Origin of the sequence: Rhodobacter sp. SGA-6-6 (assembly GCF_011043545.1) — a bacterium.
Taxonomy (GTDB): domain Bacteria; phylum Pseudomonadota; class Alphaproteobacteria; order Rhodobacterales; family Rhodobacteraceae; genus Pseudogemmobacter.
Genome location: NZ_JAAKGP010000012.1, coordinates 1 through 53,086, shown reverse-complemented (window position 1 = coordinate 53,086; position 53,086 = coordinate 1). Strand labels below are relative to the sequence as shown.

The window sequence follows — 53,086 nt, the reverse complement described above, 5'->3', positions numbered from 1 at the left end:
CGATGCGCGGCACCAGCCGCTCGATCAGCGCGTCGGCGGTCTGCGCCCCCACCGGCACCGCCACGGAAATCGCCATGCAGCGTTCGCCCGCCGCGCCGTAGCCGGCGCCGATCAGCGCATCCGCCGCCTTGTCGAGGTCGGCGTCGGGCATGATGATCATGTGGTTCTTGGCGCCGCCGAAGCATTGCGCCCGCTTGCCGTTGGTGGCGGCGCGGCCGTAGATGTATTGCGCGATCGGGGTCGAGCCCACGAAGCCCACGCCCTGGATGACGGGGTGGTCGAGGATGCCGTCCACCACCGATTTGTCGCCGTTCACCACCTGCAGCACGCCGTCCGGCAGCCCGGCCTCCTGCAGCAGTTCCGCCAGCAGCAGCGAGGTCGAGGGCACCCGCTCGGACGGTTTCAGGATCATGGCGTTGCCCGAGGCCAGCGCCGGGGCCATCTTCCACAGCGGGATCATCGCCGGGAAGTTGAAGGGCGTGATGCCCGCCACCACGCCGAGCGGCTGGCGCATGGCGTAAAGGTCGATGCCGGGGCCGGCGCTGTCGGTCATCTCGCCCTTCAGCATCGCGGGGGCGCCCATGCAGACCTCGACCACCTCGAGCCCGCGCTGCACGTCGCCGCGGGCGTCGGGCAGGGTCTTGCCGTGCTCGCGGCTGACCAGCTCGGCCAGCTTGTCCATGTTCTGGTTGATCAGCGCGCCGAAGGCCATCATCACCCGGGCGCGGCGCTGCGGGTTGGTGGCGGCCCAGGCGACCTGCGCCTTGGCGGCCTCGGCAATGGCGTGGTCCAGCTCCTCAGGCGACGCCAGCGCGACCTTCGCCTGGATCTCGCCGGTGGCGGGATTGTAGATGTCGGCGAAGCGGCCCGACTTGCCCGCGACGCGCTTGCCGTTGATCCAGTGACCGATCTCTTGCATGGAATCCTCCGATATTGGCTGGCACGGTTTTACCCTTGCGGAAACGCCAGACAAAGAGACAATATTCCAAAAGGGTTTTGCAGGATTGCAGGGATGGACTGGGACGACCTGCGGGTGTTCCTGGCGGTGACGCGGGCCGACAGCCTTTCGGGCGCCGGGCGGCGGCTGAAGATCGACCCGGCGACGGTGGGCCGCCGCATCGCAAGGCTGGAAGAGGCGATCGGCGCGCGGCTGTTCCAGAAATCGCCGCAGGGCTATGCGTTGACCGAGGGGGGCACCCGGCTCTTGCCCCATGCCGAGGCGGCCGAGGCCGCCGCCCGCGCCGCGGCCGAGACGCCGACCGGGCCGGAGGGCCTGACCGGGCAGATCCGCCTCGGCGCGCCGGACGGCTGCGCCAATTACCTGCTGCCGCAGGTCATCGCCCGCATCTGTGACGCCAACCCGGGGCTGGAGGTGCAGATCGTGGCGCTTCCGCGCCTGTTCAACCTGTCGAAGCGCGAGGCCGACATGGCCATCGGCGTCAGCCGCCCCTCGGCCGGGCGGCTGACGGTGCAGAAGCTGACCGACTACCGGCTGCATCTTGCCGCCAGCCGCGCCTATCTGGCCGCGCATCCGGTCCGCGGGCCGGAGGACCTGAAGCACCACCGCTTCACCGGCTATATCCCCGATCTGATCTTCGACAAGGAACTGGACTACCTCGCCGAGATCGGCGCGCCGCCGGTCACCTTCTCGTCCAACTCCGTCTCGGTGCAGCTGAACTTCCTGCGCCACGGCGCCGGCATCGGCGTGGTCCACGACTTCGCCCTGCCTTCGGCGCCGGAACTGACCCGGGTGCTGCCCGACGTCATCCGGCTGACCCGCAGCTTCTGGCTGATCCGCCATGCCGACGACGCCCGGGTTCCGCGCCTGACCCGCTTCGCCGAGGCGCTGACGCGCGAGGCCCGGTCGGAAATCGCGCGTCTTGAATCAATCCCTTGACAGGAACCGGCCCGCATCCGACCCTTCCAAGGACAGACACCGGGAGGAGCAGCCGATGCTTGTCAGCCAGATCCTGAAATCGAAGCCCGAGGGCAATGTCATCACCATCGCGCCCGAGGCCAGCGTGGCCGAGGCGGTGGCGCTGCTGTCCGCCAAGAAGATCGGCGCGGTGATCGTCTCGTCCGACGGCCGGCACGCTGTCGGCATCCTGTCGGAGCGCGACATCGTGCGCGAACTGGGCAAGCGCGGGCCGGGGGTGCTGTCCGATTCCGTCTCCAGCCTGATGACCGCCAAGGTGGTCGGCTGCGAACGCGGCGACCAGACCCATGCCGTGCTGCAGAAGATGACCGACGGCCGCTTCCGCCACATGCCGGTGCTGGACGGCGGCGCGATGGTCGGGCTGATCTCCATAGGCGACGTGGTGAAGGCGCGGCTGGAGGAACTGGCGGCCGAGAAGGACGCGCTGGAGGGGATGATCAAGGGCTTCTGAGCGGGCAAGTAGGTAGTGGAGGGGGGCGGAAAGGCTCTTGCACTTGCCGGCGCAATAATGTTGCGTTCGATCCGGGCAGGGATCGGACGGAGGAAACGGAATGCGCATCGGCCTTTACCCGGGCACCTTCGATCCGATCACGCTTGGCCATACCGACATCATCCAGCGCGCCATGGCGCTGGTCGACCGGCTGGTGATCGGCGTCGCCATCAACCGCGACAAGGGGCCGCTGTTCCCGCTGGAGGAACGGGTGGCGATGGTGCAGGCCGAATGCGCCGCCATCACCGCGAAGACGGGGGGCGAGATCGTCGTCCACCCGTTCGAGAACCTGCTGATCGACTGCGCCCGCGACGTCGGGGCAGGGGTGATCATCCGCGGCCTGCGGGCGGTGGCGGATTTTGAATACGAATTCCAGATGGTCGGCATGAACCGTGCGCTGGACAGCAGCATCGAGACGGTCTTCCTGATGGCCGATGCCCGGCGGCAGGCCATCGCCTCGAAGCTGGTGAAGGAGATCGCCCGGCTGGGCGGCGACGTGTCGAAATTCGTGCCCGATCCGGTGCGCGAGGCGCTGAAGGCCAAGTATCGCCAGGGCTGAAATGCAAAGGGGACCCGAAGGCCCCCGGCAGTCGCCTTGGCAGGCGGCGCTCAGCGCCCGTAGACGGCCTCGCGGGCGATCCTGGCGGCGTCGCCGGGGTAGATGTCCAGGTCCAGCGCCACGTCCAGCGGCAGCCGGGCGATCTCGTCGCGGGTGCGGACATAGGCGGCGCGCTTGCGGGCGGCTTCCTTCAGGGTTTCGATCATCGTCAGCATTTCGGGTTCCTCATCCGGCGGGGTCTGCTTTTCCTTCCGCTCGACCGGAAAGATAGGCGCGGCGGTTATCGCTAACAACCGCCGATGCTGCGGTGCAGCCATGCCGGAAATGCATGGCCCGGAGTCATGAAAAAGGGCGCCCGGAGGCGCCCTTCGCCCTGATTTTCGACGAAAATCAGATCAGCTTGCCCATGGCCACCGCGGTATCCGCCATCCGGCAGGAGAAGCCCCATTCGTTGTCATACCAGGCCAGGATCGAGCACATGGTGCCGTCCATCACCTTGGTCTGGTCCATGTGGAACACCGAGGAATGCGGGTCGTGGTTGAAGTCCGACGACACGTTCTTGTAGTCGGTATAGCCGAGGATGCCTTTCAGCGGCCCCTCCGCCGCCGCCGCCCGGATCGCGCCGTTGATCTCTTCCACGCTCGTCGCCCGCCTGGCGATGAACTTCAGGTCCACCACCGAGACATTCGGCGTCGGCACCCGGATGGCATAGCCGTCCAGCCTGCCCTTCAGCTCGGGCAGCACCAGCCCCACCGCCTTGGCGGCGCCGGTGGAGGTCGGGATCATCGACAGCGCCGCGGCGCGGGCGCGGTAGAGGTCCTTGTGCATGGTGTCCAGCGTCGGCTGGTCGCCGGTGTAGCTGTGGATCGTGGTCATCATGCCCTTCTCGATGCCGATGGCCTTGTTCAGCACATAGGCCACCGGCGACAGGCAGTTGGTGGTGCAGGAGGCGTTCGACACCACGATGTCGTCCCTGGTCAGCGTGTCGTGGTTGACGCCGTAGACGATGGTCTTGTCCGCGCCCTCGCCGGGGGCGGAGATCAGGACGCGCCTGGAGCCGTTCTCCAGATGGGGCAGGCATTTCTCCTTCGAGGTGAAGATGCCGGTGCATTCCAGCACGATGTCCACGTCGCCCCAGGGCAGGTCGGCCGGGTTCCTCAGCGCCGTCACCCGGATCGGGCCGCGGCCGACGTCGATCCAGTCCTCGCCGGTGGTCACTTCGGCCGGGAAGCGGCCGTGCACCGAATCGAAGCGCAGCAGATGCGCATTGGTCTCCACCGGGCCGAGGTCGTTGACGGCGACGACCTCGATGTCGGTGCGGCCCGATTCGATGATCGCCCGCAGCACGTTGCGTCCGATCCGCCCAAATCCGTTGATGGCAACCTTGACGGCCATGACCTTTCCCTTCCGAAGCTGCGATTGCGCCCATCCGACAGCAGGTGTCCGATAGCGCTAACAATGCCAAAACGGCAGAAAATGCAACCTCAGTCTGCCGCGGTCAGCGCCAGAATGCCACCCAATCCATCAGGTCGAAGAACTTGCGGGCCAGAAACACCAGGGTCTCGCCGCCGGTCAGGGCGAAATCCGCCCCGATCAGCACGGCCAGCACGGCCGCCAGCCAGAATGCGATGCGATCGGTCACCTTGCCCCCGGGGGGCGCAGGCCCCTATTGCAGCAGCCGCCCCATGACGCCGGCCACGTCGGCCATCCGGCAGGAGAAGCCCCATTCGTTGTCATACCAGGCCAGCACGCGGACCGAGCGGCCCACCACCTTGGTCTGGTCGGGGGCGAAGATAGACGAGAACGGCGTGTGATTGAAGTCGATCGAGACCTTGGGCTCGGGGTCGTAGGACATCACCATGCCCATGTAGCCGGCGCAGGCCTCGCGCACGATCTGGTTCACCTCTTCCGCCGTCACCGACTTCGCCGCGATGAAGGTCAGGTCCACCGCCGAGACATTGGGGGTGGGGACGCGGATGGCCGAGCCGTCCAGCTTGCCCTTCAGTTCCGGCAGCACCTCGCCGAGCGCCTTGGCGGCGCCGGTGGAGGTGGGGATCATCGCCATGGCGGCGGCGCGGGCGCGGTAGAGGTCCTTGTGGCGGCGGTCCAGCGTCGGCTGGTCGCCGGTGTAGCTGTGGATCGTGGTCATGATGCCGGATTCGATGCCGATGGCGTCGTTCAGCACCTTGGCCAGCGGCGCCAGGCAGTTGGTGGTGCAGGACCCGTTCGAAACCACCAGATGCTCGGCGGTCAGCTGGCGGTGGTTGACGCCGTAGACCACGGTCTTGTCGGCCTTCTTGGCCGGGGCGGAGACCAGCACGCGCTTGGCGCCGCGGCCCAGGTGGACGGCGGCCTTGTCGCGGTCGTTGAACTTGCCGGTGCATTCCAGCACCACGTCGACGCCCTGCCAGTCCAGCTCGTCCGGGTTGTAGGTCGACATCACCCGGATCGGCCCGCGGCCGAGGTCCAGCCCGCCGTCGACCACCTTCACCGTGCCCGGAAAGCGGCCGTGGACCGAATCGTATTTCAGCAGATGGGCGTTGGTTTCCACCGGCCCGGTGGCGTTGATCGCCACCACCTGCACGTCGTTGCGGTTCGATTCCGCGATATGGGCCAGCGTGCAGCGCCCGATCCGTCCGAATCCGTTGATGCCGATGGTGATCATGCCGCGCCTCCGATATGACTCGCTCTCTGGCGCATAGCCTGTATACGACCGTATTCCTAGCCGGAAAGCGACGCTTTTTCCGCGTGTTAGCGTGAACATCCGCCGTTTGCGCTAACGGATGCGCAGGCGCCGGGATGGCTTTTGCCGAATCCCCGGGGCTGGTTTATTGCGGAAGCGTGCAAAGGTGGGGTGAAGGATGAGCGGACTTCTGGCGCTTCTGGACGATGTGGCGGCCATCGCCAAGGTGGCGGCGGCCTCGGTCGACGACGTGGCCGCGGCGGCGGCCAAGGCCGGGGCCAAGGCGGCCGGCGTGGTGATCGATGACGCCGCGGTGACGCCGAAATACGTCCACGGCTTCGAGGCGAAGCGGGAGCTGCCGATCATCGGCCGCATCGCCTTGGGCTCGATCCGCAACAAGCTGGTGATCCTGCTGCCGGCGCTCCTGGCGCTGAACCATTTCCTGCCGGCGGCGATCACACCCTTGCTGATGCTGGGCGGGGCCTATCTCTGCTTCGAGGGGGCGGAGAAGGTGTTCCATGCCCTGTTCCCGCATGGCGACGAGGCGGTGGAGCAGGATTTCGACCCCCGCGACCCGGCGCATCTGGAGGAGGAGAAGGTGGCCGGCGCGATCAAGACCGATTTCATCCTGTCCGCCGAGATCATGACCATCGCCCTGGCCACGGTGGAAAGCCCCTCCTTCTGGATGCAGGCGGCGACGCTGGCGCTGGTGGGGGTGCTGATCACCGTCGCGGTCTATGGCGCGGTGGCGCTGATCGTGAAGATGGACGACATCGGCCTGCACATGGCGGCGACGGGGCGCACCGGGGCAGGGCGGGCCACCGGGCGCGGGCTGGTGGTGGGGATGCCGAAGCTGATGGAGCTCTTGTCCACGGTGGGGACGGCGGCGATGCTCTGGGTCGGCGGGTCGATCGTGCTGCACGGGCTGGAGGTGACGCATCTCTGGGAATGGCCCTACGAGACCATCCATCACATCGCCGAGGCGGCGGCCGAGGCGGTCTCGGTTGCGCAGGGCTTCGTGGCCTGGGCGGTGCAGGCGGCCATCGACGGGGTGTTCGGCCTGGGGCTCGGGGTGCTGCTGATCCCGCTGGCCACGCGGGTGATCGGGCCGATGTGGGCGGCGGCGACGGGGAAGAAGAAGGCCGCGCACTAGGCGCGGCGGCCGGGCCGGTGGGCGGGGTTCACCCGCCGATTTGCCCGTGCCGCGGCGGGATGAACCCCGCCCTACGCGGAAGGCCGCCCGGCGTTCCGGGCGGCCTTCGGGTAAGAAAGCCTGGCGGCGCCTGCCCTCAGAGCATCGCCTTCGCCGCCGCCACCGCGGCCTCGGCGGTGATGCCGAACTCCTTGTAGAGCCGCTCGTAGGGCGCGCTTGCCCCGAAGGTGGACATGCCGATGAAGGCGGACTTGCCCTCGCGGCCGCGCTCTCCCAGAAGCCAGCGGTCCCAGCCCTGCCGCACCCCCGCCTCGATGGCGACGCGGACCGGGCCGGCGGGCAGCACCCGCTTGCGGTAAGCCTCGTCCTGCGCCCCGAACAGTTCCATCGACGGCATCGACACCACGCGGGTGCCGATCCCTTCGGCCTCCAGCGCCTCGCGGGCCTTCAGGGCGATCTCGACCTCGGAGCCGGTGGCGATCAGGATCACCCGGCGCTTGCCCGTGGCCTCGGCCAGCACATAGGCGCCTTTCGCCGAAAGGTTCTGGTTGGTATGCGCGGTCCGCACCGCCGCCAAGCTCTGCCGCGACAGCGCCAGCACCGAAGGGGTGGACTTCTGGCTCAGCGCCACTTCCCAGCATTCCGCCACCTCGACCAGATCGGCCGGGCGCAGCACCAGGGTGTTGGGCGTGGCGCGCGAGATCGCCAGATGCTCGACCGGCTGGTGGGTCGGCCCGTCCTCGCCGAGGCCGATGGAATCATGCGTCATCACATAGACCACCGGCAGGCCCATCAGCGCCGACAGCCGCATCGAGGGGCGGGCGTAGTCGGTGAAGGCCATGAAGGTGCCGGAATAGGGCCGCACCCCACCGTGCAGCGCCATGCCGTTCATCGCCGCGGCCATGCCATGCTCGCGGATGCCCCAATACATATAGCGGCCCTTGCGATCCTCGGCCGTGAAGACGCCGAGGTCGGCGGTCTTGGTGTTGTTCGAGCCGGTCAGGTCGGCGGACCCCGCGAAGGTCTCGGTCATCACCGGGTTGACCGCGGTCAGCACCTTCTCGCTGGCCGAGCGGGTGGCCAGTTTGGCGGGAGCCTCCGCCGCCGCCTTCTTCACCGAACGGATGGCATTGGCCAGCTTGGCCGGAGCCTCGCCCGCGAAGATGCGCCGGAATTCGGCCTGCTTGCCGGCGGGCAGGGCGGCCAGCCGCGCCTCCCACTCGGCCCGGGCCTTGCCGCCCCTGGCCCCCAGCGATTCCCACCAGGCCTTGATCTCGGCCGGCACCTCGAACGGGCCGCCCGGCCAGCCGTAGCCGTCCTTCGCCGCCTGCAGCTGCGCCTTGTCGGTCAGCGCGCCGTGGCCCTTGGAGGTGTCCTGCGCCGCATGGCCAAGGGCGATATGGGTCTTGCAGGCCACCATCGCCGGGCCGGGGCTGGCCTTCGCCGCGGTGATCGCCCGGTCGATGTCCTCGGGGTCGTGGCCGTCGCAGGAGAACACGCCCCAGCCGGAGGCCGCGAAGCGCGCCTTCTGGTCGGTCACGTCCGACAGCGCCACCTTGCCGTCGATGGTGATGCCGTTGTCGTCCCACAGCACGATCAGGCGGCTCAGCTTCTGCCGGCCAGCGATGCCGATGGCCTCCTGGCTGACGCCCTCCATCAGGCAGCCGTCGCCCGCGATCACATAGGTGTAATGGTCCTGCAGCTTCGCCCCCCAGCGGGCGCGCAGGTGTTCCTCGGCCATGGCGAAGCCGACGGAATTGGCGATGCCCTGGCCCAGCGGGCCGGTCGTCGTCTCCACCCCCGAGACGTGGCCGTATTCCGGGTGGCCGGCGGTGATCGCGCCCCACTGGCGGAAGTTCCTGATCTGCTCCAGCGTCACGTCCTCGTAGCCGGTCAGGTGCAAGAGCGCATAGATCAGCATCGAGCCATGGCCGGCCGACAGGATGAAGCGGTCGCGGTCGGGCCAGCGCGGCGCCTTGGGATCGAACTTCAGGTGCTTCTCGAACAGCACGGTCGCCACGTCGGCCATGCCCATCGGCATTCCGGAATGGCCCGAATTGGCGGCGGCCACCGCATCCAGCGCAAGCGCGCGGATGGCGGTCGCGCGCATCCAGTGGTCGGGGTGGCGGGAACGGAGCGTTGCGATGTCCACGGGGCTTGTCCTTCGGGTCGGGGCGGGGGAGGAGGGGCTTTCGGCCTCGCGCATAACGGCGGCACCCGGCAAGATCAAGCGCGTCGCCCAAGGCTTTGGGAAGAAAGGGAAGACGCGGGGGGCCGGTTCCGGCATAAGATGGCGCCAAGACCGGCGGCCCGCGATTCGCCTGCAAAGGCAGGGGCGGGGCGCCCAAGCGGACGGCACCGGAAATGGGGCAGGACATGCAGGACATAGGCGAGTTGGAACGGCGCATCAGCGCCGCGCTGGAACGGATCGGCCGGGGGCTGGACGCGATGGCCGCGCCGCAGCCCGAGGCCCCGGCGGAGGCCGGGACCGACCCCGCCGAACTCGCCGCGCTGCGGGCGCAGCTGGAAGAGGAGCGCCTGGCCAATGCGCAGTTGCAGGAGCGCCTGCGCGCGGTGAAGGAGCGCGACGCGATCCAGCAGGCGCAGGTGCAGGAGAGGATGGAAAAGCTGACCCGGCAGCTGGACGTGCAGGGGCTGGAGCTGCAGCGGATGCGCCGCACCACCATCGGGTTGCGCGAACAGCTGCGGCAGCTGCGCGAGGCGCAGGCGGCCGGTCTGGCCGAGCCCGCGCTGATCAACAAGGCGATGCTGACCGAGCTGGACGCCCTGCGCGCCACCCGGCTGACCGAGATGGCGGAGCTGGACGAGATCGCCGCGGCGCTGGACGACCATCTGACGGAGGCCGAGAATGCCTGATCTGGAAATCACCGTCGGCGGCAGGCCCTTCCTGGTCTCCTGCCAGCCCGGGGAAGAGCATTTCCTGCGCGCCGCCGCCGCGATGCTGGATGCCGAGGCGCAGCCCCTGCTGACCGCCATGGGCCGCCTGCCCGAGGCGAAGATGCTGCTGATGGCCGGGCTGATGCTGGCCGACCGCACCGCCGCCGGCGAGGACGAGTTGCGGCAGCTGAAGGCCCGGCTGGCCGAGCTGGAAGGCCGCCCCGCGCCCGAGCCGCAAAGGGTGGAGGTGCCGGTGATCCCGCCGCAGATGGTGGAAACCCTGGCCGAGATCGCCGCAAGGGCCGAGGCGCTGGCGGCGCGGGCGGAAGAGAAGGCCCCGGCATGATCCGCTTCGTCCTGCCGCTGATCCTCGCCGCCGCCCCCGTGCTGGCGGAGGACACCCAGTTCCTCACCACGCGCTATGCCTGCGACCGCGGCGTGACGGTGCCGGCGACCTATGTCAACGCGCCCGACTGGTCGCTGGCGGTGATCCATGTCGAGGGCGCGCAGATCACGCTGGTGTCCGAAACGGCCGCCTCCGGCGCCCGCTACGGCTGGCCTTCGGACGGCGCCAGTTACGTCTGGTGGACCAAGGGGCCGGAGGCCACGCTCTACTGGAAGGAAGGCGGCGAGGAAGTGCCGCTGCTCACCTGCACCGAACAGGAATGAGAAAGGCCGCCCCGGAGGGCGGCCTTTTCTTTCGGATCAAGGACTTGCCGTCCGGCCCTCAGGCGTTCGCTTCGCGGATCTTGTCGGCGGCTTCCTTGTTGTAGCCGATGCCCTTCTGCTCGAACAATGTGTCCAGCTCGCCCGAAAGGGTCATCTCGGTGACGATGTCGCAGCCGCCGACGAATTCGCCCTTGACGTAAAGCTGCGGGATGGTCGGCCAGTCGGAGAATTCCTTGATCCCCTGCCGGATCTCCGGGTCGGCCAGCACGTCGACGTCGAGGTAGTCCACCCCCATGTAGTTCAGCACCCCCGCCACCCGCGAGGAGAAGCCGCATTGCGGCATCATCTTGCTGCCCTTCATGTAAAGCACCACGTCGTTCGCCTCGATCGTCTTCTGGATCTGGTCCTTCGCGCTCATCTCGTTTCCCTTTTTGCTCGCCAGCGGTCCAGCCGACGTTTCCGATGCCAGTAGCTGCCGCCGTATTTCAGAAATCCCCTGACATCCTCACACATCCCGAGGGCAGAGAGGAGGTCGAGGACCGCCGTCACTCCGGCGCCTTGGTGGTCAGCGCCAGCGCGTGCAGGTCGCCGTTGGCGCCGTCCATCTTGCCTTTCAGGCTGGCGTAGACCGCGCGCTGCTGCTGGACCCGGTTCATGCCGCGGAAGCTTTCGTCGATCACCTCGGCGGCCCAGTGGTTGCCGTCGCCCGCGGTGTCGGTCACGGTGATCTGCGCCTGCGGGAACGCGGCCCGGATCAGCGCCTCGATGTCCTTGCCTTCCATCGCCATGGCTGGGGTCTCCTTCGGGGTCTTCCAAGGCCCAGATGTATGCCGCGGGGCAGGGGGCCGCAAGGGCATTGGCGCCCGCGCTACCCCTGCGCCGCCAGCCATTCGCCGCGCATCAGGCCCATCAGGTGCAGGTCCACCGCCCGGCCGAGGCAGGGGCGGTGCCAGTGGGCGCGCAGCACGCCTTCCCGGCGGAAGCCGGCGGGGGCGTAGATGCGGATGGCGCGGGGGTTCTCGCCGCTGGCGTCCAGCCAGACCCGGGCGGCGTTCAGGTCGCGGAAGGCGAAGCGCAGCAGGTCGGCGAAGAAGGCGTCGCCGCGGCCGCCGCCGGCGCGGTCCAGCGCCAGCCGGAACAGCTCCACCCGGCCGGAGGGATCGCCGATCTCGCGGAAGATGGCGAAGCCCTTGGCCCCGCCGTTTTCCCAGATCAGCACCCGGGCCGCGGGGCTTGCGGCCCATTCCGCCAGCCGCGCCTCGTCGTCGTCGCCGATGAACGGCGTGTAGTCCGGCCGCGTGGTCAGGCTGCGGATGAAGGCGAAATCCTCCGGGGCGGCGGGGCGCAGGGTCATGGCCGCGCCTGCCATTCCCGCCGCAGCATCGACCAGGCGTGGCAGTCGGTCCAGATCCCGTCCGGCCGCAGCCAGCATTCGCGCATCGTGCCCTCGCGGACGAAGCCCGCCGCCTCGAAGGCGCGCAGGCCGGCGGCGTTGTCGGCGGCGACGTCGAGGAAGATGCGGTGCATGGCCATTTCCGCGAACACCACCTCCTGCACCGCCGCGATCAGCGCGCGGCCCTCGCCCTTTCCGCGCGCGGTGACGGCGAGGTTCGACAGGTTGACCACGCCGGGATACATGCCCTCGACCATGGCGAAGCCGGCGAAACCGCCGCGGTCCCAGACCAGCAGGCGGCTGTCGGGATCGGCGGCGAGGTCGGCGAGGAAGCCCTCGCCGCGGTCCAGCAGTTGCAGCGGGAAGGCGCGGATCAGCGCCTGGATGGCGGCGAGGTCCGCCGTCTCCGCCCGCCGCAGCATCAGAGGCCGAGCGCGGCGGCGAAGGCGCTGCGGTAGAGGGCGGAAAGCTCGGCCATCGGGGCGGCATCGGCGCCGAAGGTGACGTTGCCGCCGCCGAACTGGCCGACCAGCGCCAGCGGCACGCCCGCAGCTTCCGCCGCCGCCTTCAGCCCGTCCAGCGCCTCGGGCGCCACCGCCAGCAGGTAGCGGGCCTGATCCTCGCCGAACAGGAAGCCGGTCTCGGCGCTGTCGATCCAGAGGCCGGTCCCGGCGCCCTCGGCCATCTCGAAGGCGGCCAGCGCCAGCCCGCCGTCGCCGAGGTCGCTGCAGGCGCGGATCGCCGCCCGGTTGGCGCGGACAAAGTCGCCGTGCCGCTTCTCCGCCGCCAGATCGACCGGGGGCGCATCGCCGGCCTCGATCCCGAAGGCCTCGGCCAGCAGCGCCGACTGGCCGAGATGGCCGCGGGTCTCGCCCAGCAGCAGCGCGAGGTCGCCCTCGGCCGGCCGGCCGGCGATGATCTCGTCCAGCGATTTCAGCAGCCCGACCGCGCCGATGGTCGGCGTCGGCAGGATGCCGGAGCCGTCGGTCTCGTTGTAGAGCGAGACGTTGCCCGAGACGATGGGCATGTCCAGCGCCGCGCAGGCCTCGCCGATGCCTTTCAGCGCGCCGACGAACTGGCCCATGATCTCGGGTTTCTCGGGGTTGCCGAAGTTGAGGTTGTCGGTGGTGGCCAGCGGCAGGGCGCCGACGGCGGTCAGGTTGCGGTAGGCCTCGGCCACCGCCTGCTTGCCGCCCTCGAAGGGGTTGGCCTTGACGTAGCGCGGGGTCACGTCGCTGGTGAAGGCCAGCGCCTTGCCGGTGCCATGGACGCGGACCACGCCGGCGGGCAGGCCGGGCGTCACCACGGTGTCGGCACCGACCTGGGCATCGTATTGCTCGAAGACCCAGCCCTTGTGGGCATGGTTGGGCGCGCCGATCAAGGCCTTCAACCCGTCGATGGCGCCGATCTCCGGCAGCTTGCCCAGGGGGGCGGGCTTCGGCGGTTCGACCCAGGGACGGTCGTATTCCGGGGCGGAGGAGGACAGCTTCGACAGCGGCAGGTCGGCCTTCACCTCGTTGCCGTGCAGGATCAGGAAGCGGTCCTCGGGGATGGTCTCGCCGACGATGGCGAAGTCGAGGTCCCATTTGACGAAGATCGCCCTCGCCTCGGCCTCCTTCTCGGGGCGCAGGACCATCAGCATCCGCTCCTGAGACTCGCTCAGCATCATCTCGTAGGCGGTCATCCCGGTCTCGCGCTGCGGCACGTCATCGAGTTGCAGCTTGATGCCGAGGCCGCCCTTGTCGCCCATCTCGACCGCCGAGCAGGTCAGGCCCGCCGCGCCCATATCCTGAATGGAGATGACGGCGCCGGTCTGCATCAGTTCCAGGCACGCCTCCAGCAGGCGCTTTTCGGTGAAGGGGTCGCCGACCTGCACGGTGGGGCGCTTCTCCTCGATGGTGTCGTCGAATTCGGCCGAGGCCATGGTGGCGCCGCCCACCCCGTCGCGCCCGGTCTTGGCGCCGAGGTAGACCACCGGCATCCCCACGCCCGAAGCGGCGGAGTAGAAAATCTTGTCCGCATCCGCCAGACCGGCGGCAAAGGCGTTCACCAGGCAGTTGCCGTTGTAGCTGCGGTGGAAGCGCACCTCGCCGCCGACGGTGGGCACGCCGAAGGCATTGCCGTAGGAGCCGACGCCCTCGACCACGCCCTTGACCAGATGGGCGGTCTTCGGGTGGTCGGGCAGGCCGAAGCTGAGCGCGTTCATCGCCGCGATGGGGCGGGCGCCCATGGTGAAGACGTCGCGCAGGATGCCGCCGACGCCGGTGGCGGCGCCCTGGTGCGGCTCGATGTAGGAGGGGTGGTTGTGGCTCTCCATCTTGAAGACGACGGCCTGGCCGTCGCCGATGTCGACCACGCCGGCATTCTCGCCGGGGCCGCAGATCACCTGCGGGCCGGTGGTGGGCAGCTTGCGCAGGTGGATCTTCGACGACTTGTAGGAGCAATGCTCGTTCCACATCGCCGAGAAGATGCCGAGTTCGGTGAAGGTCGGCGCGCGGCCGAGGATGCCCAGGAGGCGCTCCCATTCGTCCGGCTTGATCCCGTGCGCGGCCACCAGATCGGGGGTGATTGCGGGTTCGCTCATGGCCTTCCTCCGGTGGGACGGGACGTTGCGCGCCTCCTAGACGAAAGGCGCGCGGAGGGGAAGGTGCCGCGCCCGTCGCGGGCGCACGAATTTTCTGCGAAAATTCACGTCTTGGCTCGGGCCAAACCCCGAATTTTCCCAGAAAATTCGGTCTCCCCGCCCGCAAAACCGGCAGCGCGAAAAAAAAGGCCGGACGCGAGGTCCGGCCAAGTCCAACAGGGAGGTATGAGGCGCTGAGAGAAACCTCAATCAGTGCCTCGCCGCTCGATTTATGGGCTGGGAGCGAAAGCTGCAAGGGAAGGAATGCCGCACTTGCATCATGCCCGCCATGCGTGGCTTGCATGGCTATGCCGGAGCGCCCGGAATTACAGCTGCTGGCGCTTCCGATAGGCCATGATTTCATCCAGCACGAAATCGCGGAACACCGCCACGCGCTTGGAATGCCGCAGTTCCTCGGGGTAGGCGAGGAAGACCGGAACCTCGCCGCTTTCGATCTCGGGCAGCACCCGCACCAGATGCGGGAAGTCCTCGGTGATGTAGTCGGGCAGGACGCCGATGCCGAGATGGTTCAGCACCCCCTGCAGCACACCGAAATAGTTGTTGACGTGCAGGGTGGAGGGCACGTCATGCGTCATCAGCTCGGCCACCAGCAGCGCCCCCGCCGCCACCTGCGCGGTGCCGGGGTGCTGGCAGATCAGCCGGTGCTGGCTCATGTCCTCCATCTGCTGCGGCGTGCCGTGGGCGGCAAGGTATTCGGGGCTGGCGTAGAGCCGCATCTTGATGTTCATCAGCCGCTTGCGGATCAGGTCGGCCTGCGACGGCTCCTTCATGCGGATGGCCACGTCGGCCTCGCGCATCGGCAGGTCCAGCACCCGCTCCTCCAGCATCAGGTCGATCTTCAGGCTGGGGTAGTTCTCGTAGAGCCGGGCCAGCCGCGGCGCCAGCCACAACGTGCCGAAGCCGGTGGTGGTGGTGACCTTCAACTCGCCGAACACCTCGTCCTCGGAATCGCGGATGCGGGCGGCGGTGGCGTCCAGCCGCTTGACCATCGCCTGCGTCGCGTCGAACAGCAGTTCGCCCTGCTCGGTCAGGATCAGCCCGCGGGCGTGGCGGTGGAACAGGGTGACGTTCAGGCTTTCCTCCAGCGCGCGGATCTGGCGGCTGACGGCCGACTGGCTGAGGTGCAGCACATCGCCCGCATGGGTCAGGCTGCCCTTCTCGGCCACCGCGTGAAAAATGCGCAACTTGTCCCAATCCATCGCCCGGCCCCTTCAAACCCGAAACACCCTAGCACGAGCCATGCTTCTGGGGAAAACCAGATCTTCTGTAAATGCCGTAACGGGTGGAAAAATTCCCCCGTAGCGGCGACGGGCAGCCCTTCGCCCTTCCGCATTCCCTGCACTCTGCCTATGATGAAGGCCAGGTCGGGGAAACATGACCCGCGGGCAGGCGAGAGGGCAGAGATGGCGGTCGGGATCTTCGATTCGGGTCTGGGCGGACTGACGGTGCTGGACGCGGTGGCGCGGCGGCTGCCGGAGGTGCCCTTCGTCTATTTCGGCGACAATGCCCATGCGCCCTATGGGGTTCGCGACGCCGACGACATCTACGCGCTGACCTGCGCGGCGGTGGAGCGGCTCTGGGACGAGGGCTGCGACCTGGTGATCCTGGCCTGCAACACCGCCAGCGCCGCCGCCCTGCGGCGGATGCAGGAGACCTGGCTGCCGAAGGAGAAGCGCGTGCTCGGCGTCTTCGTGCCGCTGATCGAGGCGCTGACCGAGCGGCAGTGGGGCGACAATTCGCCGCCCCGCGAAGTGGCAGTCAAGCATGTCGCGCTGTTCGCCACGCCGGCCACGGTGGCCAGCCGCGCCTTCCAGCGCGAACTCGCCTTCCGGGCCATCGGCGTGGATGTCGAGGCGCAGCCCTGCGGCGGCGTGGTCGATGCGATCGAGCAGGGCGACGAGATCCTGGCCGAGGCGCTGGTGCGGTCCCATGTCGAGGCGCTGAAGCGGCGGATGCCGCAGCCCGAGGCGGCGATCCTGGGCTGCACCCATTACCCGCTGATGGAAAAGGTGTTCCAGGAGGCTTTGGGACCCGGCGTCAAGGTCTATTCCCAGGCCAACCTGGTGGCGGACAGCCTGGCCGACTACCTGCAGCGCCGGCCGGAGTTCCATGGTCCGGGCAAGGCGTCCCGCTTCCTGACCACCGGCGACCCGCAATCGGTGTCGAACAAGGCCATCCAGTTCCTGCGCCGCCGGATCGCCTTCGAGGCGGTCTGATTCCGGCGGGGGCCTTTGCCCTTACTCCGCCATCGCCCCGACGCTGCCCGCGCGGCGGGACAGGAACATGGCGACATTGCGGCGGTTGCCGGTATGCGCGCGGGGATCATGGGTGAAGATATTGGTGATCTGCGCGCCGGTGTTGCGCAGCGCGATCAGGCGGCCATGGCGGGCTTTGTTCGCAAGATCAGTCATTTGGATACCCTTTCTTCCCCCAGTCGGGATTGTTCCGGCTTTCGCCACAGTTTCTTCCCGGAAATGACATTGTTTTCCAATTGGGGCCAAATCTCGGGCGGAACCGGGCGGGACGGTGGTAAGGATAAGGTGTTTTCTTGGCAACCTTTACGGGAAGTTCCTCATCCGATGCGCGTTCCGGCTGCGCCAAAGCAAAAGGCAGGCCGCGCGGCCTGCCTCTTTCGTCCGGAACGGCCGGCGTGAAGGATCAGTCCTTCGCCCGTTCCACATAGCTGTCGTCGTCGGTGTTGATGACGATCCGGGTGCCCGGCCCGATGTGCGGCGGCACCATCACCCGCAGCCCGTTCGAGGTCATCGCCGGCTTGTAGCTGGAGCTTGCGGTCTGGCCCTTCACCACCGGCTCGGTCTCGGTGATCTCCACGGTGATCTTCTGCGGCACCTCGATGGCGATCGGCACGCCCTCGAAGGTCTTCAGGTAGCAGCGCATCCCTTCCTGGACATAGGCCTTGTTGCCGCCCATCACATCCTCGGTCACCACGACCTGGTCGTAGGTCTCGGGCTGCATGAAGTGGAAACCCTCGCTGTCCTCGTAGAGGAAGTCGTAGTCGCGTTCGTCCACGGTGGCCTTCTCGACCTGGTCGGTGGTCTTCCAGCGTTCCGAGACCTTCACCCCGTCCGAGATGCGGCGCATGTCCACGCTGGTGGTGGGCGTGCCCTTGCCGGGGCGGTAGGTCTCGGCCAGGAGGACGACATAGAGCTTGCCGTCCATCTCGACGACATTCCCTTTGCGCAGGGACGAGGCGATGACTTTCACGGGACGCGATCCTTGTGATATGGGCGCGCAATGGGCGCGGATGGGCGCCCTTAGCGCAACCTTGCCCGAATTTCCAGCCGGAACCGCGATGACGACCGACACCCCCCAAGGAACGCCGTGGTGGCACCCCGCGCGCCACGCCGACCGCCGGCCGCTGCTGCTGGCCCGCAACCGCATCCAGGCGGCGATCCGTGGCTGGCTGGCGGCGGAGGGCTTTCTGGAGGTCGATCCCGCCGCGCTGCAGGTCTCGCCGGGCAACGAGGCGCATCTGCACGCCTTCGCCACCCGCGCCATCGGCAACGACGGGCAGGGGCGGGAGATGTATCTGCACACCTCGCCCGAATTCGCCATGAAGCGGCTGCTGGCGGCGGGGGAGCGGCGCATCCACAGCTTCTCCCACGTCTGGCGCAACCGCGAGCGCGGGCCGTTGCATGCGCCCGAGTTCACCATGCTGGAATGGTATCGGGTCGGGGAGCCTTATGACCGTCTGATGGAGGACATCGCGGCCTGGGTCCGGCTGGCCGCCGATGGCCCGCTGCGCTTCCGCGACCGGACCTGCGATCCGGCGGCGGCCTACGAGCGGGTCTCGGTGGCCGAAGCCTTCGCCGCCCATGCCGGCATCGACCTCTTGGCGACGATGGATGCCGGGGGGGCGACCGATGCGGGGCGGCTTGCGGCGCAGATGGACCGCGCGGGCATCGGCCATATGCCGGGGGAAAGCTGGTCTGACCTGTTCTCCCGCGTTTTGTCCGAACGGGTGGAGCCGCGGCTGGGGCAGGGCCGGCTGACGGTGCTGGACCGCTACCCCGCCGCCGAGGCGGCGCTGGCGCGGCGCTGCGCCGACGATCCGCGGGTGGCGGAGCGGTTCGAGGTCTATGCCTGCGGGGTGGAGTTGGCCAACGGCTTCGGCGAGCTGACCGACCCGGCGGAGCAGCGGCTGCGCTTCGAGGAGGAGATGGCGATCAAGGTCGCCACCTATGGCGAGCGCTATCCGATCGACGAGGATTTCCTCGCCGCGCTGGCGCTGATGCCGGCGGCCTCGGGTTGTGCCCTGGGTTTCGACCGGCTGGTGATGCTGGCGACGGGGGCGCCTTCGGTCGAGGCGGTGCAATGGGTGCCGGCGGGCGGGACCGGGCTGTGACCGGCTGCCGCGGCGGCGGCCCCTCGACAGGAGGGCCGCGCGGTCCTATCTGGAAAGATGCCGCGCAGACCCCGGTTTGACCGAGGTCAAGGCAGCCCGCCGCCCCCCGGCCTATAGGGGGCGCAAGGCAACCCCGGAGACAGCGATGCAAGCCAGCCAAGCCGCCGCCAAGACCCCCGGCAAGACCCAGTTCCGCGGCCTCAAGGGCCTGAAGAAGCAGCGCCGCATCCAGGTGATCGCGCTGGCCTTCGTGGCGCTGGCGCTGGCGACCGGGCTGATCGGCTATGCCATGCGCGACGGCATCAACTTCTTCCGCTCGCCCACCGAAGTGGTCGAGACGCCGCCCGCGGCGGGCGAGGTCTTCCGCATCGGCGGGCTCGTGGAGGACGGCAGCCTGGTCCGCGGCACCGGGACCACGGTGACCTTCCGGGTCACCGACACCAACGAAAGCGTGCCGGTCAGCTATACCGGCGTGCTGCCGGACCTTTTCGCCGAAGGGCAGGGGATGATCGCGCTCGGGCAGATGGAGGGGGGGACCTTCGTTGCCACCGAGGTGCTGGCCAAGCACGACGAGACCTACATGCCGAAGGAAGTGGTGGACGCGCTGAAGGAACAGGGCGTCTATCAGGACCCGGAGGGGTAAGGGGCCGCTTGCGGTAGGGCACGTCCGCCCGCTCCGCCGTTCCGCCCGTATCTTGGCGAAGGCGTGCCTTCGCCACAGCGCAACGCTTCCCCTTGTCCGGCCGGGCCTCCAAGGCCCGGCCAGCGCCCGCCCGCCCCTCGGCGGGCGCTTCACGCCCGCCCGGGCGGGCGCTGGCCTCTCGTGGTCTTGGGACACCACCGTCTCCGGGTGCAGCCGCCGCGCACGGGCGGGGGCGAGGCAGTGCCTCGCCTGATCCCGCCCGGGCTAACGGTGCGCTGGCAGGCTTCTCTGCTCCCAACCGCGCGCTCTCCGCAGCTTCCGTTAACCGCCGCCGGTCAGAGTGCTCGCGGGGGGAGCTTTGCCGACAAGGGAAGCCCATGCTGTCTGTCAGAGAGATTGCGCAGGACATCGTCGCCCGCGAGGGCGGCTTCATCGACGACCCCGACGATCCGGGCGGCGCCACCAACCACGGCGTGACCATCCACACGCTCCGCCGCCTGGGGATCGACGTCAACCGCGACAGCCGGATCGACCTGGCCGATGTGAAGGCGCTGACCCGGGCGCAAGCGGTCGACATCTATGTCGAGCACTACTTCACCCGTCCCGGCCTCGGCGCGCTGCCCGAGGCGATCCAACCCTCGGTCTTCGACATGCAGGTCAATGCCGGGGCGAATGCGGTGAAGATCCTGCAACGGCTGCTGACCCAGATGGGCTTCCCCTGCGACCCGGACGGGCAGGTCGGGCCGCAGACCATCCGCGCCGCGCAGGCGGCCTGGGAGGCGGCGCCGACGCATCTGGCCGACGCCTACGGCATCGCCCGGCGCAACTATTATTACGCGCTGGCCGACGCCCGCCCCGCCAGCCGCAAATACGCCCGCCGCCAGGATGGCGGCAAGGGCGGCTGGATCACCCGCGCCGAGGCCTTCATCGCGCCGAAATACCACCTGACCGAGGCGCAGCACCGCGCCCGCACCGCCGGATGGGAGTAGGGGCCATGGGAATCATAAGCAAGGTGATCGGCGGTCCCGCCGCGGTGGGGGCCCTGGGAGAGGCGGCGAAGGGGGTGGCGGAGATCTTCGTGCCCTCGGCCACCCGCCGGATGGAACTCTCGGCCGAGGCGCAGATGGCGGCGCTGCGGCAATTGGGCGAGGAATACCAGCATCCGGCGCTGAGCTGGTTCGACCGGATGATCAACGGGCTGAACCGGATGCCGCGGCCTCTGCTGGCTTTCGGCACGCTGGGGCTGTTCGTCTATGCCATGGTGGACCCCGAGGCCTTCGCCCACCGGATGATCGGGCTGAACGCGGTGCCGGAGCCGCTGTGGTGGCTTCTCGGCGCCATCGTCGCCTTCTACTTCGGCGCCCGCGAGACCTGGTATTTCAGGAACCGCGGCGTGGTCTCTCCCTATGCCGCCGGCGGGACGGCGGCCGAGGAGAACGCCGCGCTTCAGGACTGGCGCGCGGCGGGGTAGGGGGCTCGTCGCGGCACTTCGTGCCCTCCTCGCAGGCTGGCGACGAGGAACGAAGTTCCCGAGGAGCCCCCGGGCGCCCGGCTTGACCCGGATGGTGCTCTCTGGCAATGCGGAGCGCATCATACGGGATTTGATCAGATGAACCTCTTCGCGGATCTCCGCAGCGCCGTCGTGGACGCCCTCGGCCGGATGACGGTCGAGGGCCTTCTGCCGCCCGGCCTCGACCTTGCCGCCGTGGCGGTGGAGCCGCCGCGCGACGCCGCCCATGGCGACATGGCGACCAATGCCGCCATGGTGCTGGCGAAACCCGCCGGCAAGCCGCCGCGCGAGATCGCCGATGCGCTGGCCCGCGCGCTGATGGAGGACCCGCGGATCGAGGGCGCCGACGTGGCCGGCCCGGGCTTCCTGAACCTGCGGCTGGCGCCGGCGCTCTGGCAGGGGGTGGTGCGGCAGGTGCTGGCCGCGGGGACGGACTACGGCCGGTCGGACATCGGCGCGGGCGCGAAGGTCAACGTCGAATTCGTCTCCGCCAATCCCACCGGCCCGATGCATGTCGGCCATACCCGCGGCGCGGTGGTGGGCGATGCGCTGGCCAATCTGCTGGCCTTCGCCGGCTGGAACGTCACCCGGGAATACTACATCAACGACGGCGGCGCGCAGGTCGACGTGCTGGCGCGGTCGGCCTACGAGCGCTACCGCGAGGCGCATGGGCTGGAGCCGGAAATCCGCGAGGGGCTTTACCCCGGCGACTACCTGATCCCGGTGGGCGAGGCGCTGAAGGCGAAATACGGGCCGACCCTGCTGGACAAGGGCGAGCAGCACTGGCTGGCCGAGGTGCGCGACTTCGCCACCGCGATGATGATGCAGGAAATCCGCTCGGACCTCGCGCTTCTCGGCGTCGAGATGGATGTCTATTCCAGCGAGAAGGCGCTTTACGGCACCGGCGAGATCGAGGCGGCGATCGAGGAACTGCGCGCCGCCGGCCTGATCTACGAGGGCGTGCTGGAGCCGCCGAAGGGCAAGACGCCCGAGGACTGGGAGCCGCGCGAACAGACCCTGTTCCGCTCCACCGCCCATGGCGACGACGTGGACCGGCCGGTGAAGAAATCGGACGGCAGCTGGACCTATTTCGCCCCCGACATCGCCTATCACTACACCAAGGTGAAGCGCGGCTTCGACCAGCTGATCGACATCTTCGGCGCCGACCACGGCGGCTATGTCAAGCGGATGAAAGCCGCCGTCTCGGCCCTGTCCGGCGGACGGGTGCCCCTGGACATCAAGCTGATCCAGCTGGTGAAGCTGTTCAAGGGCGGCGAGCCGTTCAAGATGTCGAAGCGCGCCGGCACCTTCGTCACCCTGCGCGATGTGGTGGAACAGGCGGGCGCCGACGTCACCCGCTTCATCATGCTGACCCGCAAGAACGACGTGGCGCTGGACTTCGACTTCGACAAGGTGCTGGAGCAGTCGAAGGACAACCCGGTCTTCTACGTCCAGTATGCCAATGCCCGGGTGAACTCGGTGCTGCGCAAGGCGGCGGAGGCGGGGATCGCGGTGGACGATGCCGTGCTGCTGGCGGCGGACCATCGCGCGCTGTCGCATCCGGCGGAACTGGCGCTTTTGAAGAAGGTGGCGGAATGGCCGCGGCTGGTCGAGATCGCCGCGCGGAACAACGAGCCGCATCGGGTCGCCTTCTACCTTTACGAACTGGCCTCGGACTTCCACGGCTTCTGGAACCGCGGCAACGACGAGGCCTCCCTGCGCTTCGTGCAGGAGGATGCGGCAGCCTCGCAGGCGAAAATCGCCCTTGCAAAATCGGTAAGCGTTGTCATTTGCGCCGGTCTTGCTATCTTGGGCGTGACGCCGGTCGAAGAAATGCGCTGAAGAACGCGCCCTCGGCCGGGACGGGCAGCGGAACAGGCGGGGCCAACCCGCCGGGCAGAGGCGGTGATGGCGGATAGGGACTTTGCCGAATATGGCGTGCCCGCGGCCCATGGGCCGGGCCGGGCGCAGCGTCTGGTGCAGATGGCGGGGGCGGCCAGTTCGGTCGCGTTGGTGGTGGCGCTTGGCCTCTGGGGCTACAAGCTGGCGGTGCGCGACATCGCCGGGGTGCCGGTGATCCGGGCGCTGGAAGGCCCGGCCCGGGTGGCGCCCGAGGATCCCGGCGGCGCCATCGCCGACCATCAGGGCCTTGCCGTCAACGATGTGGTGGCCGAAGGCGCCGCCGCCCCCCCGGCCGAGCGGCTGGTGCTGGCGCCGAAGCCGGTGGAGCTGACGCTGGAGGACGGGCCGGGCCTCGCCGACGGCCTGCCGCCGGAAGAGGCCGAGGTGCAGCCCGCCAGCATGGCCGATCCCGCCGCCATGGTGCCCCCCGCCGCCGGCGAAAGCGACGATGCCGTCGCCGCGGCGCTGGCCGAGGCATTGGGCATCGAGCCGGAGGCGGTGGAGACCGGGGTGGAAACCGCCGCGCTGGATGCCGAGGGACTGCCCGCCCCGGAAGGCGCCGTCACCCGCTCGCCCCGGCCGATGCCGCGGCCCGACCGCGCCGCCGCCCCCGAGGCCGCCGTGGCGGTCGCCCCGCCGGTCGAGGTGGACCCGGCGACGCTTGCCCCCGGCACGCGGCTGGTGCAGTTCGGCACTTTCGACAGCGACAAGGAGGCCCGCGCCGAATGGACCCGGCTCGCCGGCCGCTTCGGCGTGCTGATGGAGGGCAAGTCGATGGTGATCCAGTCGGCGGTCAGCGGCGGCAGCACCTTCTACCGCCTGCGCGCGCTTGGCTTCGAGGGCGAGGACGACGCCCGCCGCTTCTGCTCGGCCCTGCTGATCGAGAACGCCAGCTGCATCCCCGTGGCCCACAAATGACGTCCGTCGGCACCGGGGCGGCGATCTTCGGCTGCGCCGGGCCGGTGCTGCTGCCCGAGGAACGCGCCTTCTTCCGCGACTGCGATCCCTTCGGCTTCATCCTCTTCGCCCGCAATGTGGAGGACCCCGACCAGCTCCGCCGCCTGACCGGCGCCCTGCGCGATGCCGTGGGCCGCGAGGCGCCGGTGCTGGTGGATCAGGAGGGCGGAAGGGTGCAGCGGCTGCGGGCGCCCTGCTGGCGCGAATGGCAGCCGCCGCTGGATACGGTGGCGAACTGCGCTTCGGTGGAGCAGGCGGCGCGGGCGATGCGCCTGCGGATGCGGATCATCGCGGCCGAACTGCGGGCGGTGGGGATCGACGCCAATTGCGCGCCGGTGGCCGATGTGGCCCGCGAGGCGACGCATCCCTTCCTGAAGAACCGCTGCTACGGCACCGATCCCGCAACGGTTTCCGTGATCGCCCGTGCGGTGGCGGACGGATTGCAGGACGGCGGCGTCTGGCCCGTGGTCAAGCACATGCCCGGCCATGGCCTGTCGCAGATGGACACCCATCTCGACCTGCCCACCGTCACCGCTTCGGCGGAAGAGCTGGAGCGCATCGACTTCGCCCCGTTCAAGGCGCTGGCGGACCTGCCGATGGCGATGACGGCGCATATCGTCTATGCCGCCCATGATCATCTGCCCGCGACGCAGAGCCCGGCGATGATCCGGCTGATCCGCGAGCGGATCGGCTTCACGGGCCTGTTGATGACCGACGACCTGAACATGGAGGCGCTGAAGGGCTCCTTGGCCGACCGCACCGCTGCTTCGCTGGCGGCGGGTTGCGACATCGCGCTGCACTGTAAGGGCGATTTCGCGCAGATGCAGGAGGTGGCCGCGGCCGCCGGCGAGATGCGCTCCGACACCCGCGCCCGGGCCGCGGCGGCGCTGGCCTCGCGCCGGCCCGCCCCGCAGGTTGACATCGCGGCGCTGGAGGCCGAGCTTCGGGCGATGACCCGCGGTGCGCTTCATGCCTGATCCCGTCGCCGAGGACTGGACCCAGCCCGAACGCCTCTCGCCGGCCGACCGGCTGGCGGCCGAGGCGCTGATCGTCGATGTCGACGGTTTCGAGGGGCCGCTGGACCTGCTGCTGACGCTCTCCCGCACCCAGAAGGTGGACCTGCGCCGCGTCTCGGTGCTGCAACTGGCCGAGCAATACCTGGCCTTTATCAACCGCGCCACCAGCCTGCGGATCGAGCTGGCCGCCGATTATCTGGTGATGGCCGCCTGGCTGGCCTTCCTGAAATCCCGCCTGCTGCTGCCGCCCGAACCCGGCGAGGAAGGGCCGAGCGCCGAGGATCTGGCCGCGCATCTGGCCTTCCAGCTGGAACGGCTGCAGGCGATGCGCGAGGCGGCCGCGCGGCTGATGGCGCGCGACCAGCTGGGCCGCGACTTCTTCGGCCGCGGGCTGCCGGAAGGCATCAGCCTGCACCGCCGCATCAGCTACGACGCCACGCTCTTGGACCTGATGCGCGCCTATGCCCGCATCCGCACCAAGGACGAATTCCGCCCCTTCGTGATGGACCGCGAGCATGTCTTCACCATGGAACAGGCGCTGGAGCGGATGCGCGGCATGATCGGATACGCCGGCGAATGGTCCGACCTGACCAGCTTTCTGCCCGAGGGCTGGGACGTGACGCCGATGGCCCGCCGCTCGGCCACCGCCGCCCATTTCGCCGCCGTGCTGGAAATGGCCAAGCGCGGCCAGCTGGCGATCCGTCAGGGCGAGACCTTCGCCCCGATCCAGATCCGGCGGAGGGAGGGATGAGCGCGGAAGAACAGAGCCTGTTCGCCGCGCCCCCGATGGGCGAGCAGGAGCGGATGGTGGAGGCGATCCTCTTCGCCAGCGCCGAGCCGGTGACGGTGGCCGAGCTGGAGGCGCGGATGCCGCATGGCGCCGACCCGGCCGAGGCGCTGGTGCACCTGCGCAAGCGCTACGAGGGGCGGGGGGTGACGCTGGTCAAGGTCGGCGACGCCTGGGCCTTCCGCACCGCCGCCGACCTCGGCTTCCTGATGAGCCGCGAGACGGTGGAGACGCGGAAACTCAGCCGCGCCGCCATCGAGACGCTGGCGATCATCGCCTATCACCAGCCGGTCACCCGGGCGGAGATCGAGGAAATCCGCGGGGTTGCGGTCAGCCGCGGCACCATCGACCAGCTGATGGAGCTGGAATGGATCCGCCTCGGCCGCCGCCGGATGACCCCGGGCCGGCCGGTGACCTTCGTGGTGACCGAAGGCTTCCTCGACCACTTCGGGCTGGAATCGGCCCGCGACCTGCCGGGGATCAAGGAACTCCGCGCCGCGGGCCTTCTGGAAAGCCGCCCCTCGCCGATGGCCCTGCCCTCGGAGGAGGAGGATGAGGCGCAGGCGGGCCAGAGCGAGTTGTTCGAGGACTGAGGAGGGCCGGATGGAACGCTTCCTGACGCAGATTCTGAACATGGTGATGCGCAAGCTGATGCACCGCGGCATCAACGCCGGGATCGACCACCTGTCGCGGCGCGGCAAGACCCCGCAGCAGATGACGCCGGAGGAGCGCGAACAGGCCCGCAAGGCGCGCGACTTGGCGCAGAAGGCGCAGAAGGCGGCGCGGCTGACCCGGCGGTTCTAGCGGAACTGCTTGGCCAGCTTCAGGCCTTGGCCCTGGTAGTTCGACGCGATCCCGGCGCCGTAAAGCCGGTCGGGCCGCGCCTGCATCCGTTCGTAGACCAGCCGGCCCACCACCTGCCCGTGTTCCAGCACGAAGGGCGCCTCGTGGCAGCGCACCTCCAGCACGCCGCGGCTGCCCTTGCCGCCGGCGCTGGCATGGCCGAAGCCGGGGTCGAAGAAGCCGGCGTAATGCACCCGGAACTCGCCGACCATCGCCAGATAGGGCGCCATCTCGGCGGCATAGTCGGGCGGGATCGTCACCGCCTCGCGGCTGACCAGGATGTAGAAGGCGCCGGGGTCGAGGATGACGCGGCCGTCCTCGGCATGGACCTCCTCCCAGAAGTCGCGGGCGGGATAATGGCCGATGCGGTCGAGATCGACGACGCCGGTATGCGGCTTGGCGCGGTAGCCGACGAGGGTGCCGGTCGTAGGCTTCAGGTCGACCGAGAAGCCCAAACCTTCCGAGATCAGCGGCGTGCCGTCGACCAGCGGGTCCTGCGCGTGCAGCGCCGCCAGCTCGGCATCCGACAGCAGGGCCTGGCCGCTGCGGAAGCGGATCTGGTTCAGCCTTTGCCCGGCGCGGACCAGCACCGAGAACGACCGCGGGCAGACCTCGGCATACAAGGGGCCGTGGTAGCCCTCGGCGATGCGGTCGAATTCGGTGCCGCCGTCGGTGATGGTGCGGGTCAAGAGGTCCAGCCGCCCGGTGGAGGACTTGGCATTGGCCACCGCCGTCACCCCCGGCGGCAGCGCCAGCCGCTCGGCCAGCGGGATCAGGTAGACGCAGCCCTTCTCCAGCACCGCGCCTTCGGTCAGGTCGACCCGGTGCATCTCGAACTCGGCGATGCGGCCGGCCACCGTGCGGCCCCGTCCGGCCAGGAAGGAGGCGCGGACGCGGTAGGCCACGGTCCCCAGCCGCAGGTCCAGGCTGGCGGGCTGCACCTGCGCATCGGTGACGGCGGGGTCGGCGGCGAGGACGCCATCCTCCAGCATCCGGCGGATGGCGCTGTCGGGAAGGACTCCGGTCATGCGAGGCAACCCCTTTCGCCGCAATGAAAAACCGCCCGGCCTGCAGGGCAGGCGGGCGGTTTTGCAATGGTCGGGCCGGAGAGATTCGAACTCTCGACCTCCCGCCCCCCAGACGGACGCGCTAACCAGGCTGCGCTACGGCCCGACACGGGGGTGTTCATAGCGGTTTTCCGGGCAGGGGCAAGCGGGAAAACACCATGCGCTGCCGTATCCTGCGCCGTCATCCCTGCGGCGGCTGGCCGGCCATGCGCCCGCGCAGGGCGGCGATGCGGTCGGCGATCCCGGCCAGCGCCTCGGCCCGCGGGGCAAGGCTGCCGCGGGGCAGGGCGCGCAGGCGGGCGGCGAGGGTGGCGCTGGCCTCCGCCGCGGCGGGCGCGGGCGAATCGGCGGGTCGCGGGGCAGGGGGCGGGTCGAAGAAATCGCGCTGCGGCGGCGGCTCGGCGGGCGATGCGACCTCCACCTCCGGCGGGGCCTCCGCGGCGACAGGACTCTCATTCGGCACCGCAGCCGGGGCTTCGGGGACCTGCAGCTCGGCCACGGCTTCCTCGGCGGGCGCTTCCGCCGCAGGCTCCGCCACCGGCGCGAAGGGTAGCACCACGCCGCGGGTATCGTCCAGCGCGGCTTCCAGCGCGGCGGCGGTCTCTTCCTCCACGCGTTCCGGCGGCAATTTCGGCTCGTCGTCGTAGCGGCCGGCCATCGCGGCCTCCAGCGCCTCTTCCTCGGCGCTGGTCTCCTCGGACAGGCCGGAGACGTGGCGGATGCCCTGTTCGCGCAGGATCTTCTGCACCCCGCGGATCGTCATCCCCTCGTCATGCAGAAGCCGCTTGATCCCGGTCAGCAGCGCCACGTCGGAGGGGCGGTAATAGCGCCGCCCGCCGGCGCGCTTCACCGGGCGGATCTGCGGGAAGCGGCTTTCCCAGAAGCGCAGCACATGCGCCGGGGTTTCCAGCGCTTCGGCCACTTCCGAGATGGTGCGGAAGGCCTCGGGCGACTTGTCCATCGGCCTGCCTTACTTCTTCTTCCCCGCCGCGACGCGATCCTTCATCAGATGCGAGGGGCGGAAGGACAGCACCCGCCGCGGCGAGATCGGCACCTCGTCGCCGGTCTTGGGGTTGCGGCCGACGCGCGCCGATTTCGAGCGCACCGCGAAGGTGCCGAAGGAGGAGATCTTCACCGTCTCGCCCGCGGCCAGCGCATCGGACATGTGCTGCAGCACGGCTTCGACCAGATTGGCGGATTCGTTGCGGCTGAGGCCGACCTCGCGGAACACGGCTTCGCTGAGGTCCATCCGCGTCAGGGTCTTCTCGCTCATCTGTCATCCCCCCGGGTGATTTCGGGGGAAGGATGCGGCGGATGGAATTGCGAGTCAATATCAACCACTTGGAGCGCGGTTTTGAAGCGCCCCGGCAGGCGGCTACCAGCGCAGGACCACCGAGCCCCAGGCCAGACCGCCGCCGATGGCCTCGGTCACCACCAGGTCGCCCTGCTTGATCTGGCCGCGGGCCTTGCCGACCGACAGCGCCAGCGGGATCGAGGCGGCGGAGGTGTTGCCGTGGTCCTGCACCGTCACCACCACGCGATCCATCGGCACCTGCATCCGCTTCGCGGTGCCCTCGATGATGCGGATATTGGCCTGGTGCGGCACGATCCAGTCCACATCCTCGCCGGAGAGGCCGATCTTGTCCAAGGCGACATGGGCGGTTTCGGCAAGCTTTTCAACGGCGTGGCGGAAGACCTCCTTGCCCTGCATCCGCAGGTGGCCGACCTCGCCGGTGGAGGTGCCGCCATCGACGTAAAGGATGTCCTTGTGCCGCCCGTCCGAATGCAGGTCGGTCGACAGGATGCCGCGGTCGGCGGTGGTGCCGGTGCCCTCGGCCGCCTCCAGCACCAGCGCGCCGGCGCCGTCGCCGAAAAGGACGCAGGTGGAACGGTCGGTCCAGTCCATCAGCCGGCTGAAGGTCTCGGCCCCGATCACCAGCACCCGGGTGGCCTGGCCCGAGAGGATCAGCGCATTGGCATTGGCCAGCGCGAAGACGAAGCCGGCGCAGACCGCCTGCACGTCGAAGGCGAAGCCCCTGGTCATCCCGAGCGCCGCCTGCACCATGGTGGCGACGGAGGGGAAGGTCAGGTCGGCGGTGGAGGTGGCGACGATGATGGCGTCGATGTCGGCCACCTCCAGCCCGCCGTCCTCCAGCGCCGCCCGTGCGGCGCGGGTGGCGAGGTCCGAGGTGGTCTGGCCCTCGGCGGCGAAATGCCGCCGCTCGATCCCCGAACGGGAGCGGATCCATTCGTCGGAGGTGTCGATGGTCTTCTCGAATTCGGCGTTCGGAACGATCCGGTCCGGCAGATAGTGCCCGACGCCCCTTACCACGGCGCGTGTCGTCATTGGGTTGGATCGCTCCCCTGTCCGGCCGGGCCGCCGTTTCGGCCGCCGGTGTCCACAGCCCCGCCATCCTGCCCCGCGCCGCCGGCGGATGCAACCCGGGCCGCGAGCCTCTCGTGGAACCTTGCCCCGGCCAGCTGGGCGGCCAGCCGGATCGCGGCGGAGACCCCGGTCTCGTCGGCCGAGCCGTGGGATTTCACCACGGTGCCGTTCAGGCCCAGGAACACCCCGCCGTTGACCCGCCGGGGGTCGATCCGCCGTTGCAGCCGCCGCAGCGCGCCGCCGGAGATCAGCGCGCCGATCTTCGCCGCCAGCGTGCTGGTCAGCGACTGGCGCAGCAATTCGCCCACCAGCTTCGCCGTGCCCTCGATCGCCTTCAGCGCCACGTTGCCGGTGAAGCCGTCGGTGACGATCACGTCCACCCGGTCCGACAGGATGTCGGTGCCCTCGATGAAACCCACGTAGTCGAAGCCGCCGGCCTCGGCCCGCTCGCCCAGCAGGGCATGGGCCTCGTGCAGTTCCGGCCTGCCCTTGTGCTCTTCGGTGCCGACGTTCAAGAGGCCCACCCGCGGCCGCGCCACCGCAAGCCCGTTGCGGGCGTAGGAGGCGCCCATGAAGGCGAATTGCAGCAGGTCGCCCGGGTCGGCCTTCACGTCGGCGCCCATGTCCAGCATGACGTTCATCTTGCCGGGGGTGGGGGTCGGGAACAGCGTGGCGATGGCGGGGCGGTTGACGCCCGGCGTCTTGCGCAGGCGCAGCATCGACACCGCCATCAGCGCGCCGGTGTTGCCGCAGGAGACCGCGGCCCCGGCCTCGCCCTCGCGCACCGAGTCGATGGCGGTCCACATCGAGGTGCCTTGCCCGTGCCGCATCACCTGGCTGGGCTTGTCCTCCATCGACACCACGCGTTCGGCATGGCGCAGGGCGACACGGGGGGCGATGTCGGGATGGCGCGCCAGCAGGGGCGTCAGCTGCGTCTCGTCGCCGTGCAGCAGGAAGCGGATGCCGGGCATCGCCCTGGCGGAATCGACAAGACCGGCAACCACGGCTGCCGGCCCGCGGTCTCCGCCCATGGCATCGACCGAAATGACGATGGAAGCGTCGCCGGAGACGGGCTGAATCTGCAATCCCTCAGCCATGACGACGCGGGCTTTGGGCGCGGCTTACGCCGCGTCCTCGTCCAGGTCGACTTCCTTGGCCACGGCCACGACTTCGCGGGCGTCGTAATGGCCGCAGGCGCCGCAGACGTGGTGCGGGCGCTTCTGCTCGCCGCAGTTCGGGCATTCGGCGGGGTTGCCGGCGACCAGGGCGTCATGCGCGCGGCGCATGTTGCGGCGGGATTTGGTGGTTCGATTCTGCGGGACTGCCATGTCGCGACCTCAGGGCTGGTGGGGACAGGCCCCGGATTTCCTTGGTGATTCCGCACGACAGGCATGTCTGGCCCGCGGCTGGAACCACAGCTTGAATGAGGCGCGGAACATAGCCGGATTCCGGCCGGGCGCAAGCCCCTAAATGCGCGCCCGGGCTGGAGAACGGGCGGGTCTCAGCCGCCCTCCTCCGGCGTCTTGCGCACCAGCGCGGCCAGCCCGGCGAAGGGGCGCAGGTCGCGGTCGCGCAGCGGCTCGGTGCCTTCCCCGGCGAAGACCGCCTCGCCCAGTTCCGCCCCCGGCGCGCGGGGGTAGAGCGGCAGCGCCAGCGCCAGCGCCTCGCGCAGGACCTCGGTCAGGTCGATCACCTCGGGCAGCGGCTCGGAACTGTCGTCCTCGGGCATCTCGACCTCCTCGCCCTCGGGCGCGGCGTAGTCGGCGAGGAAATGGCGGGTGACCTCCTCCTCCACCGCGGCCGGCACCGGGGCGAGGGTGACGACGCAGGCCTGCACCGCCCGCGCCTTCAGCCGGCCCTTCAGGGTGAAGTCGGCCCGGCCGGCGGGGAGGATCTCGCCCTCGAACAGCAGCTCGGGCAAGTCGATCAGGTCCAGCGACTCGGCCAGCGCCGCCCGCCCGGCGGCATCGGGGGCCAGCCGGAAGCGGGTGGGCTTGCGGTGCGACAGCGCGGAGGTGCGGAAGCTGGAGGTCTCGGTCATCGGTCTCGTCTACTGGGGCGGGGCGGGTGGGGTCTGCCGCACCCTTGCCCGGCCAAGGCTTTGTCGTCCTTGAACATAGGGCGTGGCATCTGTTATCCCAAGGCGCAAGAGACAATCTTGCCCCAAGGGGCCGCGGCGCGCAGGCGCCCCGGGGACCAGGGCCGGACATAGGGGCAGGAATGGCAGCCATATCCATGAAGGCACGCTCGGGGGCGCGGCAGCTGCGTCTGGCGCTGGCGGCGCTGTGCTGCCTGGCCGCGGCGGCCTGCGCCACGGTGGTGCGCAACCACGGCTATGTCCCCGACGAGACCGAGCTGGCGCAGGTCCAGGTCGGCGCCGACACCCGCGAGACCGTGGCCGAGAAGATCGGCCGCCCCTCGGCGCAGGGCCTGTTGAACGACGTCGGCTGGTTCTACGTGCAGAGCCGGTTCGAGCATGTCGGCCCGCGCGAGCCGAAGGAGGTCGACCGCCAGGTCGTCGCCATCACCTTCGACGGGCGCGGCGTGGTCGACGACATCGGCCGCTACGGGCTGGAGGACGGCCGCGTGATCGCCATCTCGCGCCGGGTGACCGAGTCGAACATCAAGGGCATCGGCTTCATCCGCCAGCTGCTGGCCAACTTCGGCCGCATCCAGACCAGCGATCTGTTCAGGGAATAGGGCAGGGCTTCCCACGGTTTGGCCGGGCGGGAGAAGGCGAGGCACTGCCTCGCCCCCGCCCGTGCGCGGCGGTTGCACCCGGAGACGGCGGCAGCCCTTAACCCCGAGAGGCCAGCGCCCGACCCGGCGGGCGAGAAGCGCCCGCCGAGGGCGGGGCGGGCGCTGGCCGGGCCTTTGGGGCCCGGCCGGTCCCGGTTGAAACGGTGCGCTGTGGCGAAGGCGATGGCATTCGCCATGGCAAACCGGCTGGAGCAGCCTTAGTCTTCCGGCTCGAAGCTCAGCGCCACGCCGTTGATGCAGTAGCGCAGGCCGGTGGGCGCCGGCCCGTCGGGGAAGACATGGCCCAGATGCGCCGCGCAGCGCGGGCAATGCACCTCGGTCCGCACCATGAAATGGCTGCGGTCCTCGGATTCCTCCACCGCCTCGGCCGAGATCGGCGCGGTGAAGCTGGGCCAGCCGCAGCCCGACTCGAACTTGTCCTGCTGATCGAACAGCGGCGCGCCGCAGCAGATGCAGCGGAAGGTCCCGGGCGCCTTCGGGAAGCCGGGGTGCGAGAAGGCGCGCTCCGTGCCGTGCTGGCGGGTCACGCGATAGGCGGCCTCGCCCAATTGCTCGCGCCATTCGGCCTCGGTCTTCTCGATCTTGTCCATGGATGCACCTCCGTCGCGGATATGCGATAGATAGGACGTGAAGCGGCGGGGGAAAAGGGCGTGGAGCCTCTGGTAAAGGGTGGATGGGTGGCGCGGCTGGCCGAGGGGCGGGCCGATCTCGGCCGCGTGATGGAATTCCGCCGCGCGGCCTTCCCCAGGACCGACGGCAGCGGCGAGGAGGATGCGCAGGACGCGCTGTCGGCGCATGTGATGGTGGAGGGCGAGGGGCAGCTGCTGGCCTCTTTCCGGGTGATGCTGTTCGGCTGGGGCGCCGGCCTAGCGCAGGGCTATGCGGCGCGGTTCTACGACGTGGCGCCGCTGGCGGGCTATGCCCTGCCGATCGCCGAGATGGGGCGGTTCTGCCTGGCCCCGGGCGGCGTCCACCCGGATGTGCTGCGGCTGGCCTGGGGGGCGATGACCCGGCTGGTGGACGAGGGGCGGGCGGGGCTGATGGTCGGCTGCTCCTCCTTCCGCGGCGCGGACTGGCGGGCGCACCGGGCGGGCCTCGCGCTGCTGGCGGCGGGGCACATCGGGCCGGCGGAGCATCTGCCCGGGCGCAAGGCGGCGGAGATCGTGGACTATCCGGCACTGGCCGAGCCGGTGGGGGACCGCCGCGCGGCGCTGGCGGCGCTGCCGCCCTTGCTGCGCAGCTATCTGGCGATGGGGGGCTGGGTGAGCGACCATGCGGTGGTGGACCGGCAGCTGGACACGCTGCATGTCTTCACCTGCGTCGAGGTGGCCAAGGTGCCGCCCGCCCGCGCGGCAAGCCTGCGGGCGGTGGCGAAGTAGCCGATCTTTCGCCGAAAGATCGGGCTCGTCGTCCGCCTTCGGCGGCTCCTCGACGGGCGAAGAGCGCCGAAGGCAAGCGATGAGCCTCAGCCGCGGCCGCGACGGCCGCCGCGGCGGCCGCCCGAGGCGGCGCTGGCGGCGGCGGAGGCCTCGGCGAAGGTCATCCCGCCTTCCATCGATTCCAGCACCTTGGCGAAGCGGATCCATTCGCCGCCGTTGGCATCGTGGTTCATCAGGAAGTTGGCGGCGCGGATCGCCTCCATCTCCTGCTGGCGGACCGGGTTCATGATCGCCGAGGTCATCCCCGCGCCGATGGCCATCGGCAGGAAGGCGCCGTTGATGCCGTGGCGGTGCGGCAGGCCGAAGCTGATGTTGGACGCGCCGCAGGTGGTGTTCACCCCCAGCTCGTCGCGCAGGCGGCGGACCAGCGCGAAGACCTGCTGCCCGGCCGAGGCCATGGCGCCGACCGGCATCACCAGCGGGTCGACCACGATGTCATGCGCCGGGATGCCGAAATCCGCCGCCCGTTCCACGATCTTCTTCGCCACCGCGAAGCGCACGTCGGGGTCGGGCGAGATGCCGGTGTCGTCGTTCGAGATCGCCACCACCGGCACGTTGTATTTCTTCACCAGCGGCAGCACCAGCTCCAGCCGCTCCTCCTCGCCGGTCACCGAGTTCAGCAAGGGCCGGCCCTCGCAGGCCGCCAGCCCCGCCTCCAGCGCGCCCGGCACCGAGGAGTCGATGCAGAGCGGCACGTCGACCGTCTGCTGCACGATCTCGACCAGCGCCTTCATCAGCGGCGGCTCGACGAAGTTGTTGTCGGCGTAGCGCGGGTCCTCGGCCATCTTGTTGGTGAAGACGGCGCCGGAGTTGATGTCCAGCACGGTCGCGCCGCAGGCCACCTGCTCCAGCGCGTCCTTGATGACGGTCTCGTAGTTGCCGGCCTCCAGCTCGGCCGCAAGCTTCTTGCGGCCGGTGGGGTTGATGCGTTCGCCGATCACGCAGAACGGCTCGTCAAAGCCGATGACCACGGTTTTCGTTTTGGATTCCAGGACGGTGCGGGTCATCGTATTCCCTTGGTTGAAGGTCAGGCGGCTTTTGCCGGTTTGCCCGAGGCGCCGCCGTTCGCGGTCACCCATTCGGCATTGGTCTTGATCCCGCCGAGCGGGAAGAAATGCACCTGCTCGATGCCGAAGTCCGGGTTGGCGGCCTTGTGGGCGGCGAGTTCGGCGACGAATTCGGTCGGCTCGTAGGGCAGCAGCAGCTTGGTCACGTCCAGCGCCCGCTTCTGCAGCACCTTCAGCGAGGGGCCGACGCCGCAGGCGATGGCGAACTTGATCAGGGTCTGCAGCTTGGCCGGGCCGGCAACGCCGATATGCACCGGCAGCTTGATGCCCTCGGCCTGCAGCCGGTTGACCCAGTCGATCACCGGCTGCGCCTCGAAGCAGAATTGCGTCGCCATGGCCATCTTGGCATCGGTCCGCTCGGCGAAGGCGGTCTTCCAGCGCGCGGCTTCCATCACCATCTTGTCCGACCCATCGGGGTCGATGTCCTTGTTCCCTTCCGGGTGGCCCGCCACATGCAGCCGCTCGAAGCCGTCGAAGGCGCCCGATTCCAGCAGCTGCATCGAGGTGGAATAGTCGCCCACCGGCTGCGCCACGCCGCCGGCCAGCAGCAGGCCCTGCTTCACGCCCACGTCCTTGTAGCGCGCAATCCAGTCGGTCAGCACCGCCTTGTCCTTGATGATCCGCGCCGGGAAATGCGGCATCACCGCAAAGCCCTCGTCGCCGATGCGCTTCGCCGTCGCCACCATGTCCTCGATCGGCGTGCCGTCGATATGGGCGATGTAGACCCGGGTCCCCAGCGGCAGCAGGGCGCGGAAATCCTCGACCTTCTCGGCGGTGCGCGGCATCACCTCGATGGAATAGCCCTTCAGGAAGGCCTCGATCTGGGCGGAGCTGCCCTGCGAGGCAGCGGCCGGGGCGGGTTTGCGGAACTGGAACAGGGCCATCAGTCGCTCCTTCAGGGTGGCGGTGGGGGGCATCGGGTCAGGCTTTCGCCCAGCCTTCGTTCTCGATCAGGGCCTTGATGCAGGTCAGGTCGTATTCGGCGTCCAGCTTCGCGGCGATGTCGCGGGCCAGATCGTCCTGGTCGCCCTCGACCTCGCCCGAGGGGACCTTGCGCCATTCGGCCAGATAGGCATCGGCATCCTTGGCGCCGATCTTCATGGCGCAGCGGTCGATGGCCTGCTCGAACCGTTCCGGCAGCTGCACCTTGGCGCCGCGGCGGCCCTTGCCCACGATGACCTGGGCGGGAATGTCTCTCCAGTAGACGATCGTCACTTCCGGCATGGCTGATTCCCGCTTTCTCTCGATCCCCGTAGATAGTCGTCCTTCCCCGACATCCGATGCCGGATTTCGACATGGCGAGGGCGGGATGCGACCCCGGTTCCGGTCGCCCGCGCCCCGCGACGGCATAGCCGGTCGCGCGCGGGAATGCTGCGGAAAATCCGCGACGGGGATTGAAATTTTCTCATGGCCGGGATGAGCCGCGTCGATAATCCGCACCGCCGCCGCTTCGGGGGGCCGAGCGACGGGTTGCGCCGGGGGGGGATCGGCATTACCTTGGGCCCCAACCAGAGTTGGAGGGCGGTTCATGACGCCCGAGCGTCCCCGGAGGGCGGACGCGACAGCCGAGGCGGTCGAGCGGACCCCTTCGCAGGAAGCGGCAGCCGGTTCCCCCGAGGCTGACACGTCTGCCCCTGTTGCAGAGGGCGCGGCGCTTTATGCCGCGCTCGACCTCGGCACGAACAGTTGCCGGATGCTGATTGCCCAGCCGAAGGGCAGCCAGTTCGTCGTCGTGGACAGCTTCTCCAAGACCGTGCAGCTGGGGGCGGGGCTGGAGGCTTCGGGCCGGCTGTCGCGCGCCTCGATGGGCCGCACGATCCAGGCGCTGCGGATCTGCCAGAAGAAGCTGCAGAAGCACGGTGTCGGCCGGATGCGGCTGGTGGCGACCGAGGCCTGCCGCCGCGCCCGCAACGCCAAGGATTTCATCCGCCAGGTCCGCCGCGAGACCGGGCTGGGGCTGGAGATCATCTCGCCGGAAGAGGAGGCGCGGCTGGCGGTGATCTCCTGCGCGCCGCTGACCAGCCCGCGGACCGAGCAGCTGCTGATCGTCGACATCGGCGGCGGCTCGACGGAACTGGTCTGGATCGACCTCTCCGCCGTCCCGCCGGAGGACCGGCCGCGGGCGATCATGCGGCTGCACATGGGCTTCGACGCCCAGGGGTCCGGCCCGGTGGCGCGGGTGGTGGACTGGATCAGCGTCAAGCTGGGGGTGGCGACGCTGAAGGACCAGTTCGCCGATGTCGAGGACGACGCCGCCCGCTTCGCGCTGATGAGCTGGTTCTTCGAGGAGAACCTGGCCTCGTTCAGCCCCTATCACGCCCAAGCCCCGCGGGAAGGGTTCCAGATCATCGGCACCTCGGGCACCGTGACCACGGTGGCGGCCAGCTTCCTGGGCCTGCGCCGCTATGACCGGGCCAAGGTGGACGGGCTGCAGATGTCCTCGGCGCAGATCGACCTGGTGATCCGCGACTACCTGGCGCTCGGCCCGGAAGGGCGGCGCACCGACCCGCGGATCGGGCGGGACAGGCATACGCTGATCATGTCGGGCGCGGCGATCCTGCAGGCGCTGATGCGGATCTGGCCGACCGACCGGCTGTCGGTCGCCGACCGGGGCCTGCGCGAGGGGCTTCTATATGCACAGATGAGCGCGGATGGCGTTCTGGGGGACGGGCCTTACAGATGACGGCGAAGAACACTTCCGGCCGCGGGCAGCGCGAGTTGCGGGTGCGGGTGAAGACGGCGAAGGGGCGGAAACTCTCGTCCACGCTCTGGCTGGAGCGGCAGCTGAACGATCCTTATGTCCAGGCGGCGAAGCGCGAGGGCTATCGCGGCCGCGCCGCCTACAAGATCCTGGAGCTGGACGACAAATACGGCTTCCTGAAGCCGGGGGCGCGGGTGGTCGACCTCGGCTGCGCGCCGGGGGGCTGGTGCCAGGTGGCGGTGGGGCGGGTGAACGCGCTGTCGCAGAACCCGAAGAAGCCGCAGGGCAGGGTGCTCGGCGTCGACCTGCAGGAGGTGGAGCCGATCCCGGGGGCCGAACTGCACCAGCTGGACTTCCTGTCGGACGACGCCGACGAGAAGGTGAAGGACTGGCTCGGCGGGCGGGCCGATGTGGTGATGTCCGACATGGCCGCCGCCGCCTCGGGCCACAAGGCGACCGACCACCTGCGCATCATCGCCCTGGTCGAGGCGGCGCTGGCCTTCGCCTTCGACGTGCTGGAGGACGGCGGCACCTTCGTCGCCAAGGTGCTGGCCGGCGGGGCCGAGAACGAGATGCAGGCGCTGCTGAAGCGCAACTTCGCCAAGGTGGCGAACGTGAAGCCGCCGGCCAGCCGCTCCGACAGTTCGGAGAAATTCGTGGTGGCGATGGGATTCCGCGGAAGGCAGCGGGCGGAGGAGCCGGAGGAGTAGGGCGGTCTCGCGTTTCGCCTTCCCGGTATCCTTGGCGGAGGCCATCGCCTTCGCCAAAGCGCATCGTATCAGCTAGATCGGCCGGGCCCCCAAGGCCCGGCCAGCGCCCGCCCCGCCCCCGACGGGCGCTTCTCGCCCGCCGGGTCGGGCGCTGGCCTCTACGGGTCTTGTGCTGCCAATGTCTCCGGTTGACATGTCGCGCAGGGGCGGGGGCGAGGCAGTGCCTCGCCTGTTCCCGCCCGTCCAACCGGGCATGGCTCATTATGGCTGTTAACCATTCGGAAACGGTCTCCGGCCGGCGTTGCACGATTTTTCGCCGAAAAATCGCAGGCTGCGCCCCCGCAGAAACGACAAGGCGCCCCGGAAAGGGCGCCTTCATCCTGTCCTGCGGAAGGGAAACCGGCCTCAGCCGCCCCAGCTGCGGACCGGGCCGCAGTCCATGTGGACGAAGTTCGAGCGCGAATAGCGGCCGACGCCGCCCGCGGCGCAGGCCGCCGCCGCCTTGGCCATCTGCCCGACCGAGCGCGACTTCAGCCGCAGGTCGGCCGCCTGGCCCACCATGTGCAGCGAGTTCTTCGCCACGCCCGAGGATTTCGACCGCAGCATCGCGTTGGTCTTCGGGCTGCGGTAGCCCGAAAGCAGCATGTAGGGTTCGGTCACGTCCATCAGCCGGTGCGAAGCGGCCATGATGTCCACGGTGCGGGCGTCGATCCCGATCGCGTCGCCGGTGCGCCAGTCGCGCATGAAGGCGTTGATTTCCTTCATGACCTCGGGGATGTATTTCCCCTCGATCCAGTAGATGGTGTCGATGCTTTCGCCTGTGCGGCCGGAATACATCCGGATGCGGCGGATATCGCCGGCGCCGCGCGCATAGGCCGGTGCGTTGCCGAAGAAGGGGGCCGCGGTGACTGCGGTTGCGGCAAAGGCACTCAGCAGCCCGCGCCGCGTGAACCCGAAGGAGCCATTGGTCGTCATTATGATCGCCTGTCCCGTGCTAGTCCTGACTGCCTGATGCGGCAGCTTCTGTGCAACTTCTTCCCCAAGTGCACGGCCGTTATGGCACAGGCGGATTCGAAGCCCAAGCGCAGATTGCCCCCGCTGCCGCCATCTGGACCGCGATAGGCAAAGATTTGCTGAATCCCGCGGCGGGGCCGGCGGCGGCTGGCCGGGCGATTGTTGTTTCCGAAAGTCGGAAAATCCATACCTCGGGGCAGGAAAGCCTGCCTTCCCGCCGGATTGTGAATGGACAGTTCCGGCATTTTCCTGAATCCTTTGGCGAAACGGGGCTGCAAGGCCCTGAACGGACGCAGGTTTCGGGGAACGGGATGACGGGTTTTCAAGGACGCGGCCCGCGGGCCGTCCGGGCGACGGGAACGGCGCTGCTGCTCGCGATGATCGGCGGATTTTCGCCGATGGCTCTGGCCGAGGTCGCGCCCGCCGCGGTTCCCTCGCCCTTCGTGCAGTCACTGGCCGCCGCGGCCTCGGCCGACGAGGCGGTGGCGGACTGGTATCGCCTGCGCGGCTATGCCCCGATCTGGACCGGCGAAGAAGACGCCCCCCGCCGCGCCGCGCTGTTCGCCGCGCTGGCCACCGCGCATGACCACGGCCTGCCCGCCGCGCGCTACGATGCCGCGGGGCTGAAGGCGGCCGCCGCCGCCGCCCGGACCGAGGGCGACCGCGGCCGGCTGGAACTGGCGATGACCCGCGCCTATCTGGCCTGGGCGCATGACCTGACCTCGGGGATGCTGGTGCCGAAGAAGATCGACGCCACCATCGTCCGCGACATTCCGGTGCAGGACAGCGCGCTTCTGCTGACCCGCATCGCCGGCGACGACCCGGCGGCGGTGCTGCGCGGGCTGATGCCGGAGTCGGATGTCTATGTCCAGCTGATGAAGGCCAAGATCGGGCTGGAGGCGCAGATCGCGGCCGGCGGCTGGGGGCCGGAGGTCGAAGCCAAGGCGCTCGGCCCCGGCGACGGCGGTGCGGCGGTGGTGCAGCTGCGCGACCGGCTGATCGCCATGGGCTACCTCGGCCGCAGCGCGACCGCGACCTACGACAAGACCCTCCAGGCCGCCGTGCTGGCCTTCCAGCTGTCGCACGGCCTGCCCGCCGACGGCGTCGCCGGCCCGGCCACCATCACCCAGATCAACACCGCCCCGGAAGAGCGGCTGAAGTCGGTGATCGTCGCCATGGAGCGCGAGCGCTGGCTGCACATCGACCGCGACAGCCGCCATGTCTGGGTCAACATGCCCGATTTCATGGCCCGGATCGTCGACCAGGGCCGCACGGTGTTCTCCACAAGGGTGGTGATCGGCAAGAACGTCCCCGACCAGCGCAGCCCGGAATTCTCGGACGAGATGGAGCATATGGTGATCAACCCCTCCTGGGGGGTGCCGCGGTCGATCACCGTCAAGGAATACCTGCCGCTTCTGCAGCGGAACCCCAATGCGGTGGGGCATCTGCAGGTGATCGACGGCCGGGGCCGGGTGGTGCCGCGCGGGGCGGTCAACTTCGCCGCCTACAACGCCCGCAACTTCCCCTTCGCGCTGCGCCAGCCGCCCTCGGACGGCAATGCGCTCGGCAAGGTGAAGTTCATGTTCCCGAACCAATACAACATCTACCTGCACGACACCCCGTCGAAGTCGCTGTTCAAGGAGGACCTGCGCGCCTACAGCCACGGCTGCATCCGCGTCGCCGACCCCTTCGACCTGGCGCATCTGCTGCTGTCGCTGCAGTCCGACGATGCCGAGGCCGAGTTCGACGCCGCGCTGCGGACCGGCAACGAGACGCTGGTCAAGCTGGCCAAGCCGCTGCCGGTGCATCTGGTCTATTACACCGCCTACCCGGAGGCGAAGGGCCGGATCGGCTATCGCCGCGATGTCTACGGCCGGGATGCGCTGCTCTGGGACGCGCTTTCCGCCGCCGGGGTGGAATTGGCCCCCGAACAGGGGTAAGACCAAGGCCGGAACCAGCCCGGAGACCGGCCAGATGCGCCACAGGATCAAGGACATCGCCCAGGCATTGGCGGCCGAGGCCGAGGGCGACCTCGACCTGGCTGTCGACGGCGCGGCCGAGCCGCAGGCCGCCGGCCCCGGCCAGCTGGCGCTGGCAATGGACCCGCGCTACGCCGAGGGCATCGCCCGGGGGCAGGCGCAGGCCGCGGTGCTGTGGCCCGGGGCGGACTGGCGGGCGATGGGGCTGAAGGCGGCGATCTTCGCGCCGCGCGGCCGGCTGGCGATGGCCGGGCTGACCCGGCTGATGGACCCCGGCCCCGACCTTGCCCCCGGCATCCATCCGATGGCGGTGGTGGACGCCGGCGCCGAGATCGGCGAAGGCGCGGCGATCGGCCCCTTCGTCACCATCGGCCGCGGGGTGAGGATCGGCCCGGATGCCCGCATCGCCAGCCACGTTTCCATCGCCGAGGGCGCGCGGATCGGGGCCGGGGCGCTGATCCTGCACGGCGCCCGCATCGGCGCGCGTGTCACCATCGGCGACCGTTTCATCTGCCAGCCCGGCGCGGTGATCGGTTCGGACGGCTTCTCCTTCGTCACCCCCGAGAAATCCGGGGTGGAGGAAATCCGCGAAACCCTCGGCTCCCGCGCCGAAATCCGCGACCAGAGCTGGACGCGGATACATTCATTGGGCGCCGTAACCATCGGGGATGATGTGGAAATCGGCGCCAACACCTGCATCGACCGCGGCACGATCCGGGATACGGTGATCGGCTCGGGCACCAAGCTGGATAACCTGGTCCACATCGGCCACAACGTGCAGGTGGGCCGCGACTGCCTGCTCTGCGGCCAGGTCGGCGTCGCCGGATCGGCGCGGATCGGCGACCGGGTGGTGCTGGCGGGCCAGGTCGGCGTCAACGACAACATCTTCGTCGGCGACGACGTGATCGCGGGCGGAGGCACCAAGATCTTCACCAATGCGCCTGCGGGCCGGGTCCTGCTGGGCTATCCGGCGGTGAAGATGGAGACCCATGTCGAGATGCAGAAGGCGCTGCGCCGCCTGCCGCGCCTTGCCGCCCGGGTGGCGGCGATGGAGCGCGGCCCGGGCCGCGAAGACTGACATGGACGATCTCGAGGCAAGGGTGATCGGCATTCTGGCGGCGCAGGCGCTGATCGAGCCCGCGACGGTGCGGCTGACCGACGACCCGGCCGGGATCGGGCTGGATTCGCTGGGGATGGTCGAGGCGATCTTCGCCATCGAAGAGGCCTTCGGCATCTCGGTTCCCTTCAACGCCAACGAACCCGGCGCCTCGGATTTCGACATCTCCACGGTGGGCGCGGTGGTCGAGGGGGTGCGGCGGCTGGTGGCCGCGAAGGCGTGAGCCGCCGCGTCGTCCTGACCGGGGCGGGCACGGTGAATGCGCTGGCGCATGACGTGCCGGGCACGCTGGCCGCGCTGGTGCAGGGGCGCAGCGGCATCGGGCCGCTGGACTTCCGCGACGTGGACCGGCTGACCATCCGCATCGGCGCGCAGGTCCGCGGCTGGCCCGGCCTCCCCGGCATGACCCCGCGCGAGGCCGCGCTCTGGGACCCGTTCACCCGCTACGCCCTCGCCGCCGCCGACGAGGCCGTGGCCATGTCCGGGCTGGAGGGCGCCGATCTGGCGCAGGCCGGCGTCATCCTCGGCACCGCCGCCGGCGGCATCGCCACTTGGGAGGACAACTACCGCGCCGTCTTCGCCGAAGGGAAAGACCGGGTGCCGCCGCTGGTGGTTCCGCGGCTGATGCACAACGCGGCGCCGGCGCATGTCTCGATCCGCCACGGGCTGCGGGGGCTTGCCTTCTCGGTCTCCTCCGCCTGCGCCAGCGCCAGCCATGCGCTCGGCCTGGCCTTCCGCGAGGTGCGCGAGGGGCGGGTGCCCATGATGCTGGCGGGCGGGTCCGAGGCGATGCTGCTCTTCGGCGGGGTCAAGGCCTGGGAGGGGCTGCGGGTGCTGTCCCCCGACGCCTGCCGCCCTTTCGACGTGCAGCGGAACGGCATGGTGATGGGCGAGGGCGCCGCGGTCTTCGTGCTGGAGGACGCGGACCACGCCGCCGCCCGCGGCGCGGCGCCGCTGGCCGAGATCGCCGGCTTCGGCATGACCGCGGACGCGGGCGACATCGTGGCGCCCTCGGCCGAGGGGGCGGCGGCGGCGATGCGGGCGGCGCTGGCCGATGCCGGGATGGCGGCGGCAGAGGTGGGTTACGTCAACGCCCATGGCACCGGCACGCTCGCCAACGACCGGGCCGAGGCGGCGGCGCTGCGGCAGGTCCTTGGCGACGGGGTTGCCGTCAGCTCCACCAAGGGCGCGCATGGCCACGCCATCGGCGCCACCGGCGCACTGGAGCTGCTGGCCTGCATCGCCGCGCTGCGCGACGGGACGATCCCGCCCACGGCGGGCTGCCTGACCCCCGACCCGGACTGCGGGCTGGACATCGTGACCGGGGCGGCCCGGCGGGCAGAGGTGGCCGCGGCGCTGTCGAATTCCTTCGCCTTCGGCGGACTGAACGCCGTCCTCGCCCTGCGCGCCGCCTGAAACGCGAACGGCCCCCGCAAGGGGGGCCGCCGGGTCCGCAATTGCGGCGGGATCAGTTCTCGGCGGGCGCTTCGGCCGGAGCCTCGGCCGGCGCTTCCGCGGGCGCAGCGGCGGCAGCCGCCGCAGCCGCGGCATCGGCGGCCTTGTTCGCCTCGGTCACCGCGTCCAGACCGGCGGTGAAGCCCTTCAGCGAGGCGGTCAGCCCGACCTTCTGGTCCGGCGCCACCACCGGGATGATGGTCAGCACCGCATTGCCGCCCTTCTTGAACATCGTCACTTCCTCGGCGGTGAAGCCCAGCCGGGCGACGCAGCCGATGCTGGCGCAGAAGGTGAAGGGATAGGCGCGCGGCTTGTTCTGGTCGACCTGGATCGTCACGCCCGCGCCCAGCAGGGTTTCCAGCGGCGCGATGAAGGTCGCCCCGGCGACGGCCGGGCCCTCGGTGCCTTCGGGCAGGTTGAAGACCGAGAATTCGGCGACCGCCTGGCCGTTCTCGTCCTTCATCAGCATGTAGAGCTGGCAGGGATCGACGCCGCTCTGGGTCTTGACGCAGCGCTGCTCCCAGGACTCGAAATTCGCCTTGACGTAGCTGTCGCCGACGCCGGGGGCTTCGCCGATCTCGGTTCCCAGCGACAGGCCGTCCGCGGTGGAGGCATCGGCGGGGGCGGCGGCGCCCTCGGCCGGGGCGGGCTCGGCCGGGGTTTCCGGCGTGGCTTCGGGCGCGGTTTCCTGCGCCAGCGCGGGCAGCGCCAGCCCCAGCGAGAGCGCCAGCGCGAGGGAGGAGATCGTGGGTCGGGTCCTGGTCATGCTTGATCCTTTGATCGGACGGAAACTGCTGCCTGGGCGGCCCGAGGGCCGCGCGCCGGGTCGCGCGGTTGGTAGCATGGCGGATCGGTGCTGTCAGGTCATAAAAGCGCGACGGCGGAAGGGTGCCGGCAGCGGAGGGGAGGCCCGGAAAAGACGAAGGGCTGGCAAGCCAGCCCTTCGTCATGTCATTCTTTGCTCCCTGTCGGACTGGCCGACTTCATGACCGGACGCTATTGATCTTTTGCCGGTGCGTCAACGGGATTCTTGCCCTTCGCCCCCGCAGCCGCCCCCCGGGAAGATCGAGGCTGGCGCGGCGCGGCCAAGATTTTGTATGTTTGCCCCGCAGGCCCGTCCCGGCCCTGCGGACAGGGTGGTGAAGGGGGTCGATGTGACGGAAGAGCCAGGCATCTTCGTGGGCGGCGGCGGCGAGGGCTACGGGGTGCCGCAGCGCCTGCTGCTGAAATACGGCAACCGCCACGGGCTGATCGCCGGAGCCACCGGCACCGGCAAGACCGTGACGCTGCAGGTGCTGGCCGAGGGTCTCTCGGCCGCCGGCGTGCCGGTGTTCCTGTCGGACGTGAAGGGCGATCTCTCCGGCCTCTGCCAGCCCGGCGACCCTGCGGGCAAGCTGCACGACGGTTTCCAGAAGCGCGCCGCCACCATCGGGCTGGACCTGCAATACCGGGCCTTCCCGGTCACCTTCTGGGACCTCTTCGGCGAGAAGGGCCACCCGATCCGCGCCACCGTGGCCGAGATGGGGCCGCTGCTCCTCAGCCGCCTGCTGGAATTGTCCGAGGCGCAGGAAGGGGTGCTGAACGTCGCCTTCCGGCTGTCGGACGACGAGGGGCTGCCGCTTCTGGACCTGAAGGACCTGCAGGCGCTGCTGACCTTCATCGCCGAGAACGGCGATGCGGTGACGGCGCGCTATGGGCTGGTGTCGAAGGAATCCGTCGGCGCCATCCAGCGCCGGCTCTTGGTGCTGGAGAACCAGGGCGGGGCGAAGCTCTTCGGCGAGCCGGCGCTGGCGCTGTCGGACCTGATGCTGACCGATGCCAGCGGGGCAGGGCGGATCAACATCCTCGCCTCCGACAAGCTGATGAATTCCCCCCGGCTCTACGCCACCTTCCTGCTGTGGCTGCTGTCCGAACTGTTCGAGACCCTGCCCGAGGTGGGCGACCCCGACAAGCCGAAGCTGGTGTTCTTCTTCGACGAGGCGCATCTGCTGTTCGACGATGCGCCCAAGGTGCTGGTGGCGAAGGTGGAGCAGGTGGCGCGGCTGATCCGGTCCAAGGGGGTGGGGGTCTATTTCATCACCCAGAACCCGGCCGACGTGCCGGAGAACATCCTCGGCCAGCTGGGCAACCGGGTCCAGCACGCGCTGCGCGCCTTCACCGCCAAGGACCAGAAGGACCTGCGGCTGGCGGCGCAGAACTACCGCCCCAACCCGCGCTTCGCCATCGAGGACGCCATCCGCGAGGTCGGCACCGGCGAGGCGGTGACCTCGTTCCTTGAACTGAAGGGCATTCCCGGCGTGGCCGAGCGCACGCTGGTCCGCCCGCCCTCCAGCCGGCTCGGCCCCTGCGACGAGGCGGCGCGGGCGGCGGCCATTGCGGGGTCTCCGGTGGCCGGGAAATACGACACCCCGGTGGACCGCGACTCGGCCTGGGAGATGCTGCGCCGCCGGGCGGAAGAAGCCGCCCGCAATGCCGAGGCGCCGCCGGAGCCGGCGGGGGGCGGTTTGCAGCTGGACCTGAACGAGTTCAAGCAAGCCCGCCGCTACGACGGCAAGGGCTATGGCCGCGCCGAGCCGGAGGCGCCGAAGAAACGCGCCGGCCGGCAGTCGGATTCGATCACCGAGACCTTCGCCAAGAGCTTCGCCCGCCAGCTGGGCACCAAGGGCGGGCAGGCGCTGGTGCGCGGGGTGCTGGGGACGCTGTTCGGGAAGCGGTAGGGCTTTGCAAGCAGGAAAGGGCACATCATGACCGATCAGGACACCCTCTGGCAGCTCGAGGAAAGCTTCTGGCTCGGCGGGGCCGAGACCTTCCGCAGCACCATGGCCGACGGGGCCATCATGGTCTTTCCCTATCCGGCCGGCATCCTTCAGGGCGAGACGATCGTGGAAGGCGTGAAATCCGCGCCGCGCTGGCGGTCGGTCCTGATGAGGGACCGCAGGCTGAACATCCGCGGCGCTGTCGCCGTTCTGGCCTACAAGGCCGAGGCCGAGCGCGAGGGCGCGCCGATCCAGACCATGCTCTGTGCCTCCACCTATCTGCGCGAGGACGGCGGCTGGCGGCTGATGTCGCATCAGCAGACGCCGGCGTGACGGCCGCTACAGCGGCCGCAGCTTCAACCGGGTGATCCGGTTCTCGCGCCGCGCCTGCACCTCGAAGCGGAAGCCGTGGAAGCTGAACACCTGGCCCTCGGCCGGGATGGTCTGCGCCTCGTGGATCACCAGCCCGGCGATGGTGTTGGCCTCGTCGTCGGGCAGCGACCAGTCCAGCGCCCGGTTCAGGTCGCGGATGGTCATCGCGCCGTCGACCAGATAACCGCCGTCGGTATCCTGGCGCAGGCTGCCCTCGCGCGAGACCACGTCGAATTCGTCGGTGATGTCGCCGACGATCTCCTCCAGGATGTCCTCCAGCGTGATCAGCCCCTGCAGGGCGCCGTATTCGTCCACCACCAGCGCGAAATGGGTGCGCCGCTTCAGGAACTCGCGCATCTGTTCATCCAGCGGCGTGGTCTCGGGGATGAAATAGGGCTTCATCGCCACCTTCAGGATGTCCAGCGCCGCCAGCCCCTCCGGCGCGGCATCGGGGCCGCGCAGCAGCCGGTCGACCTCGCGCAGCAGGTCCTTGGCGTGGATCACGCCGAGGATGGTGTCCTCGGAATCGCGGAACACCGGCAGGCGGGTGTAGGGGCTAGCCAGCACCTGGGTCAGGATGCGGTCGGGGGAAAGATCGGCGTTCACCATCTCGATCTGGCGGCGGTGGCGCATGATCTCCTCGACCGTGCGGGCGTGCAGGTCCAGCGCGCCGAGCAGGCGGTCGCGGTCCTCCTTCTCCACCGCGCCGCCGGAATGGCCGAGCGCGATGGCCCCGGCGATGTCCTGCCGCAGCGCCTCGCCGTCGCGGTTGCGGCGCAAGAGGCGGTCGCGGTTGGTCCAGGCCAGCGCCGCCAGCGACAGCACCAGCAGAAGGGAGAGGACGGGCACGGCGGGGAAGGTCATCTCAGCCTTTCCGGGCAAGCGGGTGGCGGGTCAGGACAAGCTCCTTCAGGTGCTCGTCCAGCACATGGGTGTAGATCTCGGTCGTCGCCACGTCGGCATGGCCGAGCAGCGTCCGGATCACCATCAGATCGGCGCCATGGGCCAGCAGGTGGGTGGCGAAGGCATGGCGCAGCCTATGCGGCGTGACCAGCGCAGGGGAAATGCCGGCCTGCGCCGCGATGGCTTTCAGCGTCAGGAAGACCTGCTGCCGGGTCCAGTGCCCGTCCTTGCCGCGGGCGGGGAACAGGGCCTTCGGCACCGGCTTGCCCTCGGCCCTGAGCCGCGCCGACTCGGCATCCAGATGCGCCAGCCACGCGGCCAGCGCGGCGCGGGCGGGGGCGGAGAGCGGCACCATCCGCTCCTTGTCGCCCTTGCCCTTGACCAGGATCATCCGCGGATCGCCCCGCACCGCGGCCTGCGGCAGGGTGCACAGCTCGCTGACGCGCAGGCCGGTGGCGTAGAGGAGTTCGACCATCGCCACGGACCGCAGCCGCTCCGCGGGCGTGCGGCCATGGTCGCGGGCGGCGGCGAGGAGGGCGTCGACCTGATCCTCGGACAGCGTTTCCGGCAGGCGCCGGCCGCGGCCGGGGCCGGAGATGCGCAGGGCGGGGTTGTCGGTCCGCCAGCCCTCCTCGAAGGCGAAGCGGTAGAGCTGGCGGATCGAGGACAGCCGCCGCGCGCGGGTGGATTTCGACAGGCCCTGCGCGTCGCAGAAGACGAGGTAATCCTCCACCGCCTTGCGGTCGAGGGTGGCGAGGTCGAGGTCGCGCGCCGCGGCCCAGTCGGCGAAATCCCTCAGGTCGCGGCCATAGGCCAGCCGGGTGTTGCGCGCCGCATCCGCCTCGGCGGCGATGGCCTGGAGGAAGGTGGAGATCCAGCGGTCGGGGGAGGCGGGGGGCATGGGGCTAGCCCTAGCCTGAGGCCCGGGCGGGGTGGAAACAGGCGGGGCGCTTCGCTTCCCTGGCGAAGGCGCGTGCCTTCGCCACAGCGCAACGCTTCCCCTTGTCCGGCCGGGCCCCCAAGGCCCGGCCAGCGCCCGCCCCGCCCTCGGCGGGCGCTTCTCGCCCGCCGGGCCGGGCGCTGGCCTCTCGGGGTCTGGTGCCGGCAGGTCTCCGGTTGAACCCGACCGCACGGGCGGGGGCGAGGCAGTGCCTCGCCCTGTCCCGCCCGGAGAAGCCGCCGATCATCTCAGCCCCGCCGTTCCAGCAGCATCAGCTCCAGCGCCGTCCGCCGCGCCATGCCGTCCAGCCGCACCATGCGCAGCAGCGACAGGCCCTGCGTCACCCCCTGCAGGTTGCCCTGCACCCCGCCGGCGATCTCGTCGATGGCGGTCAGGATCGCCTCGCCCAGCCGGTCGCCGTCCAGGAGCGCCTGCGCCGTCTCCGACGGTTTCGGCGCCAGGAAGGCGGGCGCGATGGCGCGGCCCATGCGGTCGGGCGGCAGCACCCCCTGCAGCTTGCCGGTCGCCAGCGCGATCAGGAAGGCCTCGGTCTGGTCGTGCGGCGTATGCGCCCGGGCCACCGCCTCGAAATCCGGCGACAGCAGGCCGACGCGGAAGGCGATCTCGCCCGCCTCGCCCGGCAGCCCCAGCTTCGCCAGCTCGGCGCCGTAGAGCATGGCGAAGGCCACCTCCAACTCCACCTCCTGCATCCGCGCCCAGGCGACTGGCAGGGTCTGCGCCATGCGGCCCTTGTCGCGGGCGGCGAAGGCGGCGTCGAAGTCCTGGAAGGCCTCCACCCGGTCCCAGACCCCGCCCGAGGCCGAGGGCACCCGCTCGGTGTAGAGCCCGAGGATGACGTTCGGCGCGATGGTGCCGGCGGCGGTCAGCCGCTCCGCCGCCTCGATCTGTGCCTTCCAGCCGAAATGCGGGCTGATCTCGGCATAGGCGAAGGCCACCGGCAGGGTGGCGGTGGACAGGGGCTCGCCGATGCCCTCGAACATCTTCCAGTCGAGCGGCGTCACCGGCATCGGCGGCGGCGGCACCGGCTCGCCCTCGAACAGGTCGGGGTCGAGGAAGCGCGCCATCAGCGCCGCCTGGCCGTGGTCGACCTGGCCGAGCGCCTCGGCCGTCTGCAGCGTCACCGCCGCCGCATCCCATTCGCCGCCGCGGGCCAGGCAGAACACCCGGGCCTGCAAGGTGGGGGCGAGGCCGGGGTTCGCGGTCATCCGCTCGCAGGCGCGGTCCTCGTGGCCGGTCAGAAGCGCCACGTCGAAGGCGCGGCGGAAGAGGGCGGGAGAGTCGCCCTGGTCGGCCAGCTCGATCAGCGCCGCCGCCTGCTCCAGCGCGCCGAGCTGCAGCAGCTTGTCCACCCGCGCCTGCAACAGGATGCCCTTGCCGCCGCTGTCGATCGGGGCCTCGGTCTCGGCCAGCAGCAGGGTCAGGAACAGCTGGCGCAGGGCGGGCAGGCTGTCCATCCGGTCGCGCGTCACCGCCTGCGCCACCTCGACCGTCAGCCCGACGCCCCAGAGATCGCGCGGAAAGCCCGAGGCCGCGGGCGAGATCGGCCCCACCGCATCGGGCGAGGGACCGTCCAGCGGCGTGACCGCCACCGAGACCGGCAGGGCGCCGCTGGCGCTGACCGGGGGTTCGTCCGGGTCGGGCGCCGGCGCCGCCGCCGCGCCGGATTGCACCGGCGGGCCGGTCAGCCGCCCCGGCCCCGGCGCGGCCACCGCGCCCGAGGCCGGCGCCGTCACCGATTCAGACAGCCAGTCGATCGCCGACATCGGATCGCCGCTGCGCGCCAGCGCCGGTCCGCAGGCCAGCGCCGCGGTCAACCCGCCAATCGTCCAGAATCCGGCGTCACTCCGCATCCAGCACCACGGGTTTGCGTATCTCCACCTGCGCAGGCCGCAGGTCCCCAAGATAGGCATAGCCCGTCAGCGCCAGAAACCCAAGCACAGCCAGAAAGAATACCGCCTTGATGATCCGCCCCATCTGCCCGTCGCCTCTTTTCTTGTGCCGGTCCTGCCGTCTCCTGCCTGCACCACCCTCGGGGCGAATGCAACCGCGGCCTGCCGCCGCCCGTCGCCGATTGTATATGGCATTCCCGGCAAGTTCACGCCATTCAGGGCGAAACCTCCCGCGATGGGCAGCGCCCTGCCGCAGGGAGGACGCGGCGGGGGAACGGGATGCGGCTGAAGAAGACCGTGGTGATGGTGGGGATGATGGGGGCGGGCAAGACCGCCGTCGGCACCGCGCTGGCGCGGCTGCTGAAGGTGCCCTTCCTCGACTCGGACGAGGAGATCGTGAAGGCCGCCGACCGCTCCATCGCCGAGATATTCGCCCGCGACGGCGAGGCCTTCTTCCGCGACCGCGAATACGAGGTGATCGGGCGGCTGCTGCGCGGGGCGCCCGCCGTGCTGTCCACCGGCGGCGGCGCCTTCCTGTCGGAGCGCAATCGGGCGCAGATCCACGAGGCCGGGGTCTCGGTCTGGCTGCGGGCCGAGCTGGACCTGCTGTGGAACCGGGTCCGCCACAAGACCACCCGGCCGCTCTTGCGCACCGCCAACCCGCGCGAGACGCTGGCCGAGCTTTACCACGCGCGGCTGCCCTCCTACCGGCTGGCCGACCTTGCGGTGGATGCCTCGCCCGACTACTCGGTCGAGCAGATGGCCGCCCGCGTGGTAGAGGCGCTGCGGGCGAGGCCCGACGTTCTGGAAGAGGCATGAGATGAACATCGTTCCCGTCGATCTGGGCAGCCGCAGCTACGAGGTCCGCATCGGCCCCGGCCTGATCGACCGCGCGGGGGCCGAGATTGTGCCTTTGCTCCGTCGTCCCCGGGTGGCGGTGGTGACCGACGAGACGGTGGCCGGGCTGCATCTGGCCCGGCTGACCGCGGCGCTGGAGGGGCAGGGGATCGCGGTCTCGGCGCTGGCCCTGCCGCCCGGCGAGGGCACCAAGGGCTGGGAGCAGTTCGCCCGTTGCGTGGAATGGCTGCTGGAGCAAAAGGTCGAGCGCCGCGACGTGGTGATCGCCTTCGGCGGCGGGGTGATCGGCGATCTGGTCGGCTTCGCCGCCGCCGTGCTGCGCCGGGGCGTGCGCTTCGTGCAATTGCCGACCACGCTGCTGGCGCAGGTGGATTCTTCGGTCGGCGGCAAGACCGGCATCAACACCGCGCAGGGCAAGAACCTGGTCGGCGCCTTCCACCAGCCTTCGCTGGTGCTGGCCGATACCGCGGTGCTGGACAGCTTGCCCGCCCGCGACCTCCTCGCCGGCTATGGCGAGGTGGTGAAATACGGCCTCCTCGGCGACGCAACCTTCTTCGACTGGCTGGAGACCGCCGGCCCGGGCCTCGCCGCCGGCGATGCCGAAGCCCGCCTGCGCGCCGTCACCCGCTCGGTCGAGATGAAGGCCGGCATCGTCTCGCGCGACGAGACCGAGGAGGGCGAGCGCGCGCTCCTCAACCTCGGCCACACCTTCTGCCATGCGCTGGAAAAGGCCACCGGCTATTCCGACCGCCTGCTCCACGGCGAGGGCGTCGCCATCGGCTGCGCGCTGGCCTTCGAGCTGTCGGCGCGGCTCGGCCTCTGCTCGCAGGAAGACCCCAGCCGGGTGCGGGCGCATCTGCGCGCGATGGGGATGAAGGTGGACCTTGCCGACATCCCCGGCGACCTGCCGGGAGCCGAGGCGCTGCTGGCGCTGATGGGCCAGGACAAGAAGGTGATCGACGGCCGCCTGCGCTTCGTGCTGGCCCGGGGCATCGGCGAGGCCTTCGTGGCCGAGGACGTGCCGGGCGATACGGTGCTGCGGCTGCTGGCCGATGCGCTGGAATGAGAACGGACCCGTGAGGGGCCCGGAGGTTCTTCCGCTCGGGCGTGCCGGTTTTCGATCTGGCGGTGGCCTTCCCGCCCCCGCCCCGAAGGCGGTGGCTTTGCCTCCCGCGAGATGCGGCCTCGGGTCTGCCATGGCTT

Annotated in this window: 60 protein-coding genes, 1 tRNA gene and 1 pseudogene (1 of these 62 cut by a window edge); 30 read left to right on the top strand and 32 right to left on the bottom strand. The window is 69.8% G+C overall.

Translation table 11 applies throughout. The annotated features are described in order from the left end of the window. Positions 1–919: the 5' portion of a CoA-acylating methylmalonate-semialdehyde dehydrogenase gene (locus G5B31_RS17180; RefSeq protein ID WP_165019441.1), read on the bottom strand. It extends 581 nt beyond the left edge of the window; the window shows 919 of its 1,500 coding nt (coding positions 1–919); the start codon lies at positions 917–919; its stop codon lies off the left edge, out of view. A 93-nt stretch (positions 920–1,012) separates the two neighbouring features. Here G5B31_RS17180 and G5B31_RS17175 point away from each other — a divergent pair, with 93 nt between their 5' ends. From G5B31_RS17175 to coaD, 3 genes are all read left to right on the top strand, one after another. Then, positions 1,013–1,897, top strand: coding sequence for a LysR family transcriptional regulator (locus tag G5B31_RS17175; protein ID WP_165019440.1), 885 nt, complete (start codon positions 1,013–1,015; stop codon positions 1,895–1,897). Positions 1,898–1,952: 55 nt separating this feature from the next. Next, positions 1,953–2,387, top strand: a complete 435-nt coding sequence (locus G5B31_RS17170) for a CBS domain-containing protein (RefSeq protein WP_165019439.1) — start codon at positions 1,953–1,955, stop codon at positions 2,385–2,387. A 100-nt stretch (positions 2,388–2,487) separates the two neighbouring features. Then, positions 2,488–2,985 (top strand): pantetheine-phosphate adenylyltransferase, encoded by a 498-nt coding sequence (coaD, locus tag G5B31_RS17165; protein WP_165019438.1) that lies wholly within the window; start codon positions 2,488–2,490, stop codon positions 2,983–2,985. Between the two features lie 50 nt (positions 2,986–3,035). Here the strand turns inward: coaD and G5B31_RS17160 are convergent, their stop codons facing one another. The 4 genes from G5B31_RS17160 to gap (G5B31_RS17145) form a co-directional block, all read right to left on the bottom strand. Further along, positions 3,036–3,200: a hypothetical protein gene (locus G5B31_RS17160; RefSeq protein WP_165019437.1), complete on the bottom strand. Its 165-nt coding sequence runs from the start codon at positions 3,198–3,200 to the stop codon at positions 3,036–3,038. 175 nt (positions 3,201–3,375) lie between these two features. Beyond that, positions 3,376–4,380, bottom strand: a complete 1,005-nt coding sequence (gene gap / locus G5B31_RS17155) for a type I glyceraldehyde-3-phosphate dehydrogenase (RefSeq protein WP_165019436.1) — start codon at positions 4,378–4,380, stop codon at positions 3,376–3,378. Positions 4,381–4,483: 103 nt separating this feature from the next. Then, on the bottom strand, positions 4,484–4,627 hold the full coding sequence (locus G5B31_RS17150) for a glyceraldehyde-3-phosphate dehydrogenase (protein WP_165019435.1): 144 nt from the start codon (positions 4,625–4,627) through the stop codon (positions 4,484–4,486). Between the two features lie 24 nt (positions 4,628–4,651). Further along, on the bottom strand, positions 4,652–5,650 hold the full coding sequence (gene gap, locus G5B31_RS17145) for a type I glyceraldehyde-3-phosphate dehydrogenase (protein ID WP_165019434.1): 999 nt from the start codon (positions 5,648–5,650) through the stop codon (positions 4,652–4,654). Positions 5,651–5,846: 196 nt separating this feature from the next. Here gap (G5B31_RS17145) and G5B31_RS17140 point away from each other — a divergent pair, with 196 nt between their 5' ends. Next, complete coding sequence (locus G5B31_RS17140) at positions 5,847–6,821, top strand: DUF808 domain-containing protein (RefSeq protein WP_165019433.1); 975 nt, start codon at positions 5,847–5,849, stop codon at positions 6,819–6,821. A 136-nt stretch (positions 6,822–6,957) separates the two neighbouring features. Here G5B31_RS17140 and tkt read toward each other — a convergent pair whose 3' ends face one another. Further along, positions 6,958–8,973, bottom strand: coding sequence for a transketolase (gene tkt, locus G5B31_RS17135; protein WP_165019432.1), 2,016 nt, complete (start codon positions 8,971–8,973; stop codon positions 6,958–6,960). A 224-nt stretch (positions 8,974–9,197) separates the two neighbouring features. On the opposite strand from tkt, the gene G5B31_RS17130 reads away from it, so the two are divergent. From G5B31_RS17130 to G5B31_RS17120, 3 genes are read left to right on the top strand one after another with little or no spacing between them, the layout of a single operon-like run. Further along, a complete protein-coding gene (locus G5B31_RS17130; protein WP_165019431.1) occupies positions 9,198–9,698 on the top strand; it encodes a hypothetical protein in 501 nt (166 codons plus the stop codon). Next, entirely contained in the window at positions 9,691–10,065 is a 375-nt protein-coding gene (locus G5B31_RS17125; RefSeq protein WP_165019430.1) for a cell division protein ZapA, read from the top strand. The genes G5B31_RS17130 and G5B31_RS17125 overlap by 8 nt, the downstream gene beginning before the upstream one ends. Beyond that, positions 10,062–10,388: an MliC family protein gene (locus tag G5B31_RS17120; protein ID WP_165019429.1), complete on the top strand. Its 327-nt coding sequence runs from the start codon at positions 10,062–10,064 to the stop codon at positions 10,386–10,388. The genes G5B31_RS17125 and G5B31_RS17120 overlap by 4 nt, the downstream gene beginning before the upstream one ends. 58 nt (positions 10,389–10,446) lie before the next feature. On the opposite strand, the gene grxD is transcribed toward G5B31_RS17120, so the two are convergent. From grxD to G5B31_RS17090, 6 genes are all read right to left on the bottom strand, one after another. Further along, positions 10,447–10,806, bottom strand: coding sequence for a Grx4 family monothiol glutaredoxin (gene grxD / locus G5B31_RS17115; protein ID WP_165019428.1), 360 nt, complete (start codon positions 10,804–10,806; stop codon positions 10,447–10,449). 127 nt (positions 10,807–10,933) lie between these two features. Beyond that, positions 10,934–11,176 (bottom strand): BolA/IbaG family iron-sulfur metabolism protein, encoded by a 243-nt coding sequence (locus G5B31_RS17110; RefSeq protein WP_165019427.1) that lies wholly within the window; start codon positions 11,174–11,176, stop codon positions 10,934–10,936. 80 nt (positions 11,177–11,256) lie between these two features. After that, positions 11,257–11,742, bottom strand: coding sequence for a GNAT family N-acetyltransferase (locus G5B31_RS17105; RefSeq protein ID WP_165019426.1), 486 nt, complete (start codon positions 11,740–11,742; stop codon positions 11,257–11,259). Next, a complete protein-coding gene (locus G5B31_RS17100) occupies positions 11,739–12,203 on the bottom strand; it encodes a GNAT family N-acetyltransferase (RefSeq protein ID WP_165019425.1) in 465 nt (154 codons plus the stop codon). The genes G5B31_RS17105 and G5B31_RS17100 overlap by 4 nt, the downstream gene beginning before the upstream one ends. Further along, a complete protein-coding gene (gene purL, locus G5B31_RS17095; protein WP_165019424.1) occupies positions 12,203–14,365 on the bottom strand; it encodes a phosphoribosylformylglycinamidine synthase subunit PurL in 2,163 nt (720 codons plus the stop codon). Before purL ends, G5B31_RS17100 begins: the two co-directional genes overlap by 1 nt. Positions 14,366–14,730: 365 nt before the next feature. Continuing rightward, positions 14,731–15,624, bottom strand: a complete 894-nt coding sequence (locus G5B31_RS17090; RefSeq protein ID WP_165019423.1) for a LysR family transcriptional regulator — start codon at positions 15,622–15,624, stop codon at positions 14,731–14,733. A 204-nt stretch (positions 15,625–15,828) separates the two neighbouring features. Here G5B31_RS17090 and G5B31_RS17085 point away from each other — a divergent pair, with 204 nt between their 5' ends. Then, positions 15,829–16,641, top strand: a complete 813-nt coding sequence (locus tag G5B31_RS17085) for a glutamate racemase (protein WP_165019422.1) — start codon at positions 15,829–15,831, stop codon at positions 16,639–16,641. Between the two features lie 21 nt (positions 16,642–16,662). Here the strand turns inward: G5B31_RS17085 and G5B31_RS17080 are convergent, their stop codons facing one another. Both G5B31_RS17080 and efp read right to left on the bottom strand, forming a co-directional pair. After that, complete coding sequence (locus G5B31_RS17080) at positions 16,663–16,836, bottom strand: hypothetical protein (protein WP_165019421.1); 174 nt, start codon at positions 16,834–16,836, stop codon at positions 16,663–16,665. 247 nt (positions 16,837–17,083) lie between these two features. Continuing rightward, a complete protein-coding gene (efp, locus tag G5B31_RS17075; RefSeq protein ID WP_165019420.1) occupies positions 17,084–17,650 on the bottom strand; it encodes an elongation factor P in 567 nt (188 codons plus the stop codon). 88 nt (positions 17,651–17,738) lie between these two features. Between efp and epmA the strand changes: the two genes are divergently transcribed. From epmA to G5B31_RS17025, 10 genes are all read left to right on the top strand, one after another. Further along, positions 17,739–18,791, top strand: a complete 1,053-nt coding sequence (gene epmA / locus G5B31_RS17070; protein ID WP_165019419.1) for an EF-P lysine aminoacylase EpmA — start codon at positions 17,739–17,741, stop codon at positions 18,789–18,791. Between the two features lie 145 nt (positions 18,792–18,936). Next, complete coding sequence (gene ccmE, locus G5B31_RS17065; RefSeq protein WP_165019418.1) at positions 18,937–19,434, top strand: cytochrome c maturation protein CcmE; 498 nt, start codon at positions 18,937–18,939, stop codon at positions 19,432–19,434. Positions 19,435–19,811: 377 nt separating this feature from the next. After that, entirely contained in the window at positions 19,812–20,423 is a 612-nt protein-coding gene (locus tag G5B31_RS17060; RefSeq protein WP_165019417.1) for a holin-associated N-acetylmuramidase, read from the top strand. A 5-nt stretch (positions 20,424–20,428) separates the two neighbouring features. Further along, positions 20,429–20,905: a holin family protein gene (locus G5B31_RS17055; protein ID WP_165019416.1), complete on the top strand. Its 477-nt coding sequence runs from the start codon at positions 20,429–20,431 to the stop codon at positions 20,903–20,905. Positions 20,906–21,043: 138 nt separating this feature from the next. Then, a complete protein-coding gene (gene argS, locus G5B31_RS17050) occupies positions 21,044–22,786 on the top strand; it encodes an arginine--tRNA ligase (RefSeq protein WP_165019415.1) in 1,743 nt (580 codons plus the stop codon). 66 nt (positions 22,787–22,852) lie between these two features. Continuing rightward, positions 22,853–23,764 carry an SPOR domain-containing protein gene (locus G5B31_RS17045; protein WP_165019414.1) on the top strand — a complete coding sequence of 304 codons (912 nt, stop codon included), beginning with the start codon at positions 22,853–22,855 and terminating at the stop codon, positions 23,762–23,764. Continuing rightward, entirely contained in the window at positions 23,761–24,780 is a 1,020-nt protein-coding gene (gene nagZ / locus G5B31_RS17040; RefSeq protein ID WP_165019413.1) for a beta-N-acetylhexosaminidase, read from the top strand. Before G5B31_RS17045 ends, nagZ begins: the two co-directional genes overlap by 4 nt. Next, positions 24,773–25,570, top strand: a complete 798-nt coding sequence (locus G5B31_RS17035) for a ScpA family protein (protein ID WP_165019412.1) — start codon at positions 24,773–24,775, stop codon at positions 25,568–25,570. The genes nagZ and G5B31_RS17035 overlap by 8 nt, the downstream gene beginning before the upstream one ends. After that, positions 25,567–26,199, top strand: coding sequence for an SMC-Scp complex subunit ScpB (scpB, locus tag G5B31_RS17030; RefSeq protein WP_165019411.1), 633 nt, complete (start codon positions 25,567–25,569; stop codon positions 26,197–26,199). The genes G5B31_RS17035 and scpB overlap by 4 nt, the downstream gene beginning before the upstream one ends. 10 nt (positions 26,200–26,209) lie before the next feature. Then, positions 26,210–26,410 carry a hypothetical protein gene (locus G5B31_RS17025; RefSeq protein ID WP_165019410.1) on the top strand — a complete coding sequence of 67 codons (201 nt, stop codon included), beginning with the start codon at positions 26,210–26,212 and terminating at the stop codon, positions 26,408–26,410. Here G5B31_RS17025 and G5B31_RS17020 read toward each other — a convergent pair. From G5B31_RS17020 to G5B31_RS16985, 8 genes are all read right to left on the bottom strand, one after another. Then, positions 26,407–27,477, bottom strand: a complete 1,071-nt coding sequence (locus tag G5B31_RS17020; protein WP_165019409.1) for a 2'-deoxycytidine 5'-triphosphate deaminase — start codon at positions 27,475–27,477, stop codon at positions 26,407–26,409. The two genes, G5B31_RS17025 and G5B31_RS17020, sit on opposite strands and share 4 nt — an antisense overlap. A 67-nt stretch (positions 27,478–27,544) precedes the next feature. Continuing rightward, positions 27,545–27,622: transfer RNA gene (locus G5B31_RS17015), tRNA-Pro, on the bottom strand. A 75-nt stretch (positions 27,623–27,697) separates the two neighbouring features. Continuing rightward, entirely contained in the window at positions 27,698–28,477 is a 780-nt protein-coding gene (locus tag G5B31_RS17010) for a MerR family transcriptional regulator (RefSeq protein WP_165019408.1), read from the bottom strand. 9 nt (positions 28,478–28,486) lie between these two features. After that, complete coding sequence (gene ihfA / locus G5B31_RS17005; protein WP_165019407.1) at positions 28,487–28,789, bottom strand: integration host factor subunit alpha; 303 nt, start codon at positions 28,787–28,789, stop codon at positions 28,487–28,489. 102 nt (positions 28,790–28,891) lie between these two features. Next, complete coding sequence (locus G5B31_RS17000; RefSeq protein ID WP_165019406.1) at positions 28,892–29,863, bottom strand: beta-ketoacyl-ACP synthase III; 972 nt, start codon at positions 29,861–29,863, stop codon at positions 28,892–28,894. Further along, positions 29,860–30,999 carry a phosphate acyltransferase PlsX gene (plsX, locus tag G5B31_RS16995; protein ID WP_165019405.1) on the bottom strand — a complete coding sequence of 380 codons (1,140 nt, stop codon included), beginning with the start codon at positions 30,997–30,999 and terminating at the stop codon, positions 29,860–29,862. The genes G5B31_RS17000 and plsX overlap by 4 nt, the downstream gene beginning before the upstream one ends. Before the next feature lie 24 nt (positions 31,000–31,023). Continuing rightward, a complete protein-coding gene (gene rpmF / locus G5B31_RS16990) occupies positions 31,024–31,230 on the bottom strand; it encodes a 50S ribosomal protein L32 (RefSeq protein WP_165019404.1) in 207 nt (68 codons plus the stop codon). Between the two features lie 173 nt (positions 31,231–31,403). Next, positions 31,404–31,943 (bottom strand): DUF177 domain-containing protein, encoded by a 540-nt coding sequence (locus tag G5B31_RS16985; RefSeq protein ID WP_165019403.1) that lies wholly within the window; start codon positions 31,941–31,943, stop codon positions 31,404–31,406. Between the two features lie 179 nt (positions 31,944–32,122). On the opposite strand from G5B31_RS16985, the gene G5B31_RS16980 reads away from it, so the two are divergent. Then, complete coding sequence (locus tag G5B31_RS16980) at positions 32,123–32,602, top strand: outer membrane protein assembly factor BamE (RefSeq protein WP_165019402.1); 480 nt, start codon at positions 32,123–32,125, stop codon at positions 32,600–32,602. 257 nt (positions 32,603–32,859) lie between these two features. On the opposite strand, the gene msrB is transcribed toward G5B31_RS16980, so the two are convergent. Then, positions 32,860–33,252: a peptide-methionine (R)-S-oxide reductase MsrB gene (gene msrB, locus G5B31_RS16975; protein WP_165019401.1), complete on the bottom strand. Its 393-nt coding sequence runs from the start codon at positions 33,250–33,252 to the stop codon at positions 32,860–32,862. Between the two features lie 60 nt (positions 33,253–33,312). On the opposite strand from msrB, the gene G5B31_RS16970 reads away from it, so the two are divergent. After that, entirely contained in the window at positions 33,313–34,041 is a 729-nt protein-coding gene (locus G5B31_RS16970) for a GNAT family N-acyltransferase (protein WP_346763930.1), read from the top strand. A gap of 86 nt (positions 34,042–34,127) precedes the next feature. On the opposite strand, the gene G5B31_RS16965 is transcribed toward G5B31_RS16970, so the two are convergent. Genes G5B31_RS16965 through G5B31_RS16955 form a run of 3 tightly spaced genes read right to left on the bottom strand, consistent with a single transcriptional unit; the run spans position 34,128 to position 36,392 of the window. After that, positions 34,128–35,108, bottom strand: a complete 981-nt coding sequence (locus G5B31_RS16965; protein WP_165019400.1) for a methyltetrahydrofolate cobalamin methyltransferase — start codon at positions 35,106–35,108, stop codon at positions 34,128–34,130. A 20-nt stretch (positions 35,109–35,128) separates the two neighbouring features. Then, entirely contained in the window at positions 35,129–36,052 is a 924-nt protein-coding gene (locus G5B31_RS16960) for a methylenetetrahydrofolate reductase (protein WP_165019399.1), read from the bottom strand. Positions 36,053–36,089: 37 nt separating this feature from the next. Beyond that, entirely contained in the window at positions 36,090–36,392 is a 303-nt protein-coding gene (locus G5B31_RS16955; RefSeq protein WP_165019398.1) for a virulence factor, read from the bottom strand. A gap of 304 nt (positions 36,393–36,696) precedes the next feature. Between G5B31_RS16955 and G5B31_RS16950 the strand changes: the two genes are divergently transcribed. Together G5B31_RS16950 and G5B31_RS16945 are read left to right on the top strand one after the other, a co-directional pair. Further along, a complete protein-coding gene (locus tag G5B31_RS16950) occupies positions 36,697–37,851 on the top strand; it encodes a Ppx/GppA phosphatase family protein (protein WP_165019397.1) in 1,155 nt (384 codons plus the stop codon). Continuing rightward, entirely contained in the window at positions 37,848–38,579 is a 732-nt protein-coding gene (locus G5B31_RS16945) for an RlmE family RNA methyltransferase (protein ID WP_165019396.1), read from the top strand. The genes G5B31_RS16950 and G5B31_RS16945 overlap by 4 nt, the downstream gene beginning before the upstream one ends. A gap of 405 nt (positions 38,580–38,984) precedes the next feature. On the opposite strand, the gene G5B31_RS16940 is transcribed toward G5B31_RS16945, so the two are convergent. After that, on the bottom strand, positions 38,985–39,554 hold the full coding sequence (locus tag G5B31_RS16940) for a DUF882 domain-containing protein (RefSeq protein ID WP_165019395.1): 570 nt from the start codon (positions 39,552–39,554) through the stop codon (positions 38,985–38,987). A 437-nt stretch (positions 39,555–39,991) separates the two neighbouring features. Here G5B31_RS16940 and G5B31_RS16935 point away from each other — a divergent pair, with 437 nt between their 5' ends. The 4 genes from G5B31_RS16935 to G5B31_RS16920 are packed head-to-tail and all read left to right on the top strand — an operon-like array spanning position 39,992 to position 44,105. After that, a complete protein-coding gene (locus tag G5B31_RS16935; RefSeq protein WP_240904472.1) occupies positions 39,992–41,533 on the top strand; it encodes a murein L,D-transpeptidase in 1,542 nt (513 codons plus the stop codon). Positions 41,534–41,567: 34 nt separating this feature from the next. After that, the gene (gene lpxD, locus G5B31_RS16930; RefSeq protein WP_165019393.1) at positions 41,568–42,650 is read left to right on the top strand and encodes a UDP-3-O-(3-hydroxymyristoyl)glucosamine N-acyltransferase; all 1,083 of its coding nucleotides are present in this window, start codon (positions 41,568–41,570) and stop codon (positions 42,648–42,650) included. Between the two features lies 1 nt (position 42,651). Continuing rightward, entirely contained in the window at positions 42,652–42,912 is a 261-nt protein-coding gene (locus G5B31_RS16925) for an acyl carrier protein (RefSeq protein WP_165019392.1), read from the top strand. Continuing rightward, entirely contained in the window at positions 42,909–44,105 is a 1,197-nt protein-coding gene (locus tag G5B31_RS16920) for a beta-ketoacyl-[acyl-carrier-protein] synthase family protein (RefSeq protein ID WP_165019391.1), read from the top strand. The genes G5B31_RS16925 and G5B31_RS16920 overlap by 4 nt, the downstream gene beginning before the upstream one ends. A gap of 52 nt (positions 44,106–44,157) precedes the next feature. On the opposite strand, the gene G5B31_RS16915 is transcribed toward G5B31_RS16920, so the two are convergent. Beyond that, positions 44,158–44,910, bottom strand: a complete 753-nt coding sequence (locus G5B31_RS16915; protein ID WP_165019390.1) for an invasion associated locus B family protein — start codon at positions 44,908–44,910, stop codon at positions 44,158–44,160. Between the two features lie 373 nt (positions 44,911–45,283). Here G5B31_RS16915 and G5B31_RS16910 point away from each other — a divergent pair, with 373 nt between their 5' ends. Further along, positions 45,284–46,861 (top strand): helicase HerA-like domain-containing protein, encoded by a 1,578-nt coding sequence (locus G5B31_RS16910; protein WP_394352140.1) that lies wholly within the window; start codon positions 45,284–45,286, stop codon positions 46,859–46,861. A 27-nt stretch (positions 46,862–46,888) separates the two neighbouring features. Further along, entirely contained in the window at positions 46,889–47,233 is a 345-nt protein-coding gene (locus tag G5B31_RS16905) for a nuclear transport factor 2 family protein (RefSeq protein WP_165019389.1), read from the top strand. A 6-nt stretch (positions 47,234–47,239) separates the two neighbouring features. Here G5B31_RS16905 and G5B31_RS16900 read toward each other — a convergent pair. The 4 genes and pseudogenes from G5B31_RS16900 to G5B31_RS21410 form a co-directional block, all read right to left on the bottom strand. Further along, positions 47,240–48,028 (bottom strand): annotated as a pseudogene (locus G5B31_RS16900) (transporter associated domain-containing protein); the annotation flags it as partial. A 109-nt stretch (positions 48,029–48,137) separates the two neighbouring features. Next, positions 48,138–49,076: a tyrosine recombinase gene (locus tag G5B31_RS16895; protein ID WP_165019387.1), complete on the bottom strand. Its 939-nt coding sequence runs from the start codon at positions 49,074–49,076 to the stop codon at positions 48,138–48,140. A 287-nt stretch (positions 49,077–49,363) separates the two neighbouring features. After that, positions 49,364–50,950 carry a hypothetical protein gene (locus G5B31_RS16890; RefSeq protein ID WP_240904471.1) on the bottom strand — a complete coding sequence of 529 codons (1,587 nt, stop codon included), beginning with the start codon at positions 50,948–50,950 and terminating at the stop codon, positions 49,364–49,366. 25 nt (positions 50,951–50,975) lie between these two features. Beyond that, the gene (locus G5B31_RS21410; protein ID WP_276616194.1) at positions 50,976–51,110 is read right to left on the bottom strand and encodes a hypothetical protein; all 135 of its coding nucleotides are present in this window, start codon (positions 51,108–51,110) and stop codon (positions 50,976–50,978) included. A gap of 128 nt (positions 51,111–51,238) precedes the next feature. On the opposite strand from G5B31_RS21410, the gene G5B31_RS16885 reads away from it, so the two are divergent. Beyond that, positions 51,239–51,844, top strand: a complete 606-nt coding sequence (locus G5B31_RS16885) for a shikimate kinase (protein WP_394352141.1) — start codon at positions 51,239–51,241, stop codon at positions 51,842–51,844. Between the two features lies 1 nt (position 51,845). Beyond that, positions 51,846–52,949, top strand: coding sequence for a 3-dehydroquinate synthase (gene aroB / locus G5B31_RS16880; protein WP_165019384.1), 1,104 nt, complete (start codon positions 51,846–51,848; stop codon positions 52,947–52,949). Positions 52,950–53,086: the final 137 nt, after the last annotated feature.

What these genes read in the sequence shown, in the direction of transcription:
- G5B31_RS16945 (WP_165019396.1), top strand. Translation starts at nt 37,848, where the DNA reads ATGACGGCGAAGAACACTTCCGGCCGCGGGCAGCGCGAGTTGCGGGTG.
- G5B31_RS16965 (WP_165019400.1), bottom strand. Translation starts at nt 35,108, where the DNA reads ATGACCCGCACCGTCCTGGAATCCAAAACGAAAACCGTGGTCATCGGC.
- G5B31_RS17170 (WP_165019439.1), top strand. Translation starts at nt 1,953, where the DNA reads ATGCTTGTCAGCCAGATCCTGAAATCGAAGCCCGAGGGCAATGTCATC.
- G5B31_RS17100 (WP_165019425.1), bottom strand. Translation starts at nt 12,203, where the DNA reads ATGCTGCGGCGGGCGGAGACGGCGGACCTCGCCGCCATCCAGGCGCTG.
- G5B31_RS17055 (WP_165019416.1), top strand. Translation starts at nt 20,429, where the DNA reads ATGGGAATCATAAGCAAGGTGATCGGCGGTCCCGCCGCGGTGGGGGCC.
- rpmF (WP_165019404.1), bottom strand. Translation starts at nt 31,230, where the DNA reads ATGGCAGTCCCGCAGAATCGAACCACCAAATCCCGCCGCAACATGCGC.
- G5B31_RS16895 (WP_165019387.1), bottom strand. Translation starts at nt 49,076, where the DNA reads ATGCCCCCCGCCTCCCCCGACCGCTGGATCTCCACCTTCCTCCAGGCC.
- argS (WP_165019415.1), top strand. Translation starts at nt 21,044, where the DNA reads ATGAACCTCTTCGCGGATCTCCGCAGCGCCGTCGTGGACGCCCTCGGC.
- G5B31_RS16940 (WP_165019395.1), bottom strand. Translation starts at nt 39,554, where the DNA reads ATGACGACCAATGGCTCCTTCGGGTTCACGCGGCGCGGGCTGCTGAGT.
- G5B31_RS21410 (WP_276616194.1), bottom strand. Translation starts at nt 51,110, where the DNA reads ATGGGGCGGATCATCAAGGCGGTATTCTTTCTGGCTGTGCTTGGGTTT.
- G5B31_RS16960 (WP_165019399.1), bottom strand. Translation starts at nt 36,052, where the DNA reads ATGGCCCTGTTCCAGTTCCGCAAACCCGCCCCGGCCGCTGCCTCGCAG.
- nagZ (WP_165019413.1), top strand. Translation starts at nt 23,761, where the DNA reads ATGACGTCCGTCGGCACCGGGGCGGCGATCTTCGGCTGCGCCGGGCCG.
- G5B31_RS17080 (WP_165019421.1), bottom strand. Translation starts at nt 16,836, where the DNA reads ATGACTGATCTTGCGAACAAAGCCCGCCATGGCCGCCTGATCGCGCTG.
- msrB (WP_165019401.1), bottom strand. Translation starts at nt 33,252, where the DNA reads ATGGACAAGATCGAGAAGACCGAGGCCGAATGGCGCGAGCAATTGGGC.
- G5B31_RS16915 (WP_165019390.1), bottom strand. Translation starts at nt 44,910, where the DNA reads ATGACCAGGACCCGACCCACGATCTCCTCCCTCGCGCTGGCGCTCTCG.
- G5B31_RS17090 (WP_165019423.1), bottom strand. Translation starts at nt 15,624, where the DNA reads ATGGATTGGGACAAGTTGCGCATTTTTCACGCGGTGGCCGAGAAGGGC.
- G5B31_RS17175 (WP_165019440.1), top strand. Translation starts at nt 1,013, where the DNA reads ATGGACTGGGACGACCTGCGGGTGTTCCTGGCGGTGACGCGGGCCGAC.
- lpxD (WP_165019393.1), top strand. Translation starts at nt 41,568, where the DNA reads ATGCGCCACAGGATCAAGGACATCGCCCAGGCATTGGCGGCCGAGGCC.
- G5B31_RS17000 (WP_165019406.1), bottom strand. Translation starts at nt 29,863, where the DNA reads ATGACGACACGCGCCGTGGTAAGGGGCGTCGGGCACTATCTGCCGGAC.
- G5B31_RS17045 (WP_165019414.1), top strand. Translation starts at nt 22,853, where the DNA reads ATGGCGGATAGGGACTTTGCCGAATATGGCGTGCCCGCGGCCCATGGG.
- gap (WP_165019434.1), bottom strand. Translation starts at nt 5,650, where the DNA reads ATGATCACCATCGGCATCAACGGATTCGGACGGATCGGGCGCTGCACG.
- G5B31_RS16925 (WP_165019392.1), top strand. Translation starts at nt 42,652, where the DNA reads ATGGACGATCTCGAGGCAAGGGTGATCGGCATTCTGGCGGCGCAGGCG.
- G5B31_RS16950 (WP_165019397.1), top strand. Translation starts at nt 36,697, where the DNA reads ATGACGCCCGAGCGTCCCCGGAGGGCGGACGCGACAGCCGAGGCGGTC.
- G5B31_RS17140 (WP_165019433.1), top strand. Translation starts at nt 5,847, where the DNA reads ATGAGCGGACTTCTGGCGCTTCTGGACGATGTGGCGGCCATCGCCAAG.
- plsX (WP_165019405.1), bottom strand. Translation starts at nt 30,999, where the DNA reads ATGGCTGAGGGATTGCAGATTCAGCCCGTCTCCGGCGACGCTTCCATC.
- G5B31_RS17110 (WP_165019427.1), bottom strand. Translation starts at nt 11,176, where the DNA reads ATGGCGATGGAAGGCAAGGACATCGAGGCGCTGATCCGGGCCGCGTTC.
- G5B31_RS17060 (WP_165019417.1), top strand. Translation starts at nt 19,812, where the DNA reads ATGCTGTCTGTCAGAGAGATTGCGCAGGACATCGTCGCCCGCGAGGGC.
- G5B31_RS16985 (WP_165019403.1), bottom strand. Translation starts at nt 31,943, where the DNA reads ATGACCGAGACCTCCAGCTTCCGCACCTCCGCGCTGTCGCACCGCAAG.
- G5B31_RS16935 (WP_240904472.1), top strand. Translation starts at nt 39,992, where the DNA reads ATGGCTCTGGCCGAGGTCGCGCCCGCCGCGGTTCCCTCGCCCTTCGTG.
- G5B31_RS17035 (WP_165019412.1), top strand. Translation starts at nt 24,773, where the DNA reads ATGCCTGATCCCGTCGCCGAGGACTGGACCCAGCCCGAACGCCTCTCG.
- G5B31_RS16980 (WP_165019402.1), top strand. Translation starts at nt 32,123, where the DNA reads ATGGCAGCCATATCCATGAAGGCACGCTCGGGGGCGCGGCAGCTGCGT.
- ccmE (WP_165019418.1), top strand. Translation starts at nt 18,937, where the DNA reads ATGCAAGCCAGCCAAGCCGCCGCCAAGACCCCCGGCAAGACCCAGTTC.
- grxD (WP_165019428.1), bottom strand. Translation starts at nt 10,806, where the DNA reads ATGAGCGCGAAGGACCAGATCCAGAAGACGATCGAGGCGAACGACGTG.
- scpB (WP_165019411.1), top strand. Translation starts at nt 25,567, where the DNA reads ATGAGCGCGGAAGAACAGAGCCTGTTCGCCGCGCCCCCGATGGGCGAG.
- gap (WP_165019436.1), bottom strand. Translation starts at nt 4,380, where the DNA reads ATGGCCGTCAAGGTTGCCATCAACGGATTTGGGCGGATCGGACGCAAC.
- G5B31_RS17130 (WP_165019431.1), top strand. Translation starts at nt 9,198, where the DNA reads ATGCAGGACATAGGCGAGTTGGAACGGCGCATCAGCGCCGCGCTGGAA.
- G5B31_RS17160 (WP_165019437.1), bottom strand. Translation starts at nt 3,200, where the DNA reads ATGCTGACGATGATCGAAACCCTGAAGGAAGCCGCCCGCAAGCGCGCC.
- G5B31_RS17025 (WP_165019410.1), top strand. Translation starts at nt 26,210, where the DNA reads ATGGAACGCTTCCTGACGCAGATTCTGAACATGGTGATGCGCAAGCTG.
- epmA (WP_165019419.1), top strand. Translation starts at nt 17,739, where the DNA reads ATGACGACCGACACCCCCCAAGGAACGCCGTGGTGGCACCCCGCGCGC.
- ihfA (WP_165019407.1), bottom strand. Translation starts at nt 28,789, where the DNA reads ATGAGCGAGAAGACCCTGACGCGGATGGACCTCAGCGAAGCCGTGTTC.
- G5B31_RS16905 (WP_165019389.1), top strand. Translation starts at nt 46,889, where the DNA reads ATGACCGATCAGGACACCCTCTGGCAGCTCGAGGAAAGCTTCTGGCTC.
- G5B31_RS16955 (WP_165019398.1), bottom strand. Translation starts at nt 36,392, where the DNA reads ATGCCGGAAGTGACGATCGTCTACTGGAGAGACATTCCCGCCCAGGTC.
- coaD (WP_165019438.1), top strand. Translation starts at nt 2,488, where the DNA reads ATGCGCATCGGCCTTTACCCGGGCACCTTCGATCCGATCACGCTTGGC.
- G5B31_RS17105 (WP_165019426.1), bottom strand. Translation starts at nt 11,742, where the DNA reads ATGACCCTGCGCCCCGCCGCCCCGGAGGATTTCGCCTTCATCCGCAGC.
- aroB (WP_165019384.1), top strand. Translation starts at nt 51,846, where the DNA reads ATGAACATCGTTCCCGTCGATCTGGGCAGCCGCAGCTACGAGGTCCGC.
- G5B31_RS17010 (WP_165019408.1), bottom strand. Translation starts at nt 28,477, where the DNA reads ATGGACAAGTCGCCCGAGGCCTTCCGCACCATCTCGGAAGTGGCCGAA.
- G5B31_RS17020 (WP_165019409.1), bottom strand. Translation starts at nt 27,477, where the DNA reads ATGACCGGAGTCCTTCCCGACAGCGCCATCCGCCGGATGCTGGAGGAT.
- G5B31_RS17125 (WP_165019430.1), top strand. Translation starts at nt 9,691, where the DNA reads ATGCCTGATCTGGAAATCACCGTCGGCGGCAGGCCCTTCCTGGTCTCC.
- purL (WP_165019424.1), bottom strand. Translation starts at nt 14,365, where the DNA reads ATGAGCGAACCCGCAATCACCCCCGATCTGGTGGCCGCGCACGGGATC.
- G5B31_RS17085 (WP_165019422.1), top strand. Translation starts at nt 15,829, where the DNA reads ATGGCGGTCGGGATCTTCGATTCGGGTCTGGGCGGACTGACGGTGCTG.
- G5B31_RS17120 (WP_165019429.1), top strand. Translation starts at nt 10,062, where the DNA reads ATGATCCGCTTCGTCCTGCCGCTGATCCTCGCCGCCGCCCCCGTGCTG.